The organism is Leucobacter edaphi, from assembly GCF_016522535.1.
Taxonomy (GTDB): Bacteria; Actinomycetota; Actinomycetes; order Actinomycetales; family Microbacteriaceae; genus Leucobacter; species Leucobacter edaphi.
This window is the reverse complement of sequence record NZ_JAEHOI010000002.1, coordinates 171143-226503: the sequence shown is the minus strand read 5'-3', so window position 1 is coordinate 226503 and position 55361 is coordinate 171143. Positions and strand designations below refer to the sequence as shown.

Sequence of the window (55361 nt, the reverse complement as noted above, 5' to 3'; positions counted from 1 at the left end):
GGGAGCGACTCGATGAGCACCTGGGCTTTCGCAGCTGCCTGATCGTGGTCGAGGGTCGAGGCCGTCGTTGTCATGCTGCTCCTAGCTCGAGTAGGCGCTGTTCTCGTGCACGTAGTCGTGCGTGAGATCGTTCGTGCGGATGGTGGCGGCGTGGGTGCCGGCGAACAGCTCGATCTCCACGCGCGTGCGGCGCGGCGTGAGGTCGCACTCCGTCACGGGCCGGTCGGGGCCGCCGGCGTGACACAGGCGGACGCCGTTGAAGGAGACGTCGACCTGATACGGATCGAACGCTGCGTCCGTCGTGCCGATCGCCGCGAGCACGCGCCCCCAGTTCGGGTCATTGCCAAAGATTGCGGCCTTGAACAGGTTGTTTCGAGCCACGGAGCGGCCCACCTCGACGGCGTCCTCGACGCTCGCGGCGCCGCGCACCTCGATGTCGATGTCGTGGCTCGCGCCCTCCGCGTCAGCCTGGAGCTGCGCGGAGAGGTCTTCGCAGACCCCGGCGAGTGCGACGGCGAACTCGTTCTCATCGGGGGTGACGCCGGACGCCCCCGACGCCAGGAGCGTGACCTGATCGTTCGTGGACATGCAGCCGTCGGAGTCGAGGCGGTCGAAGCTCACGTCCGTTGCGCGGCGGAGCGCACGGTCAAGGGCCTCGTCGTCGAGCAACGCGTCGGTGGTGATGACGACGAGCATCGTCGCGAGGCCGGGCGCGAGCATCCCGGCCCCCTTGGCCATCGCGCCGATCGTCCAGCCAGCACCCTCGTGCACCGCCGTCTTCTCGACCGAGTCGGTGGTGAGGATCGCGGCGGGCGCCGTTGTGTCATCGGCTGCGAGCGCGGCAGCGAGCGCGGGAACGTTATTCACAATCTTGTCCCGGAATGCCTGATCACCGGCGCCGATGAGGCCGGTCGAGCAGACGAGCACGGCCTCGGCGTCGACGGTGTCCCCGCCCTCGGCGGTGAGCGCGGAGGCGACGGCCTCGGCGGTGAGCCGCGTCGTCTCGTAGCCGAAGTCTCCGGTGAAGCAGTTCGCTCCCCCGGAGTTCAGCACGACGGCGCGCGCCGCGCCCTCCGCGGCGACCTTGCGGCTCCACAGGATGGGGTTGGCCTGGGCGCGGTTCGAGGTGAAGACCACGGCGCTCGCGCGCTCCGGTCCGTCGTTGACGACGAGCGCGAGATCGGGCTTGCCGGTGGACTTGAGTCCGACGGCGATGCCTGCCGAGCGGAATCCTGCTGGGGTCGTGACGGTCACGATGCGGTCCTTTCTGCGCGCCCTACGGGGCGACGCCGTTCACGCTGAGGCCCGTGGTCTCGGGAAGGCCGAGGGCGATGTTCGCCGATTGGATCGCAGCGCCAGCGGTTCCCTTGGCGAGGTTGTCGAGGGCGGCAACGATGACGACACGGCCCGCGGCCTCGTCGATCGCGAGGCCCATGAGGCAGGTGTTCGCGCCGATCGTGTCGGCGGTGCGCGGGAACACGCCCTCGGGGAGCACGTGCACGAACGGCTCGTCGGCGTATGCCGACTCCCACGCCTCGCGCACCCGCGCGGCGGGCGTGCCGGGCACGATCCGTGCGGTGGTGGTCGCGAGAATCCCGCGGCTCATGGGAACGAGCACCGGGGTGAAGCTCAGCGTGGGCGCCGCGGCGGCACCGGCCGCCCTGAGGGACTGGATGATCTCGGGGATGTGGCGGTGCGTGCCGCCGACCGCGTACGGGTTGGCGGTGCCCATGAGCTCCGCGCCGAGCAGGTGGGTTTTCGCCGCCTTGCCGGCGCCCGAGGGGCCAACCGCGAGCACCGAGACCAGATCGCCGGGTTCGATGACCCCGGCGGCGATGCCCGGGGCGAGCGACAGCGCCACGGTGGAGGCGTTGCAGCCGGGGGCCGCGATCCGATCGGCGCCCACGAGCGCCTCGCGCTGCCGCGTCACACCCCCGTCCGCGGCCCTGACCAGGAGTTCGGGAACACCGTAGCTCCACGCCTCGTGGTGCTCGCCGCCGTAGAACGCCTCCCAGTCTGCGGCGTCCCTGAGGCGATGATCGGCCCCGCAGTCGACGGCGAGACGAACGTTGCGCAGCTGCGCGGTCAGCTCGCCCGAGGCGCCGTGCGGGAGCGCGAAGAAGACGATGTCGTGACCGTCAAGCACTTCTGGGGTGGTCTCCTGCAGCGTGAGGCCCGCGAGGGAGCGCAGGTGGGGCTGGGACTCGATGAGCGGACGCCCTGCCGAAGAGTGCCCGGTCACCGTGCGGATCTCGAACTCGGGGTGCTCCGCGAGCAGCCGCAGCAGCTCTCCCCCGGCATACCCGCTCGCCCCGGCTACCGCAACGCTGAACGCCATCGACGCTCCCCTTCTCTGAATCGGCCGACCCGTCTATTCTGGCACCTCGCGGCACGCGGGGCGCCGACGGCCCGGAACCGTGGATGATTCGCGCGATTCCTGCGCGGTGCCGGGCCTGTGCACGACGGCCTCGCCACGGCCCGCCGCGACGGCAGCCGCCGCGCCACCACCGCAGCGCAGCGGCTATACCGCGGCCGGCCACCGGCGCTCTAGCGGTGCGTGAACTCGGGCGCGCGCTTCTCGGCGAAGGCCCGCATCCCCTCTTCCTGATCAGCGGTCGCGAAGGCGGCGGCGAAGGCCTGCCGCTCGAAGCGGAGCCCCTCGGCGAGCGGCATTTCCTGGGCAGCCTGCAGCGCGTCCTTCGCTGCGTAGACCGCGGGGAGCGACTTCGAGGCGATCGTCGCGGCGACCTTCGCCGCCTCGGCGAGGAGCTCGTCCGCGGGCACGACGCGCGCCACGAGGCCGGATCGCTCCGCCTCCTCAGCGCCCATCATGCGCCCGGTGAGCACCATCTCGGCGGCCTTCGCCTTGCCGACGGCGCGCGGCAGTCGCTGGGAGCCGCCGAACCCGGGCAGGATCCCGAGGTTGATCTCGGGCTGGCCGAACTTCGCGGTGTCCGCGGCGAGGATGAAGTCGCACATCATCGCGAGCTCGCAGCCCCCGCCGAGCGCGAAGCCCGCCACGGCCGCGATCACCGGCGTGCGCATCCGCTCGAAGCCGCCCCAGCCGGGGAACGGCCCGCCCGTGAGCATGTCCGTGTAGCTCTGATCGACCATCTCCTTGATGTCGGCGCCCGCGGCGAACGCCTTGGCCGAGCCCGTGATCACGATGCAGCCGATCCCCGGGTCGGCGTCGTAGGCGAGGGCGGCCTCGATGAGCTCGGTCACGAGCGTGGAGTTGAGCGCGTTGAGCGCCTCGGGACGGTTCAGGGTGATCGTGGCGACGCGTCCGTCAACGGCCGTCGTGATGCAGGTGGTCTCGCTCATGGTCTCCTCTTCGATTCCGGGCCCGGGCTGCTCGCGCCCGCTCACCCCAGGCTATCCCCGAGGTGCCGCTCGTCGGGGCCGTCGTATGCGGACAGGGGCCTGATCAGGGCGTTCGACGCGGCCTGCTCCCTGATGTGGGCGGTCCAGCCGACGATCCGCGCCGCGACGAACAGCGGCGTGAAGATCTCCGTGTCGAAGCCGAGCAGGCGGTACGCCGGTCCCGACGGGTAGTCGAGATTCGGGTAGATGCCCTTCCTGGACACGAACTCGCGCTCCAGTTCTGTGTAGACGCCCTGCAGCGCAGCGACGTCCGCGCCACCCTCCGCGAACAGCCGCTGCAGTGCGGCGTCCATCGTGGGAACGCGGGAGTCGCCCCGCTTGTAGACGCGATGCCCGAAGCCCATGATCTTGCGTTTCTTCGCGAGCGCCGCGTCGAGCCACGGCGCGACGTTCTCGGGGGCGCCGATCTCGTCGATGATGTGCATCACGGCCTCGTTGGCGCCGCCGTGCAGCGGCCCCTTCAGCGCGCCGATCGCCCCGACGACGGCCGAGTAGAGATCGGAGGTGGTCGAGGCGATCACCCGCGCCGTGAACGTCGAGGCGTTGAAGGAGTGCTCGGCGTAGAGGATGAGCGACACCCGGAACGCGTCGACGGCCGCGTCCGACGGCAGCTCGCCGAAGGTCATCCACAGGAAGTTGCGCGCGTAGTCGAGATCCTCGCGCGGCGCGATCGGATCCTGGCCCCTGCGCCCGCGCTGGATCGCGGCGATGATCGTGGGGATCTGGGCGAGCAGCTCGGTGGCGCGGCGCAGATCAGCATCGGGATCGGTCCAGGACGCCTGATCCAGCATCGTCGCGTCGAGCGCCCCGATGCGGCTCACGACCGTGCGGAGGAGGTCCATCGGGTGCGCGTCGCGCGGCATCCGGTCGAGCAGCTCGATCGTGCCGGGCGCGAGCTGGCGGAGCGAGCGCTCGCGGCGCTCGAACTCGGCGAGCTGCTCCGGATCGGGCAGTTCGCCGTTCCACAGGAGGTAGGCGACCGCCTCGAAGGGCTGGCCGGCCGCGAGCTCCTGCACGGGATACCCGCGGTAGAGCAGGCTGTTGGTCTCGGGGTTCACCTTCGAGATGGCCGTCGTGTCCACGACGACCCCGGCGAGGCCCTTCTTGATCTCGGTCTCTCCCATGGTCGCTCCTTCGCGTCGGGTGGTGCTCGGTCGGTGCGAGCGGGGCGGCAACCGGATCGGCGGCCGCCCCGCTCGCGGGTCAGTCCGCAGCGCGCGTGCGCTGCACCTCGAAGTTGAAGACGTTCGAGTCGAATCGGTTGTAGGCCTCGTAGTCGACGAGCTCGTAGAGCTCGGCGCGGTGCTGCATCTCGTCGAGCTTCGAGGTGAGCCGCCCCTCCTCGAGGAGCGTGTCGAGGGCCCGATCGGTCGCCCCCATCGCGATCCGCAGCATGGAGACGGGCCAGATCACGAGGTTCACGCCGACGTCGGCGAGCTGCTGCGTGGTGAACAGCTCGCTCTTCCCGAACTCGGTCATGTTGGCGAGGATCGGCACGTCGACCGCCGCCCGCATCGCCGCGAACTCGTCGAGCGTGCGCATCGCCTCGGGGAAGATCGCGTCGGCGCCCGCGTCGACGAGGGCACGCGCCCGGTCGAGCGAGGCCTCGAGTCCCTCCACCGCGCGAACGTCAGTGCGGGCCATGATCAGGAAGTTCGGGTCTCGGCGCGCGTCGACGGCCGCGCGGATCCGCTGCGCTGCCGTGCCGAGGTCCACGACCGACTTGCCGTCGAGGTGGCCGCAGCGCTTCGGGTTCACCTGGTCCTCGATGTGGGTACCGGCGAGCTCGGCATCCTCGAGCGTCTGGATGGTGCGTGCCACGTTCATGGGCTCGCCGAAGCCGGTGTCGGCGTCGACGATCGCGGGCAGCTCGGTGACGCGCGCGATCTGCTGCGCGCGCCCGGCGACCTCGGTCAGGGTGGTGAGGCCGATGTCGGGGAGCCCGAGGTCGGCGGAGAGCACCGCGCCCGAGATGTAGACCCCGTCGAAGCCCTTGCGCTCGATGAGCTTCGCCGACAGCGGGTTGAACGCACCGGGGAAGCGCTGGATCTGGCCGCTCGCGAGTCGCTCACGGAAGAGGCGGCGCTTCTCGGCCGGGGTCGTCTTCGAATACAGCATCAGAACAGTCCCTTCGGCGCGGAGGCGAGGTCGATGACGCCGGGGAGCGCGGTGAAGTTCAGCTCGCGCACCTCCTCGGCCGTGAGCTCGGGGAGCCGCTCCGCGAGCGCGAGGAAGCGGTCGATCTCCTCCGGGGCCAGCACGGGTTCCGCGAGCGTGCGGAACTTGCGGATGTAGTCGGGGCGCGCGAACGGTCGCGCGCCGAGCGGGTGCGCGTCGGCGACGGCGATCTCGTCGACGATCGTCTCGCCGTTCGCGAGCTCGATCTCGACGCGGCCGCCGAACGCCTTCTCGTCGGGGTCCTCCGAGTGGTAGCGGCGCGTCCACTCCGGGTCCTCGGCCGTCGTGACCCTGTGCCACAGGGCGACCGTGTCGGGGCGTCCGGCCCGCTCGGGGGTGTAGGAGTCGACGTGGTGCCAGCCGCCGTCCTGCAGCGCGACGGCGAAGATGTACGGGATCGAGTGATCCAGGGTCTCGCGCGAGGCCTTCGGATCGTATTTCTGCGGATCGTTCGCCCCGGATCCGATGACGAAGTGCGTGTGATGGCTCGTGTGCAGCACGATCCGTTCGACGTTCGCGGGATCGGCGAGCTCGGGATGCTCGCCGTGCAGTTTGCGGGCGAGATCGATCCAGGCCTGCGCCTGGTACTCGGCCGAGTGCTCCTTCGTGTAGGAATCGAGGATCGCGCGCTTCGCCTCGCCCGGCGCCGGAAGGGGGACCTCGTACGTGGCCTCCGGCCCGTCGAGGAGCCACGCGATCACGCCGTCCTCGCCCTCGTAGATCGGGCTCGGCGAGGTCTGGCCGCGCATCGCCCGGTCCACGGCCTCGACTGCCATCTTCCCCGCGAACGCCGGGGCGTGCGCCTTCCACGTGGAGATCTCGCCCTTGCGGCTCTGGCGCGTCGCCGTCGTGGTGTGGAGCGCCTGCGACACCGCCTGCGCGATCACCTCCGTGCCGAGCCCGAGCATCGTGCCGATTCCCGCCGCGGCCGAGGGGCCGAGGTGCGCGACGTGGTCGATCTTGTGCCGGTGCAGGCAGATCGCGCGCACGAGATCCATCTGGATCTCGTATCCGGTCGCGATGCCGCGGGCGAGCGCCGCCCCGTCGGCTCCGACGTGCTGGGCGACCGCCAGGATCGGCGGAATGTTGTCGCCCGGGTGGGAGTACTCGGCCGCGAGGAACGTGTCGTGGTAGTCGAGCTCGCGCACCGCGACGCCGTTCGCCCACGCCGCCCACTCGGGGCTCGTGCGCTCGCGGTCGAGCCCGAAGATCGAGGCGCCAGCGCCGCCGGTCGACACCGGGTGCGTGAGCGCCTGCGCGCGGGCCGCGACGATCGGGCCGCGGGCGAGGGAGGCCGCTGCAACCGCGGCATTGTCGATCACGCGGTTGATGATCATGTCCACGACCGCGGCATCGAGTGCGACGGGATCGGTCGCGACCTCGGCGATCTTCCAGGCGAGCTGGCCCTCGCGCGGCAGCTCTTCCTCGCTGCGGTGGACGCGGACGTGATGCGTGACGGTCATCGGGTTCCTTCCGGTTCCGCGGCCCCGAGGGTCGCGAGGATCGAATCGAGCGCGTTGCTCAGGTGGACGTGGGTGGCGTGCGCCGCGAGTTCGCTGTCTCCCGCGGCGATCGCGCGGGCGATCGTGGCGTGCTCGGCGACGGAGGCCGCGAGCCGCTCGGGGTGATCGCGGGCGATCCGGCGCGCGCGGGCGAGGTGCGTGCGCACCCCGCGAAGGGCCTGGCTGAGGAACGCGTTCCCCGCCGCTCGGCCGACCGCCTCGTCGTATCGCGCGATCAGGGAGTAGTAGCTGTCGGTCTCCCGCTCGGTGCCGGGCTTCGAGGCCGCGAACTCCTCGGCAAGGCGCGCGAACTCCGCGCGGTCGCCCCGCTGGGCCGCGATCCGCGCGGCGGTCTCCTCGAGCGCGCGCCGGACCTCGAAGAGGTGGCGGATGTCGGAGGCGGCGAAGTCCGACACGACGAGCACGCGCGGCGAGTGCTGCCGCACGAGACCGTCGGCGAGCAGCCGGCCGATGGCCTCGCGCATCGGGGTGCGGCTCACGCCGAGCCGCTCCGCCTGCTCGACCTCGGCGATCACGGCGCCCGGGGCGAGGGATCCCGTGTGGATCTCCTCGACGAGCGCGGCGTACGCTCGGTCACTCGCCCGCATGCTGCCCCTCTCGACACCTGCAGCGTATACACAAACACGCAGAGAGGCAAGAATTCGCCGTAAATACGGCGTGAATGTATACGGTCCGTTAGAAGTCCGCGATGACGAGCTTCTTCATCCCCATCATGTGCTCGTAGGCGTTCGGCCGCTGCATCAGCTCGCCCATGTTGGCGGGGACGATCTGCCAGCTCACGCCGAAGGGATCGACGAGCCAGCCGCACTGCTCGGCCTCGGGCACCGCGGACAGGGCGTCCCAGAGCCGATCGATCTCCGCCTGATCGGCGCAGTTCACCTGGAGCGAGACCCCGTTCGTGAACGGCGCATCCATCTCGACTCCCGAGTCCATCGCGGAGATCCACTGATCACCGACCCGGAACTCCCCGAACATGATGGCCTCCGGCGTCGCCGGCCCCGTGGCCGCTCCGTACGGGAAGCGATGGCCAGCCGCGGCATCCGGCCCGAGGAGCGCGACGTACCGATCGATCGCCTCCGCCGCGCGGTTCTGGGCCGCGCCGGAGAACAGCAGCGAGGGCACGACAAACGGGCGCGGATCGCCCTCCGGCTTCGTGAGCATGAGCTGCCAGCTCACCCCATAGCGATCCTGCACCCAGCCGTAATGGGCGCTGAACGGGTACTCCCCCAGCGGCATGAGCACCTCGCCGCCCGCCGAGAGGGCGGCCCACGTCACATCGAGCGAGGCGCGCGCCGCGGCGACGTCGCCACCGAAGTCGAGCGGATCGAAGTTCAGGATGAACGAAATCGAGGGGTTCGGACGGAACTCCGGCCCGGCGTTGATGAGGCGCACGAGCGTGTCGCCGATCGTCACCGCGACCGTGAGCGCCTTGCCCGCCATGTCGCGCTGGAAATCGAGCAGTCCCTCGCTCGGATACCGCGCCTCGACGACGCTCACGGTTCTCGGGATGGCGGCGGCGTAGAACTCGCCCGCCTCCTCCGCGTTGCCGTTGCACCAGATATTCGGGAAAATCCGCTGATCCTGCATTTCGCGTCCTCTCGTCGAGCGGACCGCGGCAGCGACCCCCACGGTTTCAGTATCCGCCGATCAGCAGCGAGAAACAACCGATTCGACGGGGCCTCCGGGAGGAAACCCGATCCACCTGGGTGTTTCACAGAAAGTCACGCGGTTCACTGGCGCCGTGCTCCGATCCGGGCGCAGAATATGAGGTGCGACCGGGAGTTCCCCGATGATCGTCAGCAAGAGAGAAAGAGCTCACATGACCGTCCTGCTGAACCCCTACCTCAACTTCCACGGCACGGCGCGCGAGGCGCTCGAGTTCTACCACTCCGTGCTCGGCGGCACCCTCAACCTGATGCAGTACGACGCGATCCCCGGGATGATGGGCGATCCCAGCGAGAGCACCCTCATCATGCACGGTCAGCTCGAGACCGAAGACGGCCTCACGCTCATGGCGGCGGACTACCCGGCTTCGATGCAGGAGGTGCCCGACGCTTCCACGCCCGGATCGTCGGTCTGCGTGTCCGGTGACGACCTGGAACGGCTCACCGCGATCTGGACCGCGCTGGCCGAGAGCGCGACGCACATCCAGCAGCCGTTCGAGAAGGCCCCGTGGGGCGACACCTTCGGGATGCTCTCGGATCGCTTCGGAGTGCCCTGGATGATCAGCGGGGGCCCGGCTCAGGACTAGCCTCCAGCCGGATCCGGGCCCGGCGGGGGCTCGCCAGCGGTTCGCCGCGGCCGGTCCTCGCAGGTTCAGCGGTCCCCACAGAGTACAGCGGTCCCAGCAGGGATCAGCCCTCCCAGCCGAGCAGCCAGCGCACGCCGAACTCGTCGACGAGCTGGCCGTCCCACGCGCCCCACTCGCGCTCCTGCAGCGGATCGAGAATCCGCGCGCCGCGGGAGAGCGCGTCCCACCAGCCGCGCGTCGTATCGGCGTCCCCCGCGCCCAGCAGCGCCAGGAACATGCCCGCCATCTGGAGCGCGTCCTCGTCGGCGCCGGCGTCGGCGGCGAACACGGTGACGGAGCCGCCAGCGAGCGTCCCGTGCGCGACCGAGTCGGGCGGCCCGTCCGCCCGCCCGAACTCCTGGAAACTGTGCGTCTCCAGGTCGCCGCCAAAGATCTCGCGATAGCGCGCGAGCGCCTCGGCGGCGTTCCCGGGGAACAGCAGGTAGGGAATCGGGCCGGCCATGCGGGTGCCTCCTCGGCTCGGTGACGCGTCAGTCGCGGAGCTTCGCTCCGAACGCGAGTTCGGCGGCGGCGACGCCCGCGAGCTTCGACTCGCTCGCCTCCTCCGCCTTGAGCGTGCGGTCCTGCGCGCGGAATCGGAGCGCGAAGGTCAGCGCCTTCTCGCCCTCCGCGATGCCCTGGCCGCGGTAGTCGTCGACGATGCGGGCGTCCTCAAGCAGCTCGCCCGCGCCCGCGACCACGACCGCGAGCACGTCGCCGGCCGGGATCCCGGCATCGACCACGAGGGTGAGGTCCTGCGTCGCCGCCGGATACCCCGACAGCGGCGCCGTCTCCGGTTCGCGCGGGGCGAGCTCGATGAGGCGGTCGAGGTCGAGCTCGAACGCGGCGACGCGGCCGGGCAGGTGGTGCGCGGCGACCAGCTCGGGAAGCAGCTCGCCGGCCACGCCGACGACCTCGACGCCGTCCTCGATGCGCACGCCCAGCTCGGCCGTCCGGCCGGGATGGAACGCGCGGTGCGCGCCCTGCGTGACGACCAGATCGACCGACACCGCTCCGGCGACGGTGCGGGCGGCGTCGAGTGCGTCGGCCCAGTCGAGCTCGCGCTCGGCCTCGCCCGGCTGCTTCTCGACCGCGGCGCCGAGCATGAGGCCGGCAGCGCGGAGCGGCTGGTGCGGAATCGAGGCGTCGAGCTCCGCGAGCTTCTCCGCGCTCGGGCGCTCGGCGAGCGGCGGGACCTCGGCGGTGCCGAGCTCGCCGCGCGCCTCGAACACCGCGCCGAACTCGACGAGCGAGAGGTCGGTCATGCCGCGCGACACGTTGCGCTGAGCCGCAGTCACGAGGCCGGGCAGCAGCGAGCGGCGGAGGAAGGGGGCTGCGCCGTCGAGCGGGTTGGCGACCTTCACGGCGCGGCCCGGCTGCGGGGCGCCCGACTCGTCCTCTCCCGCCTCGCTCGCCGCGGCGGCGGCCTCGGAGACTTCGTCGCTCACGGGCTCCGCGCCCGATCCGAAGGCGTCGAGCTGATCCTGCGACACGAACGGGTAGTTCTGCACCTCGTCGAGGCCCGCGGCGGTAATAACGTTCGCGGCGCGACGGCGCAGACGCTGCGCGCGGCTCAGCCCGCGGCCGGCTGGCGCGACGGGAAGCACGGAGGGGATGCGGTCGTAGCCGACGATCCGGGCGACCTCCTCGACCAGATCGGCCGGGCGCGACAGGTCGCTGCGCCAGCTCGGCGGCACGACGACGAGCACGCCGTCGGCGTCCGAACGGATCTCGCAGCCGATCATCTCGATCGCGGCCCGCGCCTCGGCGTCGGTGTAGTCCGCGCCGAGCAGGCCGTTGATGCGGCTGAGCGGCAGCGTGATCTCCGGCGCGTCCCACTCGGCCACGATCTCGGCGCCGAGCTCGTCGGCCGTTCCGCCGCCGAGCTCGACGAGCAGCTCGACCATGCGCTGCGCGGCCGCGCGGGCGACGAGCGGGTCGACGCCGCGCTCGAAGCGCTTCGACGCCTCGCTCGGGAGGCGGTGGCGGCGCGCGGTGCGGGCGATCGAGACGGGATCGAAGGTGGCTGCCTCGACGAGCACGTCGGTCGTCTCGTCGCTCGTCTTCGTGGACTGGCCGCCCATCACGCCGGCCAGGCCGATCGGGCCGGACTCGTCGGCGATCAGGAGATCCTCGGGATCCAGCGTGCGCTCCTGCTCGTCGAGCGTGACGAGGGTCTCGCCCGCGCGGGCGCGGCGGACGGTGATCCCGCCCGTCAGCTTCGCGAGGTCGTAGGCGTGCAGCGGATTGCCGAGCTCGAGCATGACGTAGTTCGAGATGTCGACGGGCAGCGAGAGCGCGCGGATGCCCGCGAGCTGCAGGCGGGCGACCATCCAGGCCGGCGTCGGACGGGTCGCGTCGATCCCGCGGACGACGCGCGCGATAAAGCCGCTCGCGCCCGCGCGGCCGCGGATCGGGGCGTCGTCCTCGATCGCGACGGGGAATCCGGCAGCTGAGGCCGTGTCGATCGCCGCGGGATCACGGAACGCCGCTCCCGTCGAGTGGCCGTACTCGCGGGCCACCCCGCGAGTCGAGAACGCATAGCCGCGATCCGGGGTGACATTGATCTCGACGGCCGTCTGGTCGAGGCCGAGCAGCGCCTTCGCGTCCTCGCCCACCTCGGGGTCGAGGCCCAGCCGCGTGAGCACGATGATGCCGTCGTGATCCTCGCCGAGGGTGAGCTCGCGGGCCGAGGCGATCATGCCGTCCGAGACGTGACCGTAGGTCTTGCGCGCCGCGATCTCGAAGCCGCCGGGCAGCACGGCTCCGGGCAGCGTGACGACCACGCGATCGCCCGCGTCGAAGTTGTGGGCCCCGCAGACGATGCCGCGCACATCGGCGCCGCCGTCCGCAGCGAGCTGCCCCTCCGGAGCGACCCGCACCTGGCACCAGTTCACCGTCTTGCCGTTGGAGTGCTCCTCGGGCTCGCGGGAGAGGACCTCGCCGACCACGATCGGGCCGGAAATGTCGAAGCGGCGGATCGATTCTTCCTCAAAGCCCACGCGCACGAGATCGGCGTGGACCTGCTCCGGGGTGACGCCCTCGGGGAGCTCGACGAACTCGCCGAGCCAGCTGAGCGGTACGCGCATTAGACCAGTCCTCCGAACTGACGGTTGAAGCGCACATCGCCCTCAACCATGTCCCTCATATCGTTGATGTCGTTGCGGAACTGCAGCGTCCGCTCGATGCCCATGCCGAAGGCGAAGCCCTGGAACTCCTCGGGGTCGATGCCGGCCGCGGCGAGCACGTTCGGGTCGACCATGCCGCAGCCGCCCCACTCGACCCAGCGCGCGCCGCCCTTCGCGTTCGGCTGCCACACGTCCATCTCGGCGGACGGCTCCGTGAACGGGAAGAAGTTCGGGCGCAGGCGGATCTTCGCCTCCTCGCCGAACATCTGGCGCGCGAAGTGCTCGAGCGTGCCGCGCAGGTGCGCCATCGTGAGGCCGCGATCGATCGCGAGGCCCTCGATCTGCTGGAAGACGGGGGTGTGCGTGGCGTCGAGCTCGTCGGTGCGGTAGACGCGGCCGGGAGCGACGACGTACACGGGGAGTTCCCGGTTCAGGAGGCTGCGGATCTGCACGGGTGAGGTGTGCGTGCGGAGCAGGAGGTGCCGGTCGGCGGGCTCCACGAAGAAGGTGTCCTGCATGGCGCGCGCGGGGTGATCGGGATCGAAGCCGAGGGCGTCGAAGTTGAACCACTCGTGCTCGATCTCGGGGCCCTCCGCGATCTCCCAGCCCATGCCGATGAAGATGTCGGAGGCCTCGTCCTGGAGCTGGGCGAGGGGGTGGCGGGTGCCGGCGCGGCGGCGCACGGGTGCCTCGGTCACGTCGACCGTTTCGGCGACGAGCCGCTCGCGCGCCTCCTGCTCGGCGAGCTCCCGCTCGCGTCCCTTGTAGGCGCTCTCGATCCGGCCGCGGGCCTGCCCCATGAGCTTGCCGGTCGCGGCTTTCTCGTCTTTGGGGACCTCGCGCATGAGCGCGTTGAGCTTGGCGATCGCTGAGCCCTCGCCCGCGTGCTCGGTGCGCGCGGTCTTCAGCTCTGCGAGCGATGCCGCTCCGGCGTATGCGGCGAGCGCCGCGGCGACGGCCGCGTCGGCCGCTTCCTGGGAGATCGGATTGGTGTTCGACACGGTCCCCTATCCTAGTCGCTCGCGAGCAGGGACTCCCGGACGATCGGCTCGAGGAACGCGGCGATCGTCGACTCGGCGGTGTCCGCTGACGCCTCGCTGATCAGGCGGTCCAGTGCTGCGGCGAGCGCGCCAGGGATCGTGACTCCGATTCTGCGGCCGTCGGCCTCGAGCGTGAGCGGGACCGCGTGCGGCCGCTCGCGCGCGCCGCCTGCGCCCCGTTCCAGGGGCGCGATGCGATCGGGGTCGACGGGCTGGAAGCGGATCCGCTCCCCCGGCCGGACCTGAGCCGCGCGGTCCAGATCCGCGTCGATGACGGTGCCGATCACGGGATATCCGCCGGTCACGGGCCTGTCGGCGAGGAACAGCACGGGGAGCCCGCTCGGCGGGATCTGGATCGAGCCCGCGACGGTTCCCTCCGTGGGGAGTTCGCCGTCGCGTGCGCGCTCGAGCGGCGGCTCGGCGTTCGCTGTCGCGAGCCGCACGCCGATGCGGTTGGATTGCGCGGTCGCGACCCACTCGCGCGCGCCGAAACCGCTGCGCGAGGCCTCGGCGAACCAGTCGTCGCGGGGGCCGGGGACGTAGCGCAGCACGTGCGGCTCGGTTCCGTCGGGTGCGGGGGCCGGCTCACGGCCGGGTGAAGTTTCCGGCGCGGTTTCCGGCGCGGTCCCCTCTCCGGCCGCACCGATCGCGAGCCGGGCGCCGCGCGCGAGCGGCGGGGTGCCCATCCCTGACAGGCTGTCGTGCGCCGCGGAGCCGAGCTCCCTCCGCCCGAGAATGCCGCCGCGGACCGCGAGATATCTGCGCAGGCCCGTTTCGGGGGCGCCGAGACGGAGTCGCTCGCCCGCTGCGAGCGGGATCGAGGTTTCGGCCTCGGCCGGTTCCCATGCGGGGCTCCCGTCTGTCGCGCCCCGACGCTCGATTGGGCCGGGGGCGCCAGCAACGGCGACCACGATCGGGGCGTTCGCCTCGATCGTGATGCCGCCGTTCAGGGACTCGATTCCTGCGGCGTGAGCGGGATTTCCGGCGGCCGCGTTTGCGCGCGCCAGCGCCCCGCGGTCCAGCGCCCCTGATCCGGTCACCCCGATCGCCGCACGACCGGGCCTGCCGCCGTCCTCGACGAGCGCGAGGAACCCGGGGTCGATGATCGTGAGCGCCGGCGCGGCGGCGTCAGGGCGCCCGGCCGCATCGCCGTCGCCGGGCCCTGCGCTTCCGGCACGGCCAGCAGTCTCCGCCGATACCCCCGCCGTTGCCGTGTCCCGGATCGGCCGGAAGCGGACGCTCGCCCCCGGTTCGATCAGCGCGGGGGCCTCCCGCGCTGTGTCCCACAGGCGCGCTTCCGTTCGTCCGAGGAGGCGCCAGCCGCCAGGCGACTCTCCGGGATAGACCGCGGAGAATCCCCCGGCGATCGCGACGGATCCCGCGGGGACCGCCGTCCGCGGGGTGCTCAGCCTGGGCACGGCGAGGCGCGGATCTCCCCCGGTCAGATAGGCGAATCCGGGCGCGAAGCCGCCGAAGGCCGCGATCCAGTCGCTTCCGGAGTGCGCGGCCACGAGCGCTTCCGTCGACAGCCCGAGGAGCTCGGCGGTTGCGCGCAGATCCGGCCCGTCGTAGACCGTGTCGATCACGACCGCCGCGGCGCCCCGGCGCGCGGCGTCTGGCGCGATCCGGATCCGCGGAATCGTCTCGGCCGCCGCCCGTGCCGCCGCGCGCCCCGAGAACGTGACGAGCACGGTCGTCGTCGCGGGAACGATGTCGATGACGCCGTCGGGAGGGGCGGCCCGGAGCGCGGCGGCGAGGCCGAGCACGTCGTCGAGCCCCGGAAGCTCCACGAGGAGCGCCCGGTCGCCGACGTCGCGGATCCGCACGGTCACCTAGGCGAAGCTCTCGATCCGCACGCCGGCGGCCTCGAGGCCGGCGCGGATCCGTCTGGCGAGCTCGATCGCCGCGGGGTTATCGCCGTGCAGGCAGATACTGTCCGGCGCGATCTCGAGTTCGGTTCCGTCGATGGCGCGGACGCGGCCCTCCGTGGCGAAGCGCACGGCCTGGGCGACCGCCGCGTCGGGATCGAGGATCGCTCCGGACGTACCGCGCTTCACGAGTGTTCCGTCCGCCACGTATGCCCGATCGGCGAAGGCTTCCGCGACCGTGCGGAGGCCGGCCTCGCGCGCGACGCGCTCGACGACCGATCCGGGGAGCACCATGAGCGGCAGCTCAGGGGCGAGCTCGGTCATTGCCCGGACGACGGCCCGCGCCTGCCCCTCGTGAACGGCGATCGTGTTGTAGAGCCCGCCGTGCGGCTTGACGTAGCGGACCTCGCCCCCGGCGCTCCGCGCAATGGCCTGCAGCGCGCCGATCTGATAGATCACCTCGTCGGTGAGCTCCCCCGGGTCCATGTCGATGAAGCGGCGGCCGAAACCGGCGAGGTCGTGATAGCCGGGGTGCGCCCCGATCGTCGTGCCGGAGGCGACGGCCGCGCGGCAGGTGATCCGGATTCCGCGCGGGTCGCCGGCGTGGAACCCGCAGGCGACGTTCGCGCTCGAGACCGATTCGAGCACCGCGGCGTCGTCTCCAAAGGTGTAGTTGCCGAATGATTCACCGAGGTCGCTGTTCAGATCGATCGTGGTCATGTTCTCGCTTCCCTTCGCTTACTGCGCGGCGCGCACCCGGCTGAGGAACTTCCTCGTGCGGTCCTGCTCCGGGGCGTCGAAGACCTCCGCCGCCGGCCCTTCTTCGACGATACGGCCCTGGTCCATGAATACCACCCAGTCGGCCACCTCGCGCGCGAATCGCATCTCGTGGGTCACGACGACCATCGTGAGTCCCTCGGCCGCAAGGTCGGTCATGACGCGCAGCACCTCGTCGACGAGCTCCGGATCGAGCGCGCTCGTCGGCTCGTCGAACAGGAGCACCTCCGGATCCATGGCGAGCGCCCGCGCGATCGCCACGCGCTGCTGCTGACCGCCCGAGAGCTGATGCGGATACTTGTCGGCGTGGGCCTCCATGCCGACCTTCGCGAGCAGCAGATCGGCCTCGGCCGCGTGGGCGGCGCGATCAGCCGGCCGCAGGTAGTCGGGCGCGAAGGTGACGTTCTCCCGCACGGTCTTGTGGGGGAAGAGGTTGAACTGCTGGAACACCATGCCGACCCTCGCCCGGGTCTTCGCCAGCGCGCGATCGGGCGCTGGCTTGATCCCGCCGTCTGCGCCGCGGACGTAGCCGACGGGCTCGCCGTGGAACAGCACATCGCCGCTGTCGATGCTCTCCATCGCGTTCAGGGTCCGGATCAGGGTCGTCTTGCCGGATCCCGACGGCCCGATGATCGCGACGACCTCGCCGCGGTGCACGTCGAGGTCGATGCCCTTGAGGACCTCGGTATCGCCGTACGACTTCCGCTCGTCGCGGACGCTGAGCACGGGCTCCCCCGCGTGCGGGGTTCCGACGCGGGCCTCGGGCTGCGGAATCACGTCGATCGCCGCGGTCGCTGCGCCGAGCTTCGCGCGCTGACCGCGCCGCTGCACATCGAGCCGGCGCTCGAGGAGCTTGAGTGCCTGGTCGAACACCGTGACGATCATGACGTAGAAGACGCCCACCGCGAGCAGGGTCTCCAGGACCTTGAAGTTCTGCGTGTAGAGGCGCTGCCCGACGAGCAGGATCTCGGTCAGGGAGATCGCCGACACGAGCGAGGTCAGCTTGATGATCGTGACGAGCTCGTTGCCGAGCGCAGGCAGCGCCACCCGGAAGGCCTGCGGGATCACGATCCTCCGCTGCACGCCGCCGAGCGGAATACCGAGCGCGCGGCCCGCCTCGCCCTGGCCGCCGGCGACGGCCGACAGGCCCCCGCGATGAATCTCGGAGATGTAGGCGGTCTCGGACAGGACGAGGGCGATGAGGCCCGCCATGAACGGGGAGCCGATGAGCACCCTGAGCTCGGGGATGACCTGCGGGGCGTTGTAGACGAAGATCAGGAGGACCAGGAGCGGGAGCGCGCGGAAGAACCACACGTAGACGCCGAGCACCCCGCGCAGGATGCGCGACCGCGACTGCCTCCCGAGCGCCACCACCATGCCGAGCACCGTCGAGATCGACCACGCGAGCGCCGACAGCGCGAGCACCGTGACCGTCGCGGTCCAGAAGTCCTTGTGCGCGAAGAGACTGAAGAAGTATCCCCAGTCGAAGGTGAAGCCGCCGCTGTTCTTGGCGGATGAGCCGCCGGTCTCGGCGTACTTTCCGAGCGCCTTCGTGACGGCGGCGGGATCGGGCTCCGCGAGATTGTATTTCGCGAGCAGGTCCTCGTAGCTGCCGTTGGCCCGCATCTGGTCGAGCCCTGCCGTGAGTTCCTTCGCGAGCGCCTCATCGCCCTTGGCGACCGCGATGCCGACCGGAACCGGGAAGAGGAGCTCGTCGCTCGTGATCGCGAGCCGGCCGTTCGAGGAGTCGACGGCGGACTTGGCGACCGCGCCGTCCGTAACCTGCGCGTCCACCTGCCCGGCGAGGAGCGCCTGCGTCCCCTCGGTGTCCGCGGTGAAGTCACGGACGTCGATCGCCCCCTTGCCGTCCTTCGCGCAGGCGTCACTCGCCTCGCCGCGGAGCTTGGTTGCGACGTCGGCCCCCTTGATCACCGCGACGCTCCGGCCGCACAGCGCCGCCGGGTTCGTGAGGGGTGTGCCCGTGGCGGACGTCACGATCGAGTTCCCGGTCATGAAGTACGGGATGAAGTCGACTTTCCCAGCCCGCTCCTCGGTGATGTAGAGGGCCGAGGCGACCACGTCGAAGTGACCGGATTGCAGGCTCGTGATGAGCTGCTCGAACCGGGTATCGACGAACTCCGGGGTGCGGCCGATTTCCTTCGCGAGCGCACGCATGAACTCGGGGTCGAAGCCGCTCGGCTCATCGCCCGTGAGATAGGCGTACGGCGGGTAGGTGAGGTCTGAGCCGATGCGCAGCTTCTCCGGTTCAGCGGCACGCCCCTGGCTCGCCGGTGCGAGCGGATTGACGACCGCGAGGAACGCGAGCACCAGAACGGCGATCGCGGAGAGGAACACGTGGGCTCTGCGCTGAGTCATGCAGGAGACGATACGGATTATTGAACAATCCTGTCAAGCGTCTCCCTCGACAAGAATGAGCTCCGGATCGGGTTCTTCGCAATATTTCGCAATTTTCCGCGATGTTCTTCACATTCATGCGAGCGGCGAGCATTCGTGTTATGAGACTCATTGAGAATTTTTGCTCAACAATCTTGGTCTCATATTGCTATGCTCGGTGACATGACACAGGCAGAGCTGCCCGCGGGGGTGCAATCCGCGGCGGATCAGGTGCGCCACGCGCTCCGGCAGCGGATCATCGAGGGCGAACTGCCCCCTGGCACCCGCCTCGTGGACGCCACGGTCGCGGACCGGTACGGCGTCTCGCGCAACACCGCCCGCGACGGGCTCCGTCTCCTCGAGGCGGATCGACTCGCGGTGTCCACGCGCAACGTCGGCTACTCGGTGCGCGAGCTCAGCGTCGACGACATCCGCGACCTCTACACGGCGCGGCGGATCGTCGAGACCGGAGCCGTCCGCTCGAGCGCGGGAGCGTCCGCCCACCTGCTCGACGAGATCGAGGCGGCGGCCGAGCTCACCGAGCGGTACCTCACCGAGGGCGAGTGGCGCAACGTCGGCACCGCCAGCCTCGACTTCCACCGGAAGCTCGTTGCGCTGTGCGGATCGGCCAGTCTCGACGCCTTCTTCACCTCAACGGCGGCGCAGCTCCGGCTCGCGTTCTCCGTGATCGAGGACGAGGCGAGGTTCCAACTGCAGTGGGTCGCGCGGGATCGAGAGATCGCCGAACTCGTGCTCGGAGGAGCGCGGGCAGAGGCGCAGATCGCGCTCGAGCGCTACCTCGACGACTCCGAGGTGAGCGTGATCGACGCCGTCCGCGCGGCCGAACGCTCGAGGAGGCGGCCCCCGCTTTCCGGACCCCCGTCGAATCCGGACCCGAATATCCCAGATCAGGGCCCCGAAGCACCCGATTCACCCACCGCATCAGAGGAGATGAACGCATGACCGAGGAGACGACGAGAGTCGCCGCGCTGACCGAGGCGGCCTACAAGGGACCGGCGCTCGAGGTCGACCGAGAGTTCTACGGCAGGATCGGCGAGGATACGACCGGCCGCACGCTGGTCGAGTCGTTCGAGATCCCGATCCGGTCGGGCGTCGCCTGGGAGGTGCCTGCCGGGCACGTGTGCCGCCTACTGACGGTGGATGGTCCGCAGGTCGGCGACCTCAACATCTGGAATCGCCACAACCCGCGCGAGCGGTTCTGGGCCGCGCGCACCCGCCAGCTCCAGGCCGCGCACGTGACCCGCTTCGATCGGCTCTGGTCGACCCTCCCCTATCTCCGCCCCCTCGTGACGATCACGGGCGACACGCTCGAGAGCTACGGCGTCGACAGCGAGGGCGGCCGCGTGCACGACACGCTCGGCACCCGCTGCGACCCGTACGTGAACCGCATGCTCACCGGCGAGGACTTCGACTACCACTGCCACTCGAACCTCACCCGGGCGGTGCGGCCGTTCGGGCTGACCGAGTTCGACGTGCACGACGTACTCAACGTCTTCCAGTGCACGGGTCTCAACGACGAGGACAAGTACTTCATGAAGACGTGTCCGGCCCAGGTCGGAGACTATTTCGAGATGTTCGCCGAGATGGACGTGCTGATGGCGCTCTCCACGTGCCCTGGCGGCGATCTCTCCGTGCCGATGTGGGGCGACGGCGCCCACGACCCCGTCGAGGTGTGCCGCCCGATCGGCGTCGAGATCTATCGCATCGACGATGCGCTGCTCGCGGGCTGGAGCACCCCTTCGCTGCCCGAGTACGCCGGGGGCCACGCGCTCCAGGAGCGTCCCTGGTCCTGATCCGGACGGCGGGGCCCGCGCGGACCGGTCCCCGCCGATCGCGTACACTGGAAGGGTGAAATCCCCCGGGAGTGCAGGCGTGACGCGCGGAGTTCGCGCTGCCCGCGGCACCGCCGGCGCCGCGATCGCGACGATCCTCGCAGCGGCCTCCCACTCCCTCGCCGGCGGCGACTCCAGCTGGTTCGCCGTGGTCGCCACGGCGGTCCTTGCGCTTCCGCTGTGCACGCTCCTCGCGGGGAAGGTCGGATCGCTCTGGCGGCTGGGCGTCGCCGTGGTTGCCGCCCAGTTCCCGTTCCACTGGGCACTGTCGGGCCTGGGAACCCCCGGAAGCGGCTCCGGCCCCGTCGTTTCCCCGCACGCTGCGCACCTCGCCGCGATCCAGGAGTTCGTCCCCGGAGTTCCCGTCGCCAGCCTCGACGCCGGCATGTGGCTCGCGCACGGGATCGCAGCCGCGCTCACGATCGCGCTGCTGCACGCTGGCGAGCGCGCCTTCCTCGGCCTCGCCCGCCTCATCTTCCGCGCGCTCGCTGTCGCGCTTCCCGCGGCCATCGCGCCCGCCGCGCCCGACGCCGCGCGGCGCGCGTTCTTCTCCCCGGCGCGCATCGTCGAGCGCCTGCTCAGCGCCTCGGCAATCACGCATCGCGGTCCCCCGGTTTCCCCCGCCTGACACTCGAGTCGGGCACACCAGCTGTCCCATGACACTCAGCACCCGCGAACGCCCGCAAGGGGTGACGCTGTTCGCGTCGCGGGTGCGCAGGCCCGGCACACGCCGGAGGAAAACCGGGGAACATCTCCCATGACATCGACCATCCGTACACGCATCGCCGCTCTCGCGGTCGCGTTTGGTGTCGCATTCGCGGCACTGCTCACGTTCGCGAGCCCGGCCCAGGCGCACGACTCGCTCGTCAACACCGTTCTCGGTGCGGACGACGCGGGGAAGACGGACTCCTTCACCCTGACGTTCAGCAACAGCATCATCGAGGTCGGCACTGAGATCGTGGTCAAGGGACCGGGCGGGAAGGCCCTCTCGGTCGACAAGCCCAAGGTCGCAGGCCCCGACGTGACGCAGTCGCTCGGGAAGGATCTTGCTGCTGGCGAGTACAGCGCCGCCTGGCGCGTCGTCTCGAGTGACGGCCACCCGATCGAGGGGACCTTCGGGATCACGATCGATGACTCCGGGAAGGGCGTCCTCTCGAAGACGGCACCCGCGCCGGAGCACGAGCACGCTGAGGGCCACGAGGGCGAGGGCGACCACGCCACCGAGCCCGCTGGGCATTCCCATGCCGAGGGCGAGCAGCACTCGGACGGCGCTGGCGGCATGAACCCCGGTGTGCTCACCGCGGTCATCATCGGTGCGGCCGTGGTCGTGATCGGCGGCGTGACCGCCGCGGTCGTGGGGACGCGTCGCCGGAAGTCCGCCATGGACGAGGCGATCGGCGGCGGTAACGCCGCCAAGTCGGCCTCTGAGCCGCGAGACGGCACGCCGCAGGACAGCACACAGGGCGAGTAGTCGTCCGGGGCGTTCCATCCGCCCCAATTTTTTCGAGGATCCCGGTTCCCGGCCTCAGGCACCCGCCCGTTCGGCGCGCTTTGGCGTACCCGCGGCAGTGATTCGGTGCGCACGGGCACCGGCCGATCCCTCACACCATTACGAACAAAGGATTCACCACTCATGACCACCACACGACGCACCCGCACCCTCCGCATGTCGCTCGTCACCACCGGCGCGCTGCTCGCGGTGCCGCTTCTCCTCGCCGGCTGCGCGCAGGGGGCGGAGACCCAGGCGAACGCCGAGCACGGGACCGGCTCCAGCGCGAGCGCCGCGAACGAGGCCAAGGCCCCGCTCGCGCTCGAGGGCGCGTGGGCCAAGGCGAACGCCGGCGGCAAGATGACCGACATGTCGGGCGTCTTCGGCAAGCTCGTCAACACGACCGACAAGGAGATCGTGCTCGAGAGCGCCGCGAGCCCCGCGGCGAAGATGGTGCAGCTCCACGAGACCGGCGCCGACGGCAAGATGAGCGAGGTCAAGGGCGGGTTCACGATCCCCGCCAAGGGCTCGCTCGAGCTCGCGCCCGGCGGCAACCACATCATGCTGATGGAGATGCCGAAGCCGATCGCGGCGGGCGATCAGGTCGATGTCACGCTCAAGACCGCCGACGGGAAGACGGTCGACGTTCACGCCCTCGTGAAGGACTACTCGGGTGCGAACGAGAGCTACGATGGCGGCTCGGAGCACGGCGGGGACCATGGCTCCCACTAGCCCCGAGCGGGACACCCTCGCGGCCGACGCCTCTGGCGCGGCCGCGGGGGCATCCCCCCGTTCACCGCGGGAGCGGCCCGGGATCGACCGGCGCTCCCTCCTCACCGGCGGCGCAGCGGGCGCGGGCCTCGGAGCCGTGCTCGGCCTGGGAGCCGCCGTCGGGATCCCCGCGATCCGTGCGGCGATCGCCCCAGACCGGTCCGCTGCGGCGTCGGCTGCGGCGTTCGGCGGGGAGTCGCTCCCCTGCCACGGCCCGCACCAGGCCGGCGTCATCACGGAGCCGACGACCCACGTCCGCTTCGTGGCCTACCGGCTGAAGCCGACAACGGACCGGGCCGCGATCGAACGCCTGTTCCGGATCCTCACCGATGACGTCGAGGGGCTCACCTCGGGTGATTCCCCGCTCGCGGACCCCGAGCCCGAACTCGCGGCGCGGCCGGCGCGCCTGACGATCACCGTCGGCGTGGGCCCGGATCTCGTCGATCGCGTCGGCCCCGGGAAGCGCCCCGAGTGGCTGGCTCCCCTTCCGAAGTTCTCGAAGGACCGGCTCGCGGGCACCCACGACGGCGGTGATCTGCTGTTCCTCATCCAGGCCGACGATCAGCTCGCCGTGGCCCACGCGGCCCGCATGCTGCAGCGCGACACCAGGAGCTTCGCGGATCGCCACTGGGAACAGCAGGGATTCCGGACCGCCCGCGGATCGGAGAAGAGCGGCACGACCATGCGCAACCTGATGGGCCAGGTCGACGGCACCGTGAACCCGCACCCGGAGGACGAGGATTTCGCCCCGCTCGTGTGGCTCGGCGAGGCCGACCCGTCGTCGGAGGCGGGGTCCCAGGCGTGGCTCGCGGGCGGCACCGCCCTCGTGCTGCGCCGGATCCGGATGGAACTCGACACCTGGGACCAGATCGATCGTCCAGGACGAGAGCAGACCATCGGCCGCAGGCTGTCCGACGGGGCGCCGCTCACGGGAGGCACCGAGCACTCGCCGATGGACTTCGACGCGAAGGATGAGCAGGGGCTCCCCGTAATCCCCAGTTTCGCCCACTCGCGGCGCGCGCACTCCGAGGATCCGAACGAGCGCATCTTCCGGCGGGCGGTGAACTACGACGAGGGCGGCGAGTCCGGCCTCCTGTTCGCCTGCTATCAGCGCAATCCGCTGCGACAGTTCGTGCCGATCCAGCAGCGGCTCGACGAGCTCGACCTCCTCAACGAGTGGATCACGCACACCGGCTCTGCCGTCTTCGCGATCCTGCCGGGCTTCTCCCGCGGGGAGATCCTCGGGCAGTCGCTGCTCAGTTAGCGCGGGAACCCCCGCTCTGAGGGGCGGGGGTTCAGTCGCGCTGCGCGAACGCGGTCTCGTAGATGAGCACGCTCGCCGCGGTCGCAAGATTCAACGACTCCGCCGCCCCGTAGATCGGGAGCCGGAGCGAGCGATCGACGAGCGCGCGCTCCCCCTCGGTGAGGCCCCGCGCCTCGTTGCCGAAGACCCACGCGACCCGCCCGGCGAGGACGCCCGCTGCGCGCGCGGCGAGCAGATCGTCGCCGCGGACGTCCGCCGCGATGGTCGTCAACCCCGCGGCCTTCGCCGCGTCGACCACACCCACCAGGCCCCGGGCAACGAACACGGGCAGGTGGAACAGCGATCCGGTCGTGGAGCGCACGACCTTCGGGTGGAACGGGTCGATGCTCTCGCCAGCGAACACGACCGCGTCGGCGCCCGCGGCGTCCGCCGCGCGGAGGACGGCTCCGGCGTTCCCGGGATCCCGCACCTCGTGCATGACGACGACGAGCCGCGCGCCGGCGAGCGCCTCGGCCAGCTCCGCGTCCCAGGTGCGGGCGACGGCCACGACGCCCTGCGGGGTGACGGTGTCGCACATCGCGGCGAGCACTTCCGGGGTGACGCGTTCGAGTTCGACGCCACCGTCGGAGGCGAGCTGATCGATCTCGTGCTGCCACGCCTCGGTGCCCGTGGTCGCGTAGACCGTCTCCGCGAGCTCGGGGCGATGCGCGAGCAGCTCGCGGACCGCCTGCGGCCCCTCGACGAGGAAGCGCCCCTGCGCGACGCGCTCTTTCTTCCGCGCGAGCGCGGCCGCGCGCCTCACCCGCCCCGATTTCACGTTCTCGATCACTCCACAACCCTAGCGCGGCGTGGCGCCCAGAGACGGCGAAGGCCCCCAGCCGCTGGTGCGGTGGGGGCCTTCGACGAGACGGAAAGACGCTTACGCGGCCTTCGGAGCCGAGGTGTCCTCGGGAAGAGCCTTCTTGGCGACCTCGACGAGCGCGGCGAACGCGGCCGGCTCGTTCGTGGCGAGCTCGGACAGCATGCGACGGTCGACCTCGACACCCGCGAGGCCGAGGCCCTGGATGAAGCGGTTGTAGGTGAGGCCGTTAACGCGGGCGCCGGCGTTGATGCGCTGGATCCACAGGCGGCGGAAGTCGCCCTTCTTCTTGCGGCGATCGTTGTACGCGTAGACGAGCGAGTGAGTGACCTGCTCCTTGGCCTTGCGGTACAGGCGCGAACGCTGTCCGCGGTAGCCCTCGGCACGCTCGAGGATAACGCGACGCTTCTTGTGGGCGTTGACGGCCCGCTTGACTCTTGCCATTTCAGTTCTTCCTTACAAAACTCTCAGTAAAACGCTGGATGCTTGCGGCTTAGTGGCCGAGGAGCTTCATCGCCTGCTTGGCATCGCCCTTGGCGAGCACCTGCTCGGCGTTCAGGCGGCGCTTGCGCTTCGAGGCCTTGACCTCGAGGTTGTGGCGCATGCCGGCCTGCTGCTTCATCAGCTTGCCGGAGCCAGTGAGCTTGAAGCGCTTCTTGGCACCCGAGTGGGTCTTCTGCTTGGGCATCGATTTCTCCTTGTTATGTGCGCGCCTTGACGGCTGCGTTGTGCTCGGCTTCGCTGTCTCCAGCGGGCCGAAAAATTACTCGTCGGTGGATCCGGCGGCGGCCTTGCGGCTCGCCTTCTCCTCCGCGCGGCGGGCGTTCTGCTCCGCCTTCGCCTCCGACTTGTTCTTGAGCGGGGCGATCACCATGACCATGTTGCGGCCGTCGATCCGAGGCGAGGATTCGACCGTGCCGAACTCCGCGATGTCCTCCGCGAACTGCTGCAGCAGGCGGACGCCCATCTCGGGACGCGACTGCTCGCGGCCGCGGAACAGGATCATCGCCTTGACCTTGTCGCCCTGCGAGAGGAACCCGACGGCACGCTTCGTCTTGGTCTCGTAGTCGTGCTTGTCGATCTTCAGGCGGAAACGAACCTCCTTGAGGATGGTGTTCGCCTGGTTGCGACGGGCTTCCTTCTGCTTCTGGGCAGCCTCGTACTTGAACTTGCCGAAGTCCATGATCTTCGCCACGGGGGGCTTCGAGTTCGGGGCAACCTCTACGAGATCGAGATCGGCATCTGCCGCCAGGCGCAGCGCGGTCTCGATCGGCACGACACCGACCTGCTCGCCACTGGGTCCAACCAGGCGCACTTCGGGGACGCGGATTCTGTCATTCGTACGGGGATCGCTGATCGCCGGCTCCTCTGATCTCGGGGGTGAGGTGCTCTCGCAAGAGAACATCGGAGGAGGAGCTCGGACCGCGCACGCGCGTTCCCACACCCTTTGCTGAGCTGCCGCAGAACGGCGGGGTGCGAACTACCCGGTAACCTTGGAGCGGTGCCGGGTGGGAGAAACTCCACTTCCGAATCTCGGCAAGACGCCGAGAACCAACGGCAATACTATCACAGGACCGCGCCAGGAGACAGGACAGCATGAGCGACACCACCCCCGAGCCCCAGTCGAACCCCGCCGAGGGCGCGGGCTCCGCAGCCGTCGACGCCGAGCAGGCCACGCGCGACATCGCCGACGTCGCCGCGGTCGAGGTCATCACGACCGCCGCCGTCCACCTCCTCAGTGCCGCAGCGGTCAAGGTCGGCCTCGCCGACGATCCCGAGCAGCAGATCGACCTCGACGAGGCGCGCAAGCTCATCAACGCGCTCGCCGGCCTCATCACAGCAGCTGCCCCCGAGGTCAGCGACATGCACGCGCGCAGCCTGCGCGACGGCCTGCGGTCCGTGCAGCTCGCGTTCCGCGAGGCCTCGACGATCCAGGACGCTCCCGGCGCCGGCCCCGGCGAGAAGTACACCGGCTCCGTCATCTGAGCCGCACGCGCACCGGAACTGGCCGAGGCCGGGCTCCGGGGCCTCGGCCGCGCCCGTTCCCGTGCGTGGCACCCGCGACGACCGGGCCGCGGGGCTCCCGCGAGCGCGGCGCCCGCGAGCGCGTTCGTGGCGCGCCCGAGCCTGCGCGGCCGGGGTTACTCCTTCTTCAGCGTCTTCATCGCGAAGTGCGAGTTCACACGCCCGATCGCGGTGAGCGACATGATCCGCTGGGTGAGAAAGACCTCGTAAGCGCTGAGATCGGCGACGGCGACCCGCATGAAGTAGTCGGGCCGCCCGAACATGCGCCGGCACTCAACGACCTCGTCGAGCGCCGTGACATCCCGCTCGAAGTCTGCGACCGCGGTCGCTTCCTGCGTCGATAGGTCGACGTTGACGATCACCTCGAAGCCGCGCCCGATCGCATCGGGATCGACGATCGCCCGATAGCCGCGGATCACCCCCTCGGCCTCGAGCCGCTGAACGCGGCGCAGGCAGGGGCCTGGCGTGAGGCCGATCCGGGCGGCGAGGTCCACGTTGCTCAGCCGACCGTCCGCTTCAAGCTCTGTGATAATTGCGTGATCGAGTGCATCCACACAATTATCTTGCAGCATACGGTGCCGTGAGGCCAGTTTGCGCACCACAATTGCGGTGATTTTCAGTCACAATATTGCCATGACCATTCCCTGCCCTGCCGAGGAGGCGAACCCCGGCATCGCGGAGGAGCCGGCAGCGAGGTCCGCAGGTCCCGCGGGCCCCGCCGATCTCGCCGGGCCCGACACGGAGCTCGCCGCGGAGCCCGCCGCTCCCCCCGCCACACAGCTGGATCGGCGCGCGGGGATCCGCGCCGGGATCACCGACTCGCTCGGCGTCGGTCTCGGCATCTTCCCCCTCGGGCTCGCCCTCGGCATCCTGATCGCGCAGGCTGGGCTCCCCTGGTGGCTGGCCCCCGCGCTGTCGATCGGCATCTTCGCCGGTTCGGTCGAACTCCTCCTCGTGAGCCTCCTCGCCGCGGCGACGCCGCTCGTCACGATCGCGGTCGCCGTGTTCGCCGTGAACTTCCGGCACGTCTTCTACGCCCTGTCGTTCCCGATCACGAAGGTGCGCAAGGGACTCCCGCGGGCGTACGCGACCTACGCGATGATCGACGAGGCCTACGCCACGTACGTGCTCATGCCCGAGGAGAAGATCTCCTCCGCCCGCATTGTCACTGGCCAGCTCATGATGCAGGCGTACTGGGTGGTCGGCGGCCTGATCGGGATCGCGATCGCGAACGCCCTCCCGGCGCCGATCGAGGGCTTCGAGTTCGCGCTCACCTCGCTCTTCATCGTGATGACGCTCGACGCGGTGCGGAGCCGGCGCGAGATCCCCGCGGTGCTCCTCGCCGGACTGTCGGTCGGCGTGGCGATGCTCGCGGCCCCGGGGCAGAGCATGCTCGTCGCGCTGATCCTGTACACGGTGCTGCTCGCGGTTCGCTACGCGCTCGGCGCCAGGCGGCGCGACGCGGATGCCGCGGGACGCACGGGTGCGGAGGGAAGCGATGCCTGAGGCTCCGTACCTGATCGCCGCGGTGGTGATCGCCGGGCTTGTCACGCTCGGCCTGCGCGCGCTCCCGTTCGCGATCCTGAAGCCGCTCAGAAAGTCGCGCTTCGTGCAGGCGCTCGGCCGGTGGATGCCCGCGGGGATCCTGCTCATCCTCGTGAGCGTCGTGCTCCGCGATCAGATCGTCGCCGATCTCTCCCGCGCGTGGATGGTCGGGGTCGCCTCCGCCGTCACGATCGCGACGCACCTGTTCCTCGGGCGTCGAGCGCTGCTGAGCATCGCGACCGGCACCACCTGCTACGTGCTGCTCGTGAACCTGCTTTAGGCGGAGCCGCGGAAGGGCGGAGCCGGGCGGCGTGCGCTACTCGGCGCGCGGCACGAGCCGCATCGAGTCCACGAGCTCCGCGATCGTCTCCGAGGCGGCGAAGCGCTGCTGCAGCCGGCCGAGCAGCTCGCCCAGGTCCTCCTGGCTGAGCCCGCCCGCGACCCGGATGACCACGTCCACCTCCGGAGCGAGGAGCCGCCCCTCGATATCGCCCGGGCCGAGCACCAGCTCGGTCACGCCGGGCTCGCCAGCAACGCACTCGCGGAACGCCTGTTCCACGGCCGGATCAGCCCAGGCAGGGCGGTAGTTCTCGCCCAGTGCGATCGCCTTCAGGGCGGGCCGCCGCACCCCGTACTCGAGCTCGGGGCTCGCAGCGTCGAGGATGATGAGGTCGGTCTCCTCCTGCACCGCGGCGAGCGCGGCCTGCCCGCCGGGGACGGGGATCGGGCGCGCCTCCGGGTGCCACTTCGCCATTGCGGCGACGGAGCTGAACACGGGGAGCACGCGCCGGCCATCGGGGGCGCCCACCGTGACGATGGAGAGCTCCTGCGACTTCTCGACGGTGCGGCCCTCGGGCGTCGTCCCGAAATCGCCGGCCTCGGCGAGCATCGGAACGAGCACGCGGGACTCCCGGAACGCGCACAGGATGCCATCGTGCGCCGCGGCGATCCGTTCGAGACCGGCCATCGCCTGATCAGTGGTTTCCGAGGCCTGCGCCGCGCGAACGGCGGCCCGGAGCTCGGCGACGGCCCCCGCGATTGCGGCGGGCGTCGCGCCGTCGTCGTCGGCGAACGCCGTGCCGTGGTGGTCGAAGGTGCGACCCTCCCAGGGGAAGCCCGCAGAGTCCGCTGGCCCCCCGGGGACGAGACTGTCGGGGACGCCCGTCGAACGCGGAGCATCGCCCGTCGAGGGAAGCTTCTTGATTGCCATGTCAGTTCGCCGCTTCGGATCTCCTGATCCGGGCGCTAGGCCGAGTGCCCCGAGACGTCGAGAGCGGCTGCCAGTGTGAACGCCCCGTCGTAGAGCGCCTTGCCGATGATCGCGCCCTCCACGCCCTGCGGGACGAGTTCCCGCAGCGCGACGAGGTCGTCGAGGCTCGAGATCCCTCCCGAGGCGACGACGGGGCGGTCCGTGCGTGCGCACACCCGCGCGAGGAGCTCCACATTGGGTCCGCGCATCGTGCCGTCCTTGGTGACGTCCGTGACGACGTATCTGGGGCAGCCCGCCTCTTCGAGGCGATCGAGGACGTCCCAGAGGTTGCCGGCGTCCTCGGTCCAGCCGCGCGACGCGAGCGTCTCGCCGCGCACGTCGAGGCCGACCGCGATCCGCTCGCCGAAGCGCGCGATCACCGAGGCCGTCCACTCGGGGTTCTCGAGCGCGGCGGTGCCGAGGTTCACGCGGCGCGCCCCCATCTCGAGGGCGGCCTCGAGGCTGCGATCGTCGCGGATCCCGCCCGAGAACTCGACGTTGACCTTGCCGCCCGTGCGCCGCAAGATCTTCCGGGCGACGTCGACGTTGCTCCCGCGTCCGAACGCGGCGTCGAGGTCAACGAGGTGGATCCACTCGGCGCCCTGATCGACCCAGTCGAGGGCCGCGTCGACGGGGCTGCCGTAGCCCTTCTCCGTCCCGGCCTCGCCCTGGGTGAGGCGCACGGCCTGACCGTCGACCATGTCGATCGCGGGCAGCAGTTCCAGCTTGGGGCCCTGTGCGAGCTCGCTCATTGTGATGCTTCTCCAGTCGGTGACACGAGGACGGTCTTCGTCTTCGCTGTGGTTCGGGTATTCGTTTGTCGTGTCGGCCGTTCCGCTGCGCCAGCGTGACGGCCGCTCGCTCAGAAGGAGGCGATCCAGTTGCGCAGCAGCTGGATGCCCGCCTCACCCGACTTCTCCGGGTGGAACTGCGTCGCAGAGAGCGGGCCGTTCTCGACGGCTGCGACGAAGCGCTCGCCGTGATCCGCCCACGTCACGAGCGGCCGCGTGGCCTCGTTGCGTCCCTCGAGCGTCCAGTCCACTGCGGCGTTGCTGTGCACGAAATAGAACCGCTCATCGGCGATTCCGTCGAACAGCACCGATCCCTCGGGGGCCTCGACCGTGTTCCAGCCCATGTGCGGCAGCACGTCGGCCGACAGCTCGCGGACCGTGCCCGGCCACTGCCCGAGCCCCTCGGTCTCGATCCCGCGCTCGATCCCGCGCTCGAACATGATCTGCTCGCCGACACAGATGCCGAGCACCGGTCGGCCGCCTGCGAGGCGGCGATCGATCAGCTCGTCGCCGCGGACCGCGCGCAGCTGGGCCATCACCGCGTCGAACGCGCCGACGCCGGGAACGAGGAGCCCGTCGGCAGCGAGCACCGCCGCGGGATCCCTGGTCAGCTCGACCTCGGCGCCGGCCTTGGCGAGCGCCTTCACCGCGGAGTGCACGTTGCCTGAGCCGTAGTCGAGGACGGCCACCCGCTTCGCGGGCGCGGCAGCCGTCACAGTGCGCCCTTGGTCGACGGGATCCCCGTCTCGAGCGGGTCGAACGCCTTGGCCTGGCGGAACGCACGCGCGAACGCCTTGAACTCGGCCTCCGCGATGTGATGCGGATCGCGGCCCTCGATGAGCTTCAGGTGCACGGTGAGGCGCGCGTTCAGCACGAGCGCCTCGAAGAAGTGACGCACCATCGAGCCCGTGAAGTGGCCGCCGATCAGGTGGAATTCGAAGCCGGTCGGCTCGCCGGAGTGCACGAGATACGGGCGGCCCGAGATATCGATGACGGCCTGCGCGACCGCCTCGTCGAGCGGCACGAGCGCGTCGCCGTAGCGAGTGATCCCGGCCTTGTCTCCCAGCGCCTCGAGGATGGCCTGGCCGAGCAGGATCCCCGTGTCCTCGACCGTGTGGTGCACGTCGATGTGGATGTCACCCTTGGCGTGCACGGTGAGGTCGGTGAGCGAGTGCCGCGCGAAGGCGGTGAGCATGTGATCGAAGAACGGCACGCCGGTATGGATGTCGGACTGGCCTGTTCCGTCGAGATTGACGCGGAGGCTGATCTGCGACTCGCTCGTGGAACGCTCGAGCGCGGCGGTGCGTGAGGTTTCGGTCATGCTGGTCAGTCTACCGGGCTTCCCCGACCGACTCCGGCGTCCCCGGGCCCCGCGGTCCGCTCGCAGCGGCCGCCTGCGCCTCGCGGGCGGCCCTCGCCTTCCGACGGCGCACCACCGCGACGGCGATCCAGATCCCGGCGAGCGCGACCCCGATCAGCAGGACGATCCAGTCGGGAACCGCGGCGGACCAGCCCATCACGTCGGCTTCGAGCCGCGCCTGCGCGGTCGCGCCGAGCACGCCGCCGAGCGAGGCCGTGCCCTGCGAAACGAGCAGGAGCACGCCGATCCCGATCGTGAGGAGTCCGCCGACGACGTTCGTCCACGCGTTCCGCCACCGCCCGATCACGAGTTCCCGCGGACGCACGAGGCGGCGGACGATCGGGAGGCGATTCCAGAGCAGCGCGAGCGCGAGCAACGGCAGCGTCATCCCGATCGCGAACACGAGCAGCACGAGGCCGCCGAAGAGGGGCTCCCCGCCGAACGCGGCGAACGCGAGCGCCGCGCCGAGCAGCGGGCCGGCGCACACGCCCGCGAGGCCGTACACCGTGCCGAGCGCGAAGACCGAGGCGTTCGAGGCGCCGCTCACGCCGCTACCGCCGCCGTTCACGGCGCCCGCTCGCCGGATCAGGCCGGGAACGGGAATCCCGAGCAGCAGGATCGCGCCGAGCACGATGACGAGGATCGCCGCGATCGTGATGAGGGCGAAGCGGTACTGGTTCACCCAGGCGCCGAGCGTCCCGGCGAGGAGGCCCAGCGGCACGAGCGCGGTCGCGAGGCCGGCGAAGAACACCCCCGTGCGCGCGAGCAGCGCGCCGGGGCTCGTGAACGCGTAGGCGAAGAACGCGGGAAGGAGCATCACAGAGCACGGGCTCAGCAGCGTGAGTACGCCGCCGAGGAGGGCGCCGAAGAGACTGAGACTCACCGGGATCCGATCCGCCGCGGTTCCCGGCTAGGCGGCGTCGAGGGCCGCGTCGAGGAAGCTGCGGAACGCGTCGACGGGTTGCGCACCGCTCAGCGCCTTGCCGTCCGCGACGAAGAAGGGCACGCTCGTGACGCCGAGCTGCTGCGCCTGCTCCGTGCTGGCGGCGACCTCGGCGCGGAGTTCCGGGCTCGTCATATCGGCGGTGAATCGCTCGATGTCTGAGACGCCCGCGGTCTTGGCGAACGCGACGAGTTCCTCCTGCGCCAGCTCGGGGTGCCCGGTTTCCGGTGCGGCCGCGTAGACCGCGGTGACGAACTCGTGGTACTTACCCTGCTTGCCCGCGGCGCGCGCTGCGGCCGCCGCCCGAGCGGACTCCTCGCCGAAGAAGGCGACGTCGTGGTACTCGATGCGCACCTTGCCCGAGTCGACGTACTCCTTGATCACGGTCGGGAGGGCGTCGCGGGAGGCCACGGCGCAGAATGGGCAGCGCATGTCCACCCACTCGTTGAGCACGACGGGCGCATCGACCTTCCCGATCGCCATCGGATCGTTCGCGTCGCGTCGCTCCAGTTTCGGAGCGCCGGAGTTCGTGGAGTTGCCTCCGTCCGCCTGCTGGCCCTCCTTCGTCTGCTGCGAGCCTCCGCTCGCGGCGTTCGACCCGCCGTCGCGGTTTTCGCTCCACTGGAGCCCGCCGAAGACGAGCGCGGCGAGTGCCACGGTGCCGAGCAGGACGTTGAGCACGCGGGATCGGCGGAGCCTCCGCTCGAGCGCCTGGCGGGGAAGGGCTTCGGGAGGAAGGGACATGCATCCAGGCTAACGAGTGTCGCTCAGAATCTCGAAACGGCCGGTTTCCTGTGGTTCCCTGGGGTGGCGGGGAATTTCGAGCGCGCGAAACCGGCGGTGCGGGCCGCAGCCGGACCCGCGCCGCTTCAGTGCTGCGTGTCGACCGGGGTGAGCTCGGCGATCGCCTGGATGAGGGCGGTGGTCTCTTCCGAGGTGCCCGCGGTGATGCGGAGGTGCCCGGGGATATTGAGGTTCCGGATCAGGATCCCGCGCCCCCTCAGCGCCTCGAACATTCCCTCGGGGTCCGCGAATCCGCCTACGAGCAGGAAGTTCGCCCCGGAGTCGTGGACCGTGTATCCGAGTTCTTCGAGCGCTCCCTGGAGCCGGTCGCGTTGGGCGCGGATGTCGGCGACGGTGGCGAGCATCTCGCCGGAGTGCCGGATCGCGGCGACGGCTGCGGCCTGGGTGAGCGCGGAGAGGTGGTACGGGAGGCGGACGAGCCGGAGAGCGTCGATGACGGCCGGGTCGGCTGCGAGGTAGCCGAGGCGGACGCCCGCGAAGGCGAAGGCCTTGCTCATGGTGCGGGAGACGAGGAGCCGGGGCCTGCCGGGGAGCAGTTCGACCGCGGTATCACGCTGCTCGTCGAATTCGACGTATGCCTCGTCGACGATGAGGATGCCGTCGAAGGCGTCGTAGGCGGCGAGGATGACGTCCCGGTCGAGCGGGGTGCCGGTCGGGTTGTTGGGGCCGCAGAGGATGGCGATGTCGGGCTGGTGTTCGGTGAGCGCGGCGCTGACGCCCTCGGGGGTGAGCGCGTAGTCCGCGGGCCTGGGGACGCCGATCCACTCGGTGTCGGTGCCGCTCGCGAGGAGCGGGTACATGGAGTAGGTGGGCGTGAAGCTGAGGAGGCTGCGGCCGGGTCCGCCGAAGGCCTGCAGGATCTGCTGGAGGACCTCGTTGGAGCCGTTGGCCGCCCACACCTGCTCGGGGGTGATGCCGTGGCAGAGGTAGCCCGCGAGCGCCTCGCGGAGCTCGGTGAACTCGCGGTCGGGGTAGCGGTTGACTCCGCGGACCGCTTCGGCCAGTGAGGCGATGATGTCTTCGAGGACGGGCTCCGGAAGCGGGTGCGTGTTCTCGTTGACGTTCAGGCTGACGGGAACCGGATCCTGCGGGGCCCCATAGGGTCGCTTGCCGACGAGATTCGCGCGGAGAGGAAGGTCACTGAGCTCGGTCACTCGGCCAGTCTACGCGCCCGGGCGAATCGAATCCGACGCTGTCAGGGCCCGTCGCCCACTCCCGAAAACCGTGTGGCCGGTGATGGCGCTCAGATACCCAGGCGCTCAGATACCCAGGAGCTCAGATACCCAGGAGCTCAGGTGTCCAGGTGTTCGGAGCTCAGGCGTCCAGGCCGAGCTCCTCCCCCGAAACCGTGGAGGGGTTGGAGTTGTAGCGCAGGGGCACGGCGACCGGCTGCCCGGCCTCGACTCCCGAGTCTTCGAGCTGGTTGAGCTGCACGATCTCCGCGACCAGGTCGCGAGGATCCGCCGCGGGATCCAGCTCGGAGGCGAGCGACCACAGCGACTCGCCGGGCTGTGCAACCACGTAGTGGAAATCCTGACCGCTGTTCGCGGCGTTGCTCGCGAGAGCGGACGGGGCGGCGAAGGAAGCGAGCAGCGCGAGCACGGCAGCGACGAGCACGGTGGCCAGGCCACCGAACAACGCGCGACCCCTGCGGGTGAGCTTGATACGCCCCACCGGCTTCGGTGCAGCGGTGAGATCCTCGACCTGAATCGCCTGTGCGCTCATGATTTCCTCTCCTTCAGTTCGTGTTCCGCCCGCAAGCGGTGCGAACATCTGTTTCGAATCTATCTTCGAATAATCGAAACCGCAACCCTTGATTCGAAGATTTCTGTGAACGAATCTGCGCGACACTCGAACAGATGTTTGCCTCGGTTCGAACGTACGCACTAGGGTTTCCGGCAACAGGACCAGTCAATCGAGCACCACTGACATTGACGGATCCGCCTCCCCGATCCGCCGCACGGCGCAGGAAGGACCACCATGAGCACCGCGACGCCGAAGCCGCTGAGCGAGAAGCAGCAGGCCATTCTCGAGTGCATTGCGCGCTCCGTCGAGGATCGCGGCTACCCGCCGAGCATGCGGGAGATCGGCGACGCCGTGGGGCTGTCCTCCCTGTCGAGCGTCACGCACCAGCTCAGCCGCCTCGAACTCGGCGGCTACATCCGCCGCGACCCGAACCGACCGCGCGCCCTCGAGATCCTCGTCGAACTCGCGAGCACGCGCGACGCGCTCGACGGGGCGCCCACCCAGCAGGTCGAGGAGGCCGCCTACGTGCCGCTCGTCGGCCAGATCGCGGCGGGCGTTCCCATCACCGCCGATCAGCAGGTCGAGGAGGTCGTGCCGCTCCCCCGCGCGCTCGTGGGCGACGGCCAGCTCTTCATGCTCAAGGTCGTGGGCGATTCCATGATCGACGCCGCGATCTGCGACGGCGATTTCGTGGTCGTCCGCCAGCAGCGCGAGGCGGAGAACGGCGACATCGTCGCGGCCATGCTCGATGGCGAGGCGACGGTCAAGGTGTTCCGCCGCCGCGACGGCCACACGTGGCTCCTCCCCCGCAACAGCGCATTCGAACCGATCCTGGGCGACCACGCCGAGGTGCTCGGCCGCGTGGTTGCAGTGTTCCGATCGGTGTAATCACCGCTATTCCGCGCGGAGGCCTTAGCCCCGGCAATCGCATTGCGCCACGCGGTTCCGGGACCGCCGGGCCTCCCGCCGCGGGCGTCGGATCCCCGATCACACCCCGCGCGCGCCGGCGCTCCGCGGCACGCACGACCGAGGTGCGCGGCCGCGTCGACCCGCGGTCCCCGGGCAGAAGCGTCAGGGTCGCCCCGCCACCGGATCCGGCGTCAGCAACTCCAGCTCGCGGAGCACGGCGAGCACCCGCTCGTGCCGGTTGAAGGTGTAGAGGTGGATCGACGGCGCGCCGCCGTCGAGGAGCTGTCGTGCGAGCGACACGGTGTGCTCCACGCCGAGTTCCGGGGCGTATCCCCCGGCGTCGGCGAGGGCGCGCACGAGCCGCTCCGGCGCCGGCCGCCCCGCGAGCGATGCCACCTTCTGCAACTGCGCACTCGTCGAGACGGGCATGAGGCCCGGAAGGATCGGGATCCGCACCCCCGCGTCCGCGGCGTCTGACACGAAGCCGAGGTACTCCTCGGCCTCGAAGAACAGCTGGGTGATCGCGAACTGCGCCCCCGCCTCCTGCTTCGCGAGCAGCCACTCGAGGTCCTCGGATCGGGATCGCGAGAGCGGATGGCCGTTCGGATACGCGGCGACCGCCGTGCGCCCCACGCTCGTGAGGGCCGGCCGCTCGGCCCGAGCCTCCGCGATGAGCTCGACGAGGTCACGCGAGCTCGGCGACCCCGCAACCACGGCGTCGTCCTCGGAGAGTCCGCGCGGCGGATCACCGCGGAGTGCCAGGAAGTCGTGCACCCCCGCGTCCATAATGGCGTGGATCGTCTCCCGGATCGTCTCCCGGTCCTCCCCCACGGTCGTGAGGTGCGCGAGCGGCAGTGCGTCGGTGTGTTCCCGCAGATAGCGCAGCAGATCGAGCGAGGCGTCCCGGTTCGAGCCGTTCGCCCCGTAGGTCACGGAGATGAAGTCGGGCCCGGCCGCCGAGAGGTGCTGCACGGCGTGGCCGAGCGCGAGTGCTGCGGCACCGGTCCGCGCGGGGAACACCTCGAACGAGAACCGGGCGTACGTCGCCGCGGTTCCTGCGAGGAGCAGCGGGCTCATTGGGATCCCCCGTTCACGGAACTGATTCGCGCGGAGGTGGCACCGGCGCCGGAGCCCACGAGCTCCCCGCCGTCGGGCGCCGCCGACGCGCCGCCGCGCAGCTCGTCGGAGGCCAGCGCCGTCCCGCGGACGCGCGCGGCGATCTTCGCGAAGGCGACGTCGCGCGCGAAATCGGGCGAACCGTGGCGCGGCTTCTCGTCGATGAGATAGGGCGAAAAGCCGCAATCATCGGTCGATCCGAGGCGATCGGCCGGGATGAAGCGGGCCGCCCGGACCAACTGATCCCGCACCTCCTCCGCCGTCTCGAGCTTCGGGCTCGTCGGATTCGTCACGCCGAGCAGCACGCGCGGCACCGGTCGCCCAGCCTCGGCGAGCGCGCCGAGCTGCGTCCCCACGAGACGGGCCACGCGATCCGGCTCCCGCTCGCTCGCGGACTGCACGAGGAAGTAGCCCGCCTCGATCTGGAACAGCTCCGGGATCAGCTCGGCGTAGTCCACGTCGGCGCTGTGGGCCGAGTCGTTGTCGTTGCCGGGACAGGTGTGCACCCCGATCGCCGGGCGCAGCTCGGCGGGCACCCGATCCAGCACCCGGTTGATGAGCTCGATGAAGCCGCCGAGCGCAGCGGGGCCGGCCCACGGCGCGCGCAGATCGCGCCGCAGCGCGAGCCGCCCCTCGGTGAAGTCGATCGACACGCGCGCGGCACCCGCCGCGAAGCAGCGCTCGATGTCCTCGGCGCAGCCGGCAACGACGTCGTCGAGGAACTCGGCGCGCGAGTAGCCGGGCAGGCCGCTCTCCGGAACCACGAGCGAGAGCATCGACGGCGAGATCACGGCCTGTTTCACGGGCAGATCGGTGTGCGAGCGCGACGCGGCAACGTCCTCCGCCGCCCACGCGCGGAACGCGAACGGCCCGCGCGCGAGGCTCGGCACCACCCGGTGGTGCCCGTCGGCGAACACGGCGAACACCGGGCCCGCCTCGACCTCGTCGGTGCCGAGCGGGTAGCTCGCGAAGCTCTGCCTCCGCTGCTCGCCATCGCTCACGATCGGCGATCCCGTCGCCACGAGGGCTGCGATCGTGTCCGCGACGGCCCGCTCCTGCTCGGCCGCGAGCTCCTCCGGGGTGACCTGCCCGATCTCGGCGTCGAGCACCGCGCGCTGCAGGCGGGCCGGCCGCGGGATCGATCCGACCTGCTCGGTCGGCAGAACGGACGGATCCCAGGAGCGCGCCGCGGGGGTGTCGCGGGCCGCCACGGCAGCCGGCCCGCGACCGGGCTCGGTCACGCCCGCACCGCGGCCTCGCGCACCGTCTGCGCCGCAGAGACCAGGTTCTTGAGGCTCGCGACCGTCTCGTCGTAGCCGCGCGTCTTGAGCCCGCAGTCGGGGTTCACCCACAGCTGCTCGCCCGGGATGCGTGCGGCGGCGATCCGGATCAGCTCCGCCTGCTCCTCGACGCTCGGGATGCGGGGCGAGTGGATGTCGTAGACGCCGGGGCCGATCCCGCGCGAGTAGCCGTGGTCGCCGAGTGGCTCGACAACATCCATGCGGCTGCGCGCCGCCTCGATGCTCGTGACGTCGGCGTCGAGGCCGTCGACCGCGTCGATGATCTCGCCGAACTCCGAGTAACAGAGGTGCGTGTGGATCTGCACGCCGGGCGCGGCACCGGCCGTCGCGAGACGGAACGCGCCCACCGACCAGTCGAGGTACGCGGCCTGGCGGTCGCGGTCGAGCGGCAGCAGCTCGCGGAGGGCCGGCTCGTCGACCTGCACGATCGAGATCCCCGCGTCCACGAGGTCGTCGATCTCGTCGCGGAGGGCGAGCGCCACCTGCGATGCGGTATCCGAAAGCGGCTGATCATCGCGGACGAACGACCAGGCGAGGATCGTGACGGGCCCGGTGAGCATGCCCTTCACGGGACGCTCGGTGAGGGACTGCGCGTAGGACGACCAGCGCACCGTCATCGGGTTCGGGCGGGAAACGTCGCCCCACAGGATCGAGGGGCGCGTGGCGCGCGTGCCGTACGACTGCACCCAGCCGTGCTCCGTCACCGCGAAGCCGTCGAGGAGCTCGGCGAAGTACTGCACCATGTCGTTGCGCTCCGCCTCACCGTGGACGAGCACGTCGAGGCCGATCTCCTCCTGGAGCCTGATCACGCGCTCGATCTCGGCGCGGAGGAAGCCCTCGTAGGTCTCCTCGTCGATCTCGCCCTTGCCGTGCGCAGCGCGGGCCTTGCGGATCTCGGCGGTCTGCGGGAAGGACCCGATCGTCGTGGTGGCGAGCTCCGGGATCCCCAGGCCGCGCTGCGCGTCGCGGCGGTCGCCCTCGGCGGCGCGGTTGCGGTCCTCGGCCGTGACGGCGTCGACGCGGGAGCGGATCCCGTCGATGCGCACGCCGGGGGCCGCGGCGCGGTCCGCGAGGATCCGCTCGGTCTCGGCGAGCTCCGGCTCGATCGCGGCCGCCCCCTCGGAGAGACCGCGCGCGAGCGTCGCGACCTGCGCGACCTTCTGGTCGGCGAAGGCGAGCCAGGAGCGGAGGCGCGCGTCGAGCTTCGTCTCGTCTGCGACGTCGTGCGGCACGTGCTGGAGGTTGTTGGAAGTGCCGATCACGGTGGCGATTCCCGCGTTCTTGAGGCGCTCAGCCGTGGCGAATGCCGCGCGCAGATCGGTGCGCCAGATGTTGCGGCCATCGACCACGCCGGCGACGAGCTGCGTGTCGGCGAACGCCTCGGCGAGGGCGCCGCTCGCGAGCGCGTCCTCGGGCAGCGAGCCGCGCACGAGGTCGGCCTGCACGGCCTCGACCGGGAGGGCCCCGAGGCGAGCGAGCGCCGCGGACGAGTCGCCGTAGGGCGCCGTGAGGAGGATCGCGGGACGCTCCCCCACCGGAATGGCGCCGAGCTCGGCGTACACGCGCTCGACGAGCGCGAGCGTCTCCTCGCGCGACACGGACAGCGAGTCGGAGACGAGCGCCGGCTCGTCGATCTGCACCCACTGGGCTCCCGCCGCGGCGAGCGCGCGGAGCAGTTCCGCGTACACGGCGACCACGTCCGCGAGCCGGTCGATCGGCCGGAAGCCCTCGCCCGCCTCGTCGGATGCCTTCGCGAGCAGCAGGTAGGTGACGGGGCCGACGAGCACCGGGCGCGTCTCGATCCCCTGATCAGCGGCCTCTGCGAGGCGCTCGACGAGGGCGGAGGCGTTCGCGCCGAACGGGGTGCGCTCGTCGATCTCGGGGACGCTGTAGTGGTAGTTGGTGTCGAACCACTTCGTCATTTCGAGCGGCTGGTGGTCGCGGTCGCCGCGGGCGAGGGCGAAGTAGGTGACGAGGTCGGATCCGGAGATGTCGGCGAAGCGCTCCGGGATCGCGCCGAGCGCGAGGGTCGCGTCGAGCACCTGGTCGTAGAAGCTGAAGCTGTCGGGGATCGCGCCGCCCTCCGCGGGAAGCCCCAGCTCGACGAGGCGCGCGAGGGTTGCCGCGCGGAGATCCTTCGCGGTGGCCCGCAGCTCGGCCTCGTCGCTCGCCCCGCGCCAGTACGACTCGACCGCGCGCTTCAGCTCGCGGCGGCGGCCGATCCGGGGGTAGCCGAGGATCGTGGCGGTGGGCAGGGTGTGTGCGGGCATTGGGGTCCTCTTCGATTCAGCGCTCGGAATACACCCGGTGGCCCGGGCACTCTTCACGCTAACCGCGGATGCTCCGTGTCCGCCCGCATGTTTCGCCGTATGAATTACGCACTGTTACGCGACGGCTCGGCCGCCGCTGCGTCGGGTCCCGCCTGATCAGCTCATGAACGGCGCGAGCTTCGCGAGCATCTCCGCCGTCACGAAGGCGCGCACGCGCGTGCCGTCCTCCACGTATTCCGTGGAGAGGACGCGGTTGCGCTCGTGCAGTTCGGCGACGAGGGAGCCGCGGTCGTACGGCACCACGACGTCGACCTCGCGATCGGGAATCGGGATCGCGGCGTCGATGCGGGCGCGCAGCTCCTCGATCCCCTCGCCCGTGCGGGCCGAGGCGAACACCGCGTCCGGGACGAGTCCGTGCAGAACGAGGCGCTGGGAGTCGTCGAGGAGGTCGGCCTTGTTGAAGACCACCAGCTCGGGGATATCCTGCGCCTCCACCTCGGCGATCACCTCGCGGACGGTGCGCAGCTGCGCCGCCGGGTCCGGGTGGGAGCCGTCGACGACGTGCAGGATCACGTCGGCCTCGCCCACCTCCTCGAAGGTGGAGCGGAACGCCTCGACAAGCTGGTGCGGCAGGTTCCGCACGAAGCCCACCGTGTCGGCGTAGGTGAAGCTCCTGCCGTCGGACGTCTCGGCGTGCCTGATCGCCGTGTCGAGCGTGGCGAACAGCTGGTTCTGCACGAGCTCCTGGGTGCCGGTCAGCCGGTTCAGGAGGCTCGACTTGCCCGCGTTCGTGTAGCCGGCGATCGCGACCGAGGGCACCTCGCCGCGCTTGCGGTTCGCGCGCTTCGCCTCGCGAGCCGGAGTCATCTGCTGGATCTGCTTGCGCAGCTTCGCCATCCGGGTGTGAATGCGCCGGCGATCCAGCTCGATCTTCGTCTCGCCGGGACCGCGGGAGCCCATACCGGCGCCGGCCGAGCCGACCTGGCCGCCGGCCTGACGCGACATCGACTCGCCCCAGCCGCGCAGACGCGGCAGCAGGTACTCGAGCTGCGCCAGCTCGACCTGGGCCTTGCCCTCACGGCTCTTGGCGTGCTGGCTGAAAATATCGAGGATCACCGCGGTGCGGTCGATCACCTTCACCTTGACGACGTCCTCGAGCGCGCGCCGCTGGCTCGGTGCGAGCTCGGTATCGGCGACGACGGTGTCGGCGCCGACGGCCTGCACGAGCTCCGCGAGCTCCTGCGCCTTGCCCTTGCCGAGGTAGGTCGCGGGGTCCGGGTTCGCGCGACGCTGCAGAAGCCCCTCGAGAACGTTCGCGCCGGCGGTCTCCGCGAGCGCGGCGAGCTCCCGGAGCGAGTTCTCCGCGTCCTCGAGCCCGTCCTTGCCATATCCGGTGTACACGCCGATCAGCACGGCATTCTCCAGGCGCAACTGCCGGTATTCGACCTCGGTGACGTCTTCGAGCTCGGTTGACAGCCCCGAGACGCGCTTCAAACCGGCGCGCTCCTCGCGCTCGAGCCGGATCGCGTCGAGATCCTCCGCGAGGTGATCGTGCTCGGCGTCGCCGAGCGCCTGCGCACCGCTCGTGAGGTCCCGGATCACGGTCGCTCCGCCCCGCTGCGCATCGCGCGCGAGCACGCGATCGAGCGGATCGGCGTAGCCTGCGCGGCCGGCACGCTCCGACGCCTCGGGGCGCGGCGCATCGGCCTCTGAGGCGCCGGCTTCCGCGCGCTCAGGGGCCGTGCCGGGCGCGGTCTCGGCGTCGGCGATCACTTCTTCGTCTTCGTGCAGGCGTTTCGTCATGTGGGCTCCAGTCTACTTCCGGCCTCCGACACCGCGCATCGCTGTTCTCTCCCGGCGCACGGGACCGGCGCGCAGCCCGCGCTCGACGCGTCCGTGCGAACCGCGGGCCGCTCGGTGCTGGGATACTGGAGCGGTGAATCAGCACTACTTCTCCGAGGCACCGGCGGGGGATCTCCGCCCGCGCGAAATCGAGGTCGAGCTCGCGGGCGAGACGCGGACGGTCGTCACCGCTGGCGGTGTCTTCAGCCCCGAGCACCTCGATCGGGGCACGGAAGTGCTGCTCAGGTCGCTCCACCGCGCCGGCGTCGGCGACGAGGCGCCCGCCGGGGCGATCCTCGATCTCGGCTGCGGCTGGGGTCCGATCGCGCTCGACGCGGCACTCGGCGCCCGCGAGCGTGAGGTCTGGGCCGTCGATGTCAACGAGCGCTCCCGCGCGCTCACCGCCCAGAACGCGACGCGACTCGGCCTGGCCGACCGCGTGCACGTCGCGGCTCCAGACGCGGTGCCCGCCGAACTCCTGTTCGCAGAAATCCGTTCAAATCCCCCGATCCGGGTCGGGAAAGAGATTCTGCACGCAATCCTCTCCCAGTGGCTCCCCCGCCTCGCGCCTGGCGGGATCGCGTCGCTGGTTGTGGCGAAGCACCTGGGCGCGGACTCGCTGCAGCGCTGGATCGCCGCCGAGTTCCCGTTCCTCGAGGTCGAACGCGCTGACCGCAGCAAGGGCTTCCACGTGATCCGGGCCGTGCGGCGCGCAGACGAGCCGGATGGCCCCGCCCGTCGAGGCTACTAAAGCCGCGGCGGTCCTGGCGGACGCGACCCTATTCGTGCAGTCCCGCGAGCCGCGACCCGAGGCTCGCGAAGAGAGAGGTCCTGGTCGCGTGGCTTCGCTCCTCCGACCAGTCGGCGAACGAGAACATCCGGTACATGGCGTGCACGCCCAGCCAGCGCACCGGCTCGGGTTCCCACGACCTGGTCTGGCGACCGACCCAGGGAAGCGACGCATCACCGTCGGACTCCCCGAGCACCACCTCCGCCAGGCTCTTCGCGGCAAGGTAAGCGGACGTTACGCCGTGGCCAGCGTATCCCTGCGCCAGCCCGAGCCCCGTGGCCCGGTCGAAGCGCACCGAGGCACACCAGTCCCTGGTCACCCCGATCACCCCCGACCAGCTGTGATCGATCGCGTGCCTCGCCGTCGCGGGGAACATTGCGTGCAACCGGCCGGTGAGCGCGGCGATCGTGGCACGATCGACGCCGCCGGCCCCACCGGTTCCTGATCCGAAGCGGTACGGGTGCCCGCGGCCCCCGATGAGGATCCGGCGGTCGTCCGTCTGCTGCGCGTAACTGAATACGTGGGCGGCGTCACTGAACAGTTCCCGGCTTCCCCAGCCGATCTCGGCCCAGACCTCGGCCGGCAGCGGCTCGGTGATGATGATCGAGCTGTTCACCGGGATGATCCGACGACGGTCCGAGGCCACGTCGACCGAATAGCCCTCGGTGCAGCGCAGGATCACGGGAGCGTGCACCGAGCCCTCGGCGGTTCCCGCGACCCGGGACTCGATTTCGGTCACCGCGCTGTCCTCGTGAATGCGCACCCCGAGCCGCTCGACGAGCTCGGCAAGTCCGCGCACCAGCCCGCCCGGGTCCACGCGTCCCACCACCGGGTAGAAGAGACCCCCGACCGCGCCGTGCACGCGAATCCGCTCGGCGACCTCGCCCGCGCTGAGCTCCGATCCCTCGTCGGCGCGCAGCCCCCAGCTCCGATCCCCGGCCAGGCGACCGCGGAGGCGCTGCATCGCGGCCTCGTTGCGTGCGACCACGAGGTTTCCGCTCCTGATCGCGTGCGCGTCGATCCGTTCGTCTCGGATGATCCCGAGAACCTCGTCGACCGCCTCGAGCATGCGGCGCTGCAGCCGCACACCGGCCTCGCGCGTTCCCGCGGTGCGGGAGAAGACGCGCCGATTCCCCGGCACGAGCGGCGACAGCCAGCCCGCGTTACGGCCAGATGCTCCGTACCCCGCGGTCTCGCGCTCGAGGATCACAACGTCGAGCGACGGGTCGAGCCGCTTCAGGTGGTAGGCCGCCCACAGTCCCGTCAGCCCCGCGCCGACGATGCAGACGTCGGCGTTGGTGTCGGCGGTAAGCCGCGGGCGAGCGGGATCCCGCCTACCGGGGCGAATGCCCCGTGATGCCATCCAGTGTGAGATCTCGCCGTTCCGCATGGAATTTCCTCGCGCCTACGCCCCCGGCAGCTCGATCGTCCCGGAGTACACGAGCTCCGCCGGGCCGTTGAGCGAGACGTGCTCGCCCTCCTCCGTGGGGAACATTCGCACCGCGAGCCGTCCGCCCGGCACGTCGACGCGCCAGTGATTCGGCATCCCATCGCCGCCCCAGTGACGGAACGCCAGCGCCGCGGCCGCGGTCCCGGTGCCGCAGGACAGCGTCTCCCCCGATCCGCGCTCGTGAACGCGCATCCGGATCCGAGCGACGCCGTCCGCGATGAGGGGTTCCTCCGGGACCACGAACTCCACGTTCGCGCCGTCCTCGGGAACGGGATCGAGCGCGGGGGCCCGGGTGAGGTCCAGCCCTTCCAGCTCTTCCTCCGAGGCGAGCGCGGCGACGACGTGCGGGTTGCCGAGGTCGATGCCCTGGCCCGGGCGAGCGACATCGAGGCCGTAGGCCGCGACGAGCCGTTCGCCCGCGAGCCGCCACCTGCCGAGGTCGAGCGTGTAGCCGGACGCGCCCGCGAGCACGTCCTTCACGCCGGCGCGGGTGCCGATCGGAAGCGTGTCGCGCCGCTCCGGGGCCACAAGCCCCTCCGTGATCAGGTAGTGCGCGTACACCCTGATGCCGTTCCCGCACATTTCGGCCGGCGTGCCATCGGCGTTCCAGTAGTCCATGAACCACTCGGCATCCGGTTCCTCCTCGAGGATCGCGGCGCCCTCGGGGAGCGCGTCCGAGCGGACGGCCCGGATCACGCCGTCGGCCCCGATCCCGAAGCGACGGTCGCAGAGGAAGCGGATCTGCTCGGGGGTGAGCGGCCGCTCGCCATCGGGATCTGTGAAGAGCACGAAGTCGTTGCCGGTGCCGTGTCCCTTGGTGAAGGCGAGCGTCGTCATACCCCAAGTCTAGGGGCGGCGGCGCCGACGGCCCCGAACGGGTTTCGGCTACGCGCCCGGGAGCACGCGCTGCAGCACGATGACATCGGAGCGGACATACCCGAGTTTTTCGTAGAGCCCCGCGACGCCCGTGTTCTCCGCGCGCACCATGAGCTGCACCTTCGGGCTGCCGAGCCGCTGCAGCCGCCGCTCCGCCTCGGCGATCAGCGCACGCGCGATCCCGCGCCCGCGATGCGTTGGCGCCGTTGCGAGGTAATAGATCCATGCCCGGTGGCCGTCGTAGCCCGCCATCACGGTGCCGACGATTCCGGGCTTCGAGCCGTTCTCCCCGCCGTGCGCGGAGACAGCGACGAGCAGCAGATCGGGATCGCGCTCGTGAGCGCGTGAGAGGTCGGCGCGCGGATCGTTCCAGGGCCGGGTGAGACCGCAGGTCTCCCACAGCGCGACGACGGCGGACTCGTCTGCTGGACGGTACGGGCGTATCACGTGGCGCGCCTCGCTTCCCTGCTCACTCACCCGCTTGTCCCTCCGCGTTGTTCACAAGGGTCGCGGCGGTGTCGCGGCCGGGTGCCGTCACCAGCGAGCTGCCCGCGTACCGTTTGAACCAGCTCACCTGGCGCCGCGCGTAGCGCCGCGTGAGCGCCTGGGTTTCGGCGATCGCTTCCGCCTCGGCGAGCGTGCCAGCGAGCTGCCCGAGCGCCTGCGCGTACCCGATCGCCCGCGACGCCGTCTTTCCACGCTCGATTCCGCGCGGGATCAGGGCGCGGACCTCGTCGAGCAGCCCGTCGCGCCACATCTGCTCGACGCGTGCGTCGAGCCGGTCGACGAGCTCGGCGCGCTCGCAGACGAGGTGGACGATGCGGGTCCCCGATCGCCAGAGCTGGGGCTCCGCTGGGAGGATCACCTGGGCATCGCCGCCGAGCAGCGCGACCTCGAGTGCTCGGACGACGCGGCGCGGGTTGCGGGCGTCGACGGCTTCCGCGACTCCCGGATCGAGGCCGCGCAGCCGCGCGAGGAGCGACTCCGTGCCGTCGCGTTCGAGGTCGGCCTCAAGTTCGGCGCGGAGGGCCTCGTCGCGTGGCGGAAACGCGAAGTCGTAGATGACGCTCGACACGTAGAGGCCGGATCCGCCGACGAGGATCGCGTCGTTGCCTCTGGCGTGGATCGCCGCGATCGTCTCGCGCGCGACGGGCTGGTAGCGCGCAACCGTCGCCTCTTCAGCGGGTTCGTATTCGCTGAAGAGGTGGTGCGGGATGCCGCGTCGTTCGGCGATCGGGAGTTTCGCTGTACCGATGTCCATGCCGCGGTAGAGCTGCATCGCGTCGGCGTTCACGACTTCGGCGCCGACACCTCGCTGGCCGAGCGCTTCGGCGAGGTCGAGCGACAGCGCCGATTTCCCGGTTCCGGTGGCCCCGACGACGGCCCAGAGCCGCGGCTCGGTCATCGCGTGCGGATGGTGGGGAGTCCGAGGCTGACGGCGCGCGGCGCGGTCGGGTCGGCTGGCGACGCCGGAACTCCGCAGCTGTCGGCCTGGCGGCGGTCCCAGGCGTCACCTGCGCGGGTGCGGCGGAGCGCATAGGTGCCGCTGTCGTCGGCGATCAGGAAGTGCGGGGCTGCCGCGGTGACGGCCACGGTGACGACGTCGCCGGGGCGGGGTTCTTCTGCTCCGGCGGGCACCGCGAAGTGGACGAGCCTGTTGTCTTCGGCCCGCCCGCTGAGCCGGCGCGTTGCCGCGTCCTTCTTGCCTTCGCCGACGGAGACGAGCACCTGGACGGTGCGTCCGATCTGCGCCTGGTTCTCCTCGAGGGAGACGCGCTCCTGGAGCGCCATCAGGCGTTCGTAGCGCTCCTGCACGACGGCCTTCGGCACCTGGTCTTCCATGGTGGCGGCGGGAGTGCCCGGTCGGATCGAGTATTGGAACGTGAAGGCGCTCGAGAATCGTGATGCCTCGACGACGCGGAGGGTGTCTTCGAAGTCATCGTCGGTTTCGCCGGGGAATCCGACGATGATGTCCGTCGTGATCGCCGCGTTGGGGATCTGCTCGCGGACGGAGTCGAGGATGCCGAGGAATCGCCGGGAACGGTAGGACCGGCGCATTGCCTTGAGGATCGAGTCGGATCCCGATTGGAGCGGCATGTGCAGCGAGGGCATGACGTTGTGGGTCTCCGCCATCGCCGCGATGACGTCGTCGGTGAATGCGGCCGGGTGCGGGCTCGTGAAGCGAACCCGCTCGAGGCCCTCGATCTCGCCCATGGCGCGGAGCAGCTTGCCGAATGCCTGCCGGTCTCCGAACTCGACGCCGTAGGTGTTGACGTTCTGGCCGAGGAGGGTGACCTCGATCGCTCCGTCGTCGACGAGGGCCTGGACCTCGGCGAGAATGTCGCCGGGACGCCGGTCTTTCTCTTTGCCGCGGAGCGAGGGAACGATGCAGAAGGTGCAGGTGTTGTTGCAGCCGACGGAGATCGAGACCCAACCGCTCGAGGCGGAGTCGCGCTTGGTGGGCAGCGTGGAGGGGAAGACCTCGAGGGCTTCGAGGAGTTCGACCTGGGCTTCCTGATTGTGTCGGGCACGTTCCAGGAGCGCGGGCAGGGAACCCATGTTGTGGGTGCCGAACACGACGTCCACCCAGGGCGCCTTCTCGACGATGGTGCCCTGATCCTTCTGGGCGAGGCATCCGCCGACCGCGATCTGCATTCCCTCGCGTCCGCGCTTGACGCCGGCGAGGTGGCCGAGCTGGCCGTAGAGCCGGTTCGCGGCGTTCTCCCGGACGGCGCAGGTGTTGATGACGACGACGTCGGCGTCTTCCGGGGTCTCCGCGGCAACGTATCCGGCGGATTCGAGTGAGCCGGAGAGCCGCTCGGAGTCGTGCACGTTCATCTGGCAGCCGAGCGTGCGGACGGTGTAACTGCGCTGGGTGCCGTCCGGGCGCAGCGCTGCGGGCGAGGGCTCGATCAGGGTGGGATCGGCGGTCGGGTTCATGGGATTCAGTCTACCGGCGGCGGATCAGCGGAAACGGACGCCACCTGATGGCCGGCCCGCGGCGTCGAGTGCCTCCCGCGCGGCGCGCACCGCCGGTTCCCCCGACCAGCCGCGCCTCGCGAGGAAGCCGAGCAGTCGCCGTTCCGCGGTCTGCCGGTCGAGCCCGGCGAGGCGGGGTGCGCGCTGCTCCGCGGCCTCCCTCAGCAGGGAGAATTCTTCGTGGTCGTCGAGCTCCCCGATGGCGCTCTCGACGGCCTCGTCGGCGATCCTGCGCTCCCGCAGCTTTCTCCTGATCTGCGCGCGGCTCGCCCGCTTGGAGTCGCGGAGCTTCTCGACGAGCGCGCGGGCGAGCCCCTCGTCGTCGAGATAGCAGGACTCCTCGAACTCGGCGATGGTGACCTCGACCTCGTGCGCCGAGTGGCCGAGCGCGGAGAGCTCGGCGCGCAGCTCGCCGCTCGAGCGCGCTCGGCGCGCGAGCAGTCGCACGCCGTCCTCGGAGCAGCTGCGTTCCGGCCCGGTCTCCTCCTCCGCTTCCCCGGCGGCCTCAGCCGCGGAGCCGGGGCCGGATTCCGGGGCGTTTCCCCCGGTATGGCGTGCCGACGCACCTGATCGCCCGCTCGCGACCGTTTCTTCGTCCTCCGCAGGCGGGACCTCCGCCGCAGGCGCGAACGAGGCGAGAATCACCTCGGCCGCACCGGCCCCGTCTTCCCCGTCGCTTTCGCGGTCGAGGAGAGAGCGCGCCGAGCGGAGGGCGGGGGCCACGCTCGCGGCGGTCTTCGGTTCGGGCTGCTCCGCGGCACCCGCGTCGACGGGGTCACTGCTCGGAGCATCCTCGTCCGGGCCCTCAGCGTCGCCCGAGCTGGGCGACTGCGCGGACCAGCGACGCTGGTGCAGCGTGGAGCGAAACTCGATGACCTCGGCGAGGTCCGGGCGGTCCTCCCCCGGCGACCGCTCCGGGTCGCCGGGGGGAGGGAGAAAGCGAACCGCCATGGGATCAGGCGCTCGCGCGCTTATCGGTTTCGGGTGCCGCGGCGGAGGGTGCGGTTGCCGTCGCCGTTGTCTCTGCGGCGGCCTCCTCCTTGCCGCGACCGTTGACGCCGAGCTTCGTGAGGATCTTCTCCTCGATCTCGAGCGCGATGTCGGGGTTGTTGATGAGGAAGCGACGCGCGTTCTCCATGCCCTGGCCGAGCTGGTCGCCGTCGTAGGTGAACCAGGCGCCGCTCTTCTTGATGAGCCCCTGCTCGACGCCGTAGTCGATCAGCGAACCCTCTCGCGAGATGCCGATGCCGTAGAGGATGTCGAACTCCGCCTGCTTGAAGGGCGGCGCCATCTTGTTCTTGACGACCTTGACGCGGGTGCGGTTGCCCACCGCGTCGGTGCCGTCCTTCAGGGTCTGGATGCGACGGATATCGAGGCGCACCGAAGCGTAGAACTTGAGGGCCTTGCCACCCGAGGTGGTCTCGGGGCTGCCGAAGAAGACGCCCACCTTCTCACGCAGCTGGTTGATGAAGATCGCCGTGGTCTTTGTCGCGTTCAGGCTGCCCGTGATCTTGCGGAGCGCCTGCGACATGAGGCGGGCCTGCAGACCGACGTGGCTGTCGCCCATCTCGCCGTCGATTTCCGCCTTCGGCACGAGCGCCGCCACCGAGTCGATGACCACCAGGTCAACGGAACCCGAGCGGATGAGCATGTCGGCGATCTCGAGCGCCTGCTCGCCGGTGTCGGGCTGCGCGACGAGCAGCGCGTCGATGTCGACGCCGAGCTTCTGGGCGTACTCGGGGTCGAGCGCGTGCTCTGCGTCGATGAACGCTGCGATGCCGCCCGCGCGCTGCGCGTTCGCGATCGCGTGCAGCGTCAGCGTGGTCTTACCGGAGGATTCCGGACCGTAGATCTCGATGATGCGCCCGCGCGGGAGCCCGCCAATGCCGAGCGCGACGTCCAGAGCCACCGAGCCAGTGGGGATTACCTCGACCGGAGCACGCTCCTGGCTGCCCATGCGCATGATGGCGCCCTTGCCGAAGTTCTTGTCGATCTGCGCGAGTGCGGCCTCGAGGGCCTTCTCGCGATCCTTGGGTGCTGCCATGGGGTGCTCCTGTTCTCATGCGCGGCCGCGCCGCTGGGTTGCTGCCTTCCTACTGTCTCGACCCCGGAACGGGGCAGACAAGGCGTTGGCGGCCGATGAGATTCACCGTAGATCCCACCACTGACATTCACGATGCGAGGAGTGGAAATCTGGATAATTCTCGGTCGAGCTCCGCCTGTTGACGAACTTAGCACCACTCGAACACATCTTCGAAGATTCGCCAGCGTGTCGCGCCCGAATCCTCGAAGACACGTCCACTCCGGCGAGCCCCGGCCCCGTTCGCGAGGAGCAGCGCGCGAGGTGATCGGGTGCCACGCAGAGCGCCCGACGCTACGGCCTGGGATCCCGCAGCCCGCGACCGTGCCGACGCTCGACCGGCACCTGCAGGTCCTCACAGAGCGCCTGCCAGACCGCCCGCGCTGGCACCCCACGGGTCAGCGCATCCTGGGGCGTCCCGCCCAGCGCCGCCAGCCAGTGGTCGCGAAGCAGCACACCGGCGTAGTCCTCGCCGAACTCCTCGGCGCAGGCGCGCCGGAACTCGCTCAGCCGCATCTCACCCCCGCCTCGACGCGCTCCGCAGCGCGCCGCGATTGAATCCTACGCCCGGGCGCCGGCGCGTCCGGCGACTGAGCGACGAAAAGGCGTCCGGCGCGATTCGCGCCGGACGCCTTGCCGCGCGGCGTGCGCGCGGAAGTCGACGTGCGAGGTCTCAGGACACGAGCTCCGCCGCGTACCCCGAAACGAGCTCCGCCGGGATCGTGTCCGGCACCCGCGTCGGCATGGGAAGCGACAGCCCCTCGACGACCGCGAGTCGCTCGCTCACCTCGCCCATGATGACCGAGAGCGGCGTATCAAGCGCGTCGGCAACCGCCGCGAGAATTTCACTCGACGCTTCCTTCTGCCCGCGCTCGACCTCGCTCAGGTATCCGAGGGCGACGCTCGCCTCACCGGCGACCTGTCGCAGCGTGCGGCCCTTCTGCAGCCGGAAGTCACGCAGCACGTCACCGATCTCTTGACGCATCAGCACCATGTGGGCCTCCTTCTCCTTGCACGGGGTTCCGTGCTTCTACCCTACCCGCCAGGAGCCCTGTCGTCCTGGAGAGGATCCGACCGTGGCGCGATCGGCTTCACTGGGAGTAACTCAGAGACTATCCCGCCTATTCCTGAAACTTCCCTGAAGTTGAGTCGAGGCGACTCAGGTATTCGGGAACACAAGGGAAATCCCCAGTTCCGACGCCAACTCGCGAATGGCGGCGTGCACCGCAGCACCGCGAATCGCGGCCCGATCCCCCTCGGCGTCGAGTCGAACGGCTCGGCTGCCCGCCGCGGAACTCACCCCGATCCAAACGGCTCCCGCGGGCAATCCGGTCTGCGGGTCAGGGTCGGGTCCGGCAACCCCGGTCGTCGCGACCCCGATCTCGGCGGGCACCGCGTCCCCCGCGATCGCGCCCGTGCGCGGCACGGCGCAAGCGCGCCGCGCGCCCTCGGCCATCTGCCGCGCCACCCGCTCGTCGACGGGACCGGTGCGGGCGAGCTGCGCGGGATCAACCCCGAGCAGACTCGCCTTGAGCGCGGTGTCGTAGGCCACGATCCCGCCCGAGAAGGCGCGCGATGCGCCGGGGATCGACACGAGCGCGTCCGCGAGCAGGCCCCCGGTCAGCGACTCGGCTGTGGCGATCCGGATATCGCGGGCCGTGGCGGCCGCGATCACCTCGGATGCCAGGCTCATCGGGCCTTCCGGCTGGCTCGGGCGTATCCGACGACGTAGTCGATCCCGCTCGCGATCGTGAGCAGCACGGCGATTGTCATGGTGATGATGTTGAGCCAGATCGCTACGGGCGCCGCCGCTCCCAGGACCCCAGCGAGCGGGAGCAGGGCGAGCGTAATGGCCACGGACTGGGCGACGGTCTTGACCTTCCCCATCCAGTCGGCGGCCAGGACAATGTCGTGCGCGACGAGCAGGCGATGCACGGTGATGCCGACCTCCCGCACGAGGACCACGATCGTGACCCACCAGGGGAGCTCCCCGAGGATCGAGAGGCCGACGAGCGCCGCGCCCGTGAGGAACTTGTCCGCGATCGGGTCGAGCAGCTTCCCCAGGTCAGTGATGAGGCCGCGGGAACGTGCGAGGTAGCCGTCCCAGGCATCGGTCGCGATCGCCGCGACGAAGAACGCCGCAGAGGCCCAGCGGAGCGCGCCGTTCGCGCCGCCGTCCGCGAGCAGCATCCACAGGAAGAACGGCGTCGCGAGAATCCGCACGCCCGTGATGATGTTCGGCGCGTTCCAGTTGCTCGGCTTCTCGGACATGCTCAGTCCCGCCCGGTCAGCTGCCAGGCGTCCTCGTCGTCGTCGCCCTCGACCTCTTCGAGACTCTCCTGGTACTTCGCGACCGGATCGTCGTAGCGATCGTCGCCGTATCCGGAGGCCGGGGCTTGCCCCGTGGCCGCGCCGGAGGGGTCGATCACGTCGGTCAGAAGCTCGGGACCAGCATCAGCGGCGGGTGCCGACGGAGCCGGAGCCGGAGCCGCAGCCGGGGCCGCGAACGCGGCAGGGGCCGGCGAGCCACCGCCCTTGATCCGGGCGATGACCTCGGGGAGCTGCTCGGGGGACACGAGCACGTCGCGCGCCTTGGACCCCTCGGACGGGCCGACGATGTCCCTGGACTCCATGAGGTCCATGAGTCGGCCGGCCTTCGCGAAGCCGACGCGGAGCTTGCGCTGCAGCATCGAGGTGGAGCCGAACTGCGAGGTGACGACGAGGTCGATCGCGGCGAGAAGCACCTCGAGGTCGTCCCCGATGTCCTCGTCGATCTCCTTCTTCTCGGCGACCTGCGCAACGTCTGCGCGGTACTCCGGCTGCGCCTGCGACTTCACGTGAGCGACCACCTGAGCGATCTCGGCCTCACCCACCCAGGCGCCCTGCACGCGCATCGGGGAAGACTCCCCGTTCAGGAGCAACAGGCCATCACCCTGGCCGATGAGCCGCTCGGCGCCGACCTCGTCGAGGATGACGCGGGAGTCCGTGCCGGATGCCACGGCGAAGGCGTAGCGGCTCGGCACATTCGACTTGATGACGCCGGTGACGACGTTGACCGAGGGTCGCTGCGTGGCCAGCACGAGGTGGATACCCGCGGCGCGCGCGAGCTGGGTGATGCGCTGGATCGAGTCCTCGACATCGCGCGGGGCCACGAGCATGAGGTCCGCGAGCTCGTCGACGACGACGAGCAGGTACGGGTACGGCTTGAGCACGCGCTGGCTGCCCTCGGGGAGCACGATGCTGCCCGAGCGGACCGCCTCGTTGAAGTCATCGATGTGGCGGAACCCGAAGCTCGCCAGATCGTCGTAGCGCATGTCCATTTCCTTCACGACCCACTGCAGCGCTTCCGCCGCCTTCTTGGGGTTCGTGATGATGGGCGTGATCAGGTGCGGAACACCCTGATAGACCGTGAGCTCGACGCGCTTCGGATCGACGAGGACCATGCGCACCTCGGCGGGCGTGGCGCGCATGAGGAGGCTCGTGATCATCGAGTTGATGAAGCTCGACTTGCCCGATCCCGTGGCGCCGGCGACGAGCAGGTGCGGCATCTTCGCGAGATTCGCGACGACGAAGCCGCCCTTCACGTCCTTGCCGACCCCGATGGTCATCGGGTGAACGCTCCGCTGCGCCTTGGCCGAGCGCAGCACGTCGCCGAGGGACACGTTCTCCCGATCCTGGTTCGGGATCTCGATGCCGATCGCGCTCTTGCCCGGGATCGGCGAGAGAATGCGCACCTCGTTCGAGGCGACCGCGTAGGACAGGTTCTTGGAGAGCGCGGTGACCTTCTCGACCTTGACACCCGGTCCGAGCTCGACCTCGTACTGCGTCACCGTGGGGCCGCGGGAGAACCCGGTGACGCTCGCGTCGACCTTGAACTCCGCGAATACGCGGGCGAGTGCGGCCATGATCTGGTCATTCGCCTCGGTGTGGGCCTTCGGAGGCTCGCCGGCCGCGAGGGTTCCCTGATCGGGGAGGCGGTAATCGGCGCGCACGGGATCGTGCGGCGGCGCGACGGCGAAGGAAGTCGTGGGGGCCTCCCCCGTGACCGCGCGCGCCGGCTCGGGATCGGGATCGGACGCGAAATCGTCCCAGGAATCATCTCCGAGGCCGGACGCCCTGGCGGGGGCCTCCGCGACGGCGCTCTCCGCGCGATCGAGGTCGTCGAACAGGTCCGACGGGAAGACGTCCGTGGGCGCGTCCGGGGCGAGCGCGCTCTCGAAGGCGCCGTCCTTCGCGGCGTCTCCGCCGAGCGCCGCATCGAGTTCGGCCGGATCCGGCGCGTACTCCGGATCCTCCTCGCGCCCGGAGGAGTTACGGCGCCACCAGGGAATCGACCCTCCGTCGCCGTCCTCCTGCTCGAGGTCGAAGAGTGTGTCGTCCGCGTCCTTGCCGCGCTTCTTGGAACGAGCGGGGCGCGCCTCGGCCTCCGCTGCGCCGTCCTCCTCGGACTCGCCGACGCCGAACAGG

56 protein-coding genes (2 of these 56 running past the window's edge) are annotated in these 55361 nt (G+C 70.5%); 12 read left to right on the top strand and 44 right to left on the bottom strand.

Annotation, left to right across the window (positions count from 1 at the left end; all coding sequences use genetic code 11):
• The 9 genes from argB to JD292_RS02370 form a co-directional block, all read right to left on the bottom strand.
• Positions 1 to 74 carry the 5' end (the start) of an acetylglutamate kinase gene (argB, locus tag JD292_RS02410; protein ID WP_200131138.1) on the bottom strand. Its footprint begins 829 nt before the window's first position, so only the first 74 of its 903 coding nucleotides appear in the window; it begins with the start codon at positions 72 to 74; its stop codon lies off the left edge, out of view.
• A gap of 7 nt (positions 75 to 81) precedes the next feature.
• The gene (gene argJ / locus JD292_RS02405) at positions 82 to 1254 is read right to left on the bottom strand and encodes a bifunctional glutamate N-acetyltransferase/amino-acid acetyltransferase ArgJ (protein ID WP_200131137.1); all 1173 of its coding nucleotides are present in this window, start codon (positions 1252 to 1254) and stop codon (positions 82 to 84) included.
• A 22-nt stretch (positions 1255 to 1276) separates the two neighbouring features.
• Positions 1277 to 2338 carry an N-acetyl-gamma-glutamyl-phosphate reductase gene (gene argC / locus JD292_RS02400; RefSeq protein ID WP_200131136.1) on the bottom strand — a complete coding sequence of 354 codons (1062 nt, stop codon included), beginning with the start codon at positions 2336 to 2338 and terminating at the stop codon, positions 1277 to 1279.
• A gap of 209 nt (positions 2339 to 2547) precedes the next feature.
• Positions 2548 to 3324 carry an enoyl-CoA hydratase-related protein gene (locus tag JD292_RS02395; protein WP_200131135.1) on the bottom strand — a complete coding sequence of 259 codons (777 nt, stop codon included), beginning with the start codon at positions 3322 to 3324 and terminating at the stop codon, positions 2548 to 2550.
• 41 nt (positions 3325 to 3365) lie between these two features.
• On the bottom strand, positions 3366 to 4508 hold the full coding sequence (locus tag JD292_RS02390) for a bifunctional 2-methylcitrate synthase/citrate synthase (RefSeq protein WP_200131134.1): 1143 nt from the start codon (positions 4506 to 4508) through the stop codon (positions 3366 to 3368).
• 79 nt (positions 4509 to 4587) lie between these two features.
• Positions 4588 to 5502, bottom strand: a complete 915-nt coding sequence (prpB, locus tag JD292_RS02385) for a methylisocitrate lyase (protein WP_200131133.1) — start codon at positions 5500 to 5502, stop codon at positions 4588 to 4590.
• Complete coding sequence (locus tag JD292_RS02380) at positions 5502 to 7025, bottom strand: MmgE/PrpD family protein (RefSeq protein ID WP_200131132.1); 1524 nt, start codon at positions 7023 to 7025, stop codon at positions 5502 to 5504. Before JD292_RS02380 ends, prpB begins: the two co-directional genes overlap by 1 nt.
• Entirely contained in the window at positions 7022 to 7672 is a 651-nt protein-coding gene (locus JD292_RS02375) for a GntR family transcriptional regulator (RefSeq protein WP_200131131.1), read from the bottom strand. The genes JD292_RS02380 and JD292_RS02375 overlap by 4 nt, the downstream gene beginning before the upstream one ends.
• Before the next feature lie 88 nt (positions 7673 to 7760).
• A complete protein-coding gene (locus JD292_RS02370) occupies positions 7761 to 8672 on the bottom strand; it encodes a VOC family protein (RefSeq protein WP_200131130.1) in 912 nt (303 codons plus the stop codon).
• A 232-nt stretch (positions 8673 to 8904) separates the two neighbouring features.
• Here JD292_RS02370 and JD292_RS02365 point away from each other — a divergent pair, with 232 nt between their 5' ends.
• On the top strand, positions 8905 to 9336 hold the full coding sequence (locus JD292_RS02365; RefSeq protein ID WP_200131129.1) for a VOC family protein: 432 nt from the start codon (positions 8905 to 8907) through the stop codon (positions 9334 to 9336).
• A 103-nt stretch (positions 9337 to 9439) separates the two neighbouring features.
• Here JD292_RS02365 and JD292_RS02360 read toward each other — a convergent pair whose 3' ends face one another.
• Genes JD292_RS02360 through JD292_RS12360 form a run of 6 tightly spaced genes read right to left on the bottom strand, consistent with a single transcriptional unit; the run spans position 9440 to position 18564 of the window.
• On the bottom strand, positions 9440 to 9838 hold the full coding sequence (locus JD292_RS02360; RefSeq protein WP_200131128.1) for a VOC family protein: 399 nt from the start codon (positions 9836 to 9838) through the stop codon (positions 9440 to 9442).
• Positions 9839 to 9866: 28 nt separating this feature from the next.
• Positions 9867 to 12464, bottom strand: a complete 2598-nt coding sequence (gene pheT / locus JD292_RS02355) for a phenylalanine--tRNA ligase subunit beta (RefSeq protein WP_200131127.1) — start codon at positions 12462 to 12464, stop codon at positions 9867 to 9869.
• The gene (pheS, locus tag JD292_RS02350; RefSeq protein ID WP_200131126.1) at positions 12464 to 13504 is read right to left on the bottom strand and encodes a phenylalanine--tRNA ligase subunit alpha; all 1041 of its coding nucleotides are present in this window, start codon (positions 13502 to 13504) and stop codon (positions 12464 to 12466) included. The genes pheT and pheS overlap by 1 nt, the downstream gene beginning before the upstream one ends.
• An 11-nt stretch (positions 13505 to 13515) precedes the next feature.
• Positions 13516 to 15375: a 5-oxoprolinase subunit B/C family protein gene (locus JD292_RS02345; RefSeq protein WP_200131125.1), complete on the bottom strand. Its 1860-nt coding sequence runs from the start codon at positions 15373 to 15375 to the stop codon at positions 13516 to 13518.
• Positions 15376 to 16131, bottom strand: coding sequence for a LamB/YcsF family protein (locus JD292_RS02340; protein WP_200131124.1), 756 nt, complete (start codon positions 16129 to 16131; stop codon positions 15376 to 15378). It abuts the gene before it with no gap.
• 18 nt (positions 16132 to 16149) lie between these two features.
• Positions 16150 to 18564: an ABC transporter permease subunit gene (locus tag JD292_RS12360; protein ID WP_304599280.1), complete on the bottom strand. Its 2415-nt coding sequence runs from the start codon at positions 18562 to 18564 to the stop codon at positions 16150 to 16152.
• A 201-nt stretch (positions 18565 to 18765) separates the two neighbouring features.
• Between JD292_RS12360 and JD292_RS02330 the strand changes: the two genes are divergently transcribed.
• The 6 genes from JD292_RS02330 to JD292_RS02305 all read left to right on the top strand — a co-directional run bounded on the left by JD292_RS02330 (position 18766) and on the right by JD292_RS02305 (position 23959).
• Entirely contained in the window at positions 18766 to 19545 is a 780-nt protein-coding gene (locus JD292_RS02330; protein WP_200131123.1) for a GntR family transcriptional regulator, read from the top strand.
• The gene (locus tag JD292_RS02325; RefSeq protein WP_200131122.1) at positions 19542 to 20396 is read left to right on the top strand and encodes an urea carboxylase-associated family protein; all 855 of its coding nucleotides are present in this window, start codon (positions 19542 to 19544) and stop codon (positions 20394 to 20396) included. The genes JD292_RS02330 and JD292_RS02325 overlap by 4 nt, the downstream gene beginning before the upstream one ends.
• A 79-nt stretch (positions 20397 to 20475) precedes the next feature.
• Positions 20476 to 21063 (top strand): hypothetical protein, encoded by a 588-nt coding sequence (locus tag JD292_RS02320; protein WP_233613239.1) that lies wholly within the window; start codon positions 20476 to 20478, stop codon positions 21061 to 21063.
• A gap of 129 nt (positions 21064 to 21192) precedes the next feature.
• Positions 21193 to 21906 carry a copper resistance CopC family protein gene (locus JD292_RS02315; protein ID WP_200131121.1) on the top strand — a complete coding sequence of 238 codons (714 nt, stop codon included), beginning with the start codon at positions 21193 to 21195 and terminating at the stop codon, positions 21904 to 21906.
• Between the two features lie 162 nt (positions 21907 to 22068).
• A complete protein-coding gene (locus JD292_RS02310) occupies positions 22069 to 22656 on the top strand; it encodes a copper chaperone PCu(A)C (protein ID WP_200131120.1) in 588 nt (195 codons plus the stop codon).
• Positions 22643 to 23959, top strand: a complete 1317-nt coding sequence (locus tag JD292_RS02305) for a Dyp-type peroxidase (protein ID WP_200131119.1) — start codon at positions 22643 to 22645, stop codon at positions 23957 to 23959. The genes JD292_RS02310 and JD292_RS02305 overlap by 14 nt, the downstream gene beginning before the upstream one ends.
• A gap of 31 nt (positions 23960 to 23990) precedes the next feature.
• Here JD292_RS02305 and JD292_RS02300 read toward each other — a convergent pair whose 3' ends face one another.
• The 4 genes from JD292_RS02300 to infC all read right to left on the bottom strand — a co-directional run bounded on the left by JD292_RS02300 (position 23991) and on the right by infC (position 26223).
• A complete protein-coding gene (locus tag JD292_RS02300) occupies positions 23991 to 24788 on the bottom strand; it encodes a TrmH family RNA methyltransferase (RefSeq protein WP_200131118.1) in 798 nt (265 codons plus the stop codon).
• Positions 24789 to 24878: 90 nt separating this feature from the next.
• Positions 24879 to 25262 (bottom strand): 50S ribosomal protein L20, encoded by a 384-nt coding sequence (gene rplT, locus JD292_RS02295; RefSeq protein ID WP_200131117.1) that lies wholly within the window; start codon positions 25260 to 25262, stop codon positions 24879 to 24881.
• Positions 25263 to 25311: 49 nt separating this feature from the next.
• Positions 25312 to 25506, bottom strand: a complete 195-nt coding sequence (rpmI, locus tag JD292_RS02290) for a 50S ribosomal protein L35 (RefSeq protein WP_010156662.1) — start codon at positions 25504 to 25506, stop codon at positions 25312 to 25314.
• A 75-nt stretch (positions 25507 to 25581) separates the two neighbouring features.
• The gene (gene infC / locus JD292_RS02285) at positions 25582 to 26223 is read right to left on the bottom strand and encodes a translation initiation factor IF-3 (protein ID WP_200131116.1); all 642 of its coding nucleotides are present in this window, start codon (positions 26221 to 26223) and stop codon (positions 25582 to 25584) included.
• 191 nt (positions 26224 to 26414) lie between these two features.
• Here infC and JD292_RS02280 point away from each other — a divergent pair, with 191 nt between their 5' ends.
• A complete protein-coding gene (locus JD292_RS02280; protein WP_200131115.1) occupies positions 26415 to 26804 on the top strand; it encodes a DUF1844 domain-containing protein in 390 nt (129 codons plus the stop codon).
• A 155-nt stretch (positions 26805 to 26959) separates the two neighbouring features.
• Here the strand turns inward: JD292_RS02280 and JD292_RS02275 are convergent, their stop codons facing one another.
• Positions 26960 to 27397 carry an Lrp/AsnC family transcriptional regulator gene (locus JD292_RS02275; protein ID WP_200131114.1) on the bottom strand — a complete coding sequence of 146 codons (438 nt, stop codon included), beginning with the start codon at positions 27395 to 27397 and terminating at the stop codon, positions 26960 to 26962.
• Between the two features lie 79 nt (positions 27398 to 27476).
• Between JD292_RS02275 and JD292_RS02270 the strand changes: the two genes are divergently transcribed.
• Positions 27477 to 28349, top strand: a complete 873-nt coding sequence (locus JD292_RS02270; RefSeq protein WP_200131113.1) for an AzlC family ABC transporter permease — start codon at positions 27477 to 27479, stop codon at positions 28347 to 28349.
• Entirely contained in the window at positions 28342 to 28668 is a 327-nt protein-coding gene (locus JD292_RS02265; protein ID WP_200131112.1) for a branched-chain amino acid transporter permease, read from the top strand. Before JD292_RS02270 ends, JD292_RS02265 begins: the two co-directional genes overlap by 8 nt.
• Positions 28669 to 28704: 36 nt before the next feature.
• Here the strand turns inward: JD292_RS02265 and JD292_RS02260 are convergent, their stop codons facing one another.
• The 8 genes from JD292_RS02260 to JD292_RS02225 form a co-directional block, all read right to left on the bottom strand.
• The gene (locus JD292_RS02260; protein ID WP_200131111.1) at positions 28705 to 29598 is read right to left on the bottom strand and encodes an SseB family protein; all 894 of its coding nucleotides are present in this window, start codon (positions 29596 to 29598) and stop codon (positions 28705 to 28707) included.
• 35 nt (positions 29599 to 29633) lie between these two features.
• Entirely contained in the window at positions 29634 to 30389 is a 756-nt protein-coding gene (gene priA, locus JD292_RS02255) for a bifunctional 1-(5-phosphoribosyl)-5-((5-phosphoribosylamino)methylideneamino)imidazole-4-carboxamide isomerase/phosphoribosylanthranilate isomerase PriA (RefSeq protein ID WP_200131110.1), read from the bottom strand.
• A gap of 110 nt (positions 30390 to 30499) precedes the next feature.
• Positions 30500 to 31144, bottom strand: a complete 645-nt coding sequence (gene hisH / locus JD292_RS02250) for an imidazole glycerol phosphate synthase subunit HisH (RefSeq protein WP_200131109.1) — start codon at positions 31142 to 31144, stop codon at positions 30500 to 30502.
• A complete protein-coding gene (gene hisB / locus JD292_RS02245) occupies positions 31141 to 31749 on the bottom strand; it encodes an imidazoleglycerol-phosphate dehydratase HisB (protein WP_200131108.1) in 609 nt (202 codons plus the stop codon). The genes hisH and hisB overlap by 4 nt, the downstream gene beginning before the upstream one ends.
• A 10-nt stretch (positions 31750 to 31759) precedes the next feature.
• Positions 31760 to 32671 (bottom strand): cytochrome c biogenesis CcdA family protein, encoded by a 912-nt coding sequence (locus tag JD292_RS02240; RefSeq protein ID WP_200131107.1) that lies wholly within the window; start codon positions 32669 to 32671, stop codon positions 31760 to 31762.
• A 27-nt stretch (positions 32672 to 32698) separates the two neighbouring features.
• Positions 32699 to 33475 (bottom strand): DsbA family protein, encoded by a 777-nt coding sequence (locus JD292_RS02235; RefSeq protein ID WP_200131106.1) that lies wholly within the window; start codon positions 33473 to 33475, stop codon positions 32699 to 32701.
• 125 nt (positions 33476 to 33600) lie between these two features.
• Positions 33601 to 34689, bottom strand: coding sequence for a histidinol-phosphate transaminase (locus JD292_RS02230; protein WP_200131105.1), 1089 nt, complete (start codon positions 34687 to 34689; stop codon positions 33601 to 33603).
• A 160-nt stretch (positions 34690 to 34849) separates the two neighbouring features.
• Complete coding sequence (locus JD292_RS02225; protein ID WP_200131104.1) at positions 34850 to 35260, bottom strand: LysM peptidoglycan-binding domain-containing protein; 411 nt, start codon at positions 35258 to 35260, stop codon at positions 34850 to 34852.
• A 255-nt stretch (positions 35261 to 35515) separates the two neighbouring features.
• On the opposite strand from JD292_RS02225, the gene lexA reads away from it, so the two are divergent.
• The gene (gene lexA / locus JD292_RS02220) at positions 35516 to 36169 is read left to right on the top strand and encodes a transcriptional repressor LexA (RefSeq protein ID WP_200131103.1); all 654 of its coding nucleotides are present in this window, start codon (positions 35516 to 35518) and stop codon (positions 36167 to 36169) included.
• Positions 36170 to 36352: 183 nt separating this feature from the next.
• Here the strand turns inward: lexA and JD292_RS02215 are convergent, their stop codons facing one another.
• The 4 genes from JD292_RS02215 to hflX all read right to left on the bottom strand — a co-directional run bounded on the left by JD292_RS02215 (position 36353) and on the right by hflX (position 42680).
• Positions 36353 to 37267 carry a methylenetetrahydrofolate reductase gene (locus tag JD292_RS02215; protein WP_200131102.1) on the bottom strand — a complete coding sequence of 305 codons (915 nt, stop codon included), beginning with the start codon at positions 37265 to 37267 and terminating at the stop codon, positions 36353 to 36355.
• Positions 37264 to 38547, bottom strand: coding sequence for a uroporphyrinogen decarboxylase/cobalamine-independent methonine synthase family protein (locus JD292_RS02210; protein ID WP_369411112.1), 1284 nt, complete (start codon positions 38545 to 38547; stop codon positions 37264 to 37266). Before JD292_RS02210 ends, JD292_RS02215 begins: the two co-directional genes overlap by 4 nt.
• A complete protein-coding gene (metE, locus tag JD292_RS02205) occupies positions 38544 to 40877 on the bottom strand; it encodes a 5-methyltetrahydropteroyltriglutamate--homocysteine S-methyltransferase (protein ID WP_200131101.1) in 2334 nt (777 codons plus the stop codon). The genes JD292_RS02210 and metE overlap by 4 nt, the downstream gene beginning before the upstream one ends.
• A gap of 156 nt (positions 40878 to 41033) precedes the next feature.
• Positions 41034 to 42680, bottom strand: a complete 1647-nt coding sequence (gene hflX / locus JD292_RS02200; RefSeq protein ID WP_233613236.1) for a GTPase HflX — start codon at positions 42678 to 42680, stop codon at positions 41034 to 41036.
• A 133-nt stretch (positions 42681 to 42813) separates the two neighbouring features.
• Here hflX and JD292_RS02195 point away from each other — a divergent pair, with 133 nt between their 5' ends.
• A complete protein-coding gene (locus JD292_RS02195; RefSeq protein ID WP_369411111.1) occupies positions 42814 to 43470 on the top strand; it encodes a class I SAM-dependent methyltransferase in 657 nt (218 codons plus the stop codon).
• A gap of 28 nt (positions 43471 to 43498) precedes the next feature.
• On the opposite strand, the gene JD292_RS02190 is transcribed toward JD292_RS02195, so the two are convergent.
• The 12 genes from JD292_RS02190 to JD292_RS02135 form a co-directional block, all read right to left on the bottom strand.
• Positions 43499 to 44899: an NAD(P)/FAD-dependent oxidoreductase gene (locus JD292_RS02190; protein WP_233613235.1), complete on the bottom strand. Its 1401-nt coding sequence runs from the start codon at positions 44897 to 44899 to the stop codon at positions 43499 to 43501.
• A gap of 15 nt (positions 44900 to 44914) precedes the next feature.
• Positions 44915 to 45796: a diaminopimelate epimerase gene (gene dapF, locus JD292_RS02185; protein WP_200131099.1), complete on the bottom strand. Its 882-nt coding sequence runs from the start codon at positions 45794 to 45796 to the stop codon at positions 44915 to 44917.
• 48 nt (positions 45797 to 45844) lie between these two features.
• On the bottom strand, positions 45845 to 46312 hold the full coding sequence (locus JD292_RS02180; RefSeq protein ID WP_369411110.1) for a GNAT family acetyltransferase: 468 nt from the start codon (positions 46310 to 46312) through the stop codon (positions 45845 to 45847).
• A complete protein-coding gene (miaA, locus tag JD292_RS02175; RefSeq protein WP_200131098.1) occupies positions 46305 to 47240 on the bottom strand; it encodes a tRNA (adenosine(37)-N6)-dimethylallyltransferase MiaA in 936 nt (311 codons plus the stop codon). The genes JD292_RS02180 and miaA overlap by 8 nt, the downstream gene beginning before the upstream one ends.
• Positions 47237 to 48775, bottom strand: coding sequence for a tRNA (N6-isopentenyl adenosine(37)-C2)-methylthiotransferase MiaB (gene miaB, locus JD292_RS02170; protein WP_200131097.1), 1539 nt, complete (start codon positions 48773 to 48775; stop codon positions 47237 to 47239). The genes miaA and miaB overlap by 4 nt, the downstream gene beginning before the upstream one ends.
• A 24-nt stretch (positions 48776 to 48799) precedes the next feature.
• Positions 48800 to 49765 (bottom strand): regulatory protein RecX, encoded by a 966-nt coding sequence (locus tag JD292_RS02165; RefSeq protein WP_200131096.1) that lies wholly within the window; start codon positions 49763 to 49765, stop codon positions 48800 to 48802.
• A gap of 4 nt (positions 49766 to 49769) precedes the next feature.
• On the bottom strand, positions 49770 to 50858 hold the full coding sequence (recA, locus tag JD292_RS02160) for a recombinase RecA (RefSeq protein ID WP_200131095.1): 1089 nt from the start codon (positions 50856 to 50858) through the stop codon (positions 49770 to 49772).
• Between the two features lie 330 nt (positions 50859 to 51188).
• The gene (locus tag JD292_RS02155; protein WP_200131094.1) at positions 51189 to 51410 is read right to left on the bottom strand and encodes a DUF3046 domain-containing protein; all 222 of its coding nucleotides are present in this window, start codon (positions 51408 to 51410) and stop codon (positions 51189 to 51191) included.
• A 157-nt stretch (positions 51411 to 51567) separates the two neighbouring features.
• Positions 51568 to 51888 carry a helix-turn-helix domain-containing protein gene (locus tag JD292_RS02150; RefSeq protein ID WP_200131093.1) on the bottom strand — a complete coding sequence of 107 codons (321 nt, stop codon included), beginning with the start codon at positions 51886 to 51888 and terminating at the stop codon, positions 51568 to 51570.
• Between the two features lie 165 nt (positions 51889 to 52053).
• The gene (locus tag JD292_RS02145) at positions 52054 to 52587 is read right to left on the bottom strand and encodes a CinA family protein (RefSeq protein WP_200131092.1); all 534 of its coding nucleotides are present in this window, start codon (positions 52585 to 52587) and stop codon (positions 52054 to 52056) included.
• A complete protein-coding gene (pgsA, locus tag JD292_RS02140; RefSeq protein ID WP_200131091.1) occupies positions 52584 to 53165 on the bottom strand; it encodes a CDP-diacylglycerol--glycerol-3-phosphate 3-phosphatidyltransferase in 582 nt (193 codons plus the stop codon). Before pgsA ends, JD292_RS02145 begins: the two co-directional genes overlap by 4 nt.
• Before the next feature lie 2 nt (positions 53166 to 53167).
• Positions 53168 to 55361, bottom strand: partial view of an FtsK/SpoIIIE family DNA translocase gene (locus tag JD292_RS02135; protein WP_200131090.1) — the 3' portion only. It continues 686 nt past the right edge of the window; 2194 of the gene's 2880 nt are visible here — the last part of the coding sequence; its start codon lies off the right edge, out of view; it ends in the stop codon at positions 53168 to 53170.

Excerpts from the sequence above, each read along its gene's own strand:
- argC (WP_200131136.1), bottom strand. The coding sequence starts at position 2,338 with ATGGCGTTCAGCGTTGCGGTAGCCGGGGCGAGCGGGTATGCCGGGGGA.
- JD292_RS02395 (WP_200131135.1), bottom strand. The coding sequence starts at position 3,324 with ATGAGCGAGACCACCTGCATCACGACGGCCGTTGACGGACGCGTCGCC.
- JD292_RS02390 (WP_200131134.1), bottom strand. The coding sequence starts at position 4,508 with ATGGGAGAGACCGAGATCAAGAAGGGCCTCGCCGGGGTCGTCGTGGAC.
- prpB (WP_200131133.1), bottom strand. The coding sequence starts at position 5,502 with ATGCTGTATTCGAAGACGACCCCGGCCGAGAAGCGCCGCCTCTTCCGT.
- JD292_RS02380 (WP_200131132.1), bottom strand. The coding sequence starts at position 7,025 with ATGACCGTCACGCATCACGTCCGCGTCCACCGCAGCGAGGAAGAGCTG.
- JD292_RS02375 (WP_200131131.1), bottom strand. The coding sequence starts at position 7,672 with ATGCGGGCGAGTGACCGAGCGTACGCCGCGCTCGTCGAGGAGATCCAC.
- JD292_RS02370 (WP_200131130.1), bottom strand. The coding sequence starts at position 8,672 with ATGCAGGATCAGCGGATTTTCCCGAATATCTGGTGCAACGGCAACGCG.
- JD292_RS02365 (WP_200131129.1), top strand. The coding sequence starts at position 8,905 with ATGACCGTCCTGCTGAACCCCTACCTCAACTTCCACGGCACGGCGCGC.
- JD292_RS02360 (WP_200131128.1), bottom strand. The coding sequence starts at position 9,838 with ATGGCCGGCCCGATTCCCTACCTGCTGTTCCCCGGGAACGCCGCCGAG.
- pheT (WP_200131127.1), bottom strand. The coding sequence starts at position 12,464 with ATGCGCGTACCGCTCAGCTGGCTCGGCGAGTTCGTCGAGCTCCCCGAG.
- JD292_RS02340 (WP_200131124.1), bottom strand. The coding sequence starts at position 16,131 with ATGACCACGATCGATCTGAACAGCGACCTCGGTGAATCATTCGGCAAC.
- JD292_RS12360 (WP_304599280.1), bottom strand. The coding sequence starts at position 18,564 with ATGACTCAGCGCAGAGCCCACGTGTTCCTCTCCGCGATCGCCGTTCTG.
- JD292_RS02330 (WP_200131123.1), top strand. The coding sequence starts at position 18,766 with ATGACACAGGCAGAGCTGCCCGCGGGGGTGCAATCCGCGGCGGATCAG.
- JD292_RS02325 (WP_200131122.1), top strand. The coding sequence starts at position 19,542 with ATGACCGAGGAGACGACGAGAGTCGCCGCGCTGACCGAGGCGGCCTAC.
- JD292_RS02315 (WP_200131121.1), top strand. The coding sequence starts at position 21,193 with ATGACATCGACCATCCGTACACGCATCGCCGCTCTCGCGGTCGCGTTT.
- JD292_RS02310 (WP_200131120.1), top strand. The coding sequence starts at position 22,069 with ATGACCACCACACGACGCACCCGCACCCTCCGCATGTCGCTCGTCACC.
- JD292_RS02305 (WP_200131119.1), top strand. The coding sequence starts at position 22,643 with ATGGCTCCCACTAGCCCCGAGCGGGACACCCTCGCGGCCGACGCCTCT.
- rplT (WP_200131117.1), bottom strand. The coding sequence starts at position 25,262 with ATGGCAAGAGTCAAGCGGGCCGTCAACGCCCACAAGAAGCGTCGCGTT.
- rpmI (WP_010156662.1), bottom strand. The coding sequence starts at position 25,506 with ATGCCCAAGCAGAAGACCCACTCGGGTGCCAAGAAGCGCTTCAAGCTC.
- infC (WP_200131116.1), bottom strand. The coding sequence starts at position 26,223 with ATGTTCTCTTGCGAGAGCACCTCACCCCCGAGATCAGAGGAGCCGGCG.
- JD292_RS02280 (WP_200131115.1), top strand. The coding sequence starts at position 26,415 with ATGAGCGACACCACCCCCGAGCCCCAGTCGAACCCCGCCGAGGGCGCG.
- JD292_RS02270 (WP_200131113.1), top strand. The coding sequence starts at position 27,477 with ATGACCATTCCCTGCCCTGCCGAGGAGGCGAACCCCGGCATCGCGGAG.
- JD292_RS02265 (WP_200131112.1), top strand. The coding sequence starts at position 28,342 with ATGCCTGAGGCTCCGTACCTGATCGCCGCGGTGGTGATCGCCGGGCTT.
- JD292_RS02260 (WP_200131111.1), bottom strand. The coding sequence starts at position 29,598 with ATGGCAATCAAGAAGCTTCCCTCGACGGGCGATGCTCCGCGTTCGACG.
- priA (WP_200131110.1), bottom strand. The coding sequence starts at position 30,389 with ATGAGCGAGCTCGCACAGGGCCCCAAGCTGGAACTGCTGCCCGCGATC.
- hisB (WP_200131108.1), bottom strand. The coding sequence starts at position 31,749 with ATGACCGAAACCTCACGCACCGCCGCGCTCGAGCGTTCCACGAGCGAG.
- JD292_RS02235 (WP_200131106.1), bottom strand. The coding sequence starts at position 33,475 with ATGTCCCTTCCTCCCGAAGCCCTTCCCCGCCAGGCGCTCGAGCGGAGG.
- JD292_RS02225 (WP_200131104.1), bottom strand. The coding sequence starts at position 35,260 with ATGAGCGCACAGGCGATTCAGGTCGAGGATCTCACCGCTGCACCGAAG.
- lexA (WP_200131103.1), top strand. The coding sequence starts at position 35,516 with ATGAGCACCGCGACGCCGAAGCCGCTGAGCGAGAAGCAGCAGGCCATT.
- JD292_RS02215 (WP_200131102.1), bottom strand. The coding sequence starts at position 37,267 with ATGAGCCCGCTGCTCCTCGCAGGAACCGCGGCGACGTACGCCCGGTTC.
- metE (WP_200131101.1), bottom strand. The coding sequence starts at position 40,877 with ATGCCCGCACACACCCTGCCCACCGCCACGATCCTCGGCTACCCCCGG.
- hflX (WP_233613236.1), bottom strand. The coding sequence starts at position 42,680 with ATGACGAAACGCCTGCACGAAGACGAAGAAGTGATCGCCGACGCCGAG.
- JD292_RS02190 (WP_233613235.1), bottom strand. The coding sequence starts at position 44,899 with ATGCGGAACGGCGAGATCTCACACTGGATGGCATCACGGGGCATTCGC.
- dapF (WP_200131099.1), bottom strand. The coding sequence starts at position 45,796 with ATGACGACGCTCGCCTTCACCAAGGGACACGGCACCGGCAACGACTTC.
- miaA (WP_200131098.1), bottom strand. The coding sequence starts at position 47,240 with ATGACCGAGCCGCGGCTCTGGGCCGTCGTCGGGGCCACCGGAACCGGG.
- miaB (WP_200131097.1), bottom strand. The coding sequence starts at position 48,775 with ATGAACCCGACCGCCGATCCCACCCTGATCGAGCCCTCGCCCGCAGCG.
- JD292_RS02165 (WP_200131096.1), bottom strand. The coding sequence starts at position 49,765 with ATGGCGGTTCGCTTTCTCCCTCCCCCCGGCGACCCGGAGCGGTCGCCG.
- recA (WP_200131095.1), bottom strand. The coding sequence starts at position 50,858 with ATGGCAGCACCCAAGGATCGCGAGAAGGCCCTCGAGGCCGCACTCGCG.
- JD292_RS02155 (WP_200131094.1), bottom strand. The coding sequence starts at position 51,410 with ATGCGGCTGAGCGAGTTCCGGCGCGCCTGCGCCGAGGAGTTCGGCGAG.
- JD292_RS02150 (WP_200131093.1), bottom strand. The coding sequence starts at position 51,888 with ATGGTGCTGATGCGTCAAGAGATCGGTGACGTGCTGCGTGACTTCCGG.
- JD292_RS02145 (WP_200131092.1), bottom strand. The coding sequence starts at position 52,587 with ATGAGCCTGGCATCCGAGGTGATCGCGGCCGCCACGGCCCGCGATATC.
- pgsA (WP_200131091.1), bottom strand. The coding sequence starts at position 53,165 with ATGTCCGAGAAGCCGAGCAACTGGAACGCGCCGAACATCATCACGGGC.